A 55184-nucleotide genomic window follows, 5' to 3' on the forward strand; every position below is an offset into this window, starting at 1 on the left:
TCACCATCGCGCCTTCGGGGAGCCGGAACGGGCGGTGTTCGGCGACCTCCTCCAGTTGCTGCTCGGCCTGCGGACGCGGGCCGTCCATCAGGTCCCCGCGCGGCACCCACATCACCATGTCGGCCCGCACCTCGCGACGCGCCGACATGGTGGTCACCTCGTCGGGGTCGATCCGGCCGAGCTTCCAGCGGGCGCTGGCCGTCGCGGCCGCGCCGGCGTTGCGAACTCGTACGACCTCGGTCTCGAACACGACCTTGCGGTGCGCCTTGTCCAGCTCGTTTCCCAGCCGGTCGATCGTGTTGTTCAGCTCGCCGCTGCCCTCCGTCTGCGTCTTGGTCTGGTCGGTCGAGACGCCGAGGGAGCCGGCGCCGAGCGCGCCGGGGGCCGCGCCGTCGACACCGCCCGAGACCGTGACGGTGTGGCTCGCCGATCGGTCGAGCGACTTGTAGTCGTAGTTCTGCCCGATGCCCCAGACGTCCTCCTTCGGGAGCTCCGGCGTGCCGTCCTTCGCGACCGGGACGCCGTCGACGGTGAGTTCGCCCTCGTACCGGGCCGACACCTTGACGAAGAACACGTCCGGCCGTTCCTGCCCCTGGATCGGCACCTCGATCGATACTTCGAACCCGTCCGCGCCGAGCATGTCGTCGAGGTGGCCCTGGTAGCTGTCCGGGCCGAGGTCGACGTCCAGCGCGTTCTGGAGCAGCAGGCTGGCGTCCCGGAGGCCGGGGGCCAGCTCGTCCACCTGCGGCCCGACCAGCTCGCGCAGGTCGACTCGCCGGTCGGTGCCCTCGACGGTGATCGACTCGATCTGGGCCGCGCCGAGGCTGTCGTCGTACGCCTCGGACGTGTGCATGACCCGGCGGCGGTCGGCCTGCGCCTCGACCCGCCGCGTCGTCGATTCGAAGCGCTTGGTCTCGGACGCGGCGCGGGACGGCCGGATCCGTCCGTGCTTGCTGAGTTTCGCGGTCAGTTGCTCGGTGGTGTGTTCGGCCGCGAGGCCGGTGGTGGCGCCTTCCTTCTCCTTCACGTAGCGGGTCAGGAAACGGCTCGCGACCCGCTGGCTGACCGGCAGCTTGTCGTTCAGGTAGCGCTCGGCGGCGTCGGCGGCCGCCCAGAGCGGCAAGTCCAGCTTGCCGGCGCCGTACAGCTCCAGGGCCCGCCGCTCGGCCATGGCCTTCTGCACCACCGCGTCCGGCAGTTCGATCGACCGGATCACCTGACCGTTGCGGACGATGTCCGCGGTCATCTTGTGGCGTTCCATGAACTCGTGGTGCGGACCCGAGCTGACCAGCAGCCGCTCGTCGCCGGATGTCTCGCTGGTCGTGACGGACGTCGACCGGCCACCGGTGCGGCCGGCCGAGAGACCACCGGAGCGGGCGGCGCCGGAGGCCTCGGTGACGCCGAGCCCGGCGCTGCCGCTGACGCCTCCGGAGGCGGACCTGCCGGACGTGGAGCCGACGTCGGTCATCGTGAAGTTGATGTCCAGCGTGTTCTGCTGGTTCATCGCCCAGTGCGTGAGGCTGACCGCCTCACCCCGGATCACGATCTCGTACTCCTGCGGCAGCAGCGTGCCGTCCTGGAACGCGTGCACCGGGTTCCCCGGTGCACGGACCACCGTGAACGGCAGCCGGTACTCGCCGTTCATCCATTCGCGGTTCGCGACCAGGCTGGTCGGGGCCAGGGCCGCGTGCAGCGCCGGCAGCGCCGTCGAGTCGGCCCGGATCGCCGGGATCGCCTTGCACAGTTCGTCCGCCGCGTTCCCGGCGTCCACGGCGACCGGGATCGCCTGCTCGACGGCCTGATGGTGCGGCGGCTTCGGGTTCTGCTCGTACGCCGGGGCGGCGGCACGGGCCAGCGAGCGTTCGTACGCGACCTCCATGCTGCCCTCGACGTCGGCGATCGGCTCGGCGTCGCCCCGGTCGGTGATCTCCGCGAAGGTGATCCGGACCTTCTGCTCGACCCGGTCGAGCGGCTCGGTGCTCTCGGTCAGCGTGACCCGGTTGACGCGCCGCCCGGCCGTCCAGCTGAGGCTGCGGCCGAGCGCGTTCCGGCTGAACTTCAGCCCGAGCCGTCCGGCCCAGCCGCGAGCACCCTCGTCCGGACCGTCGGAGACGCCGACCCCGGCCGACAGCGGCACCCCACGGGACCGGCTGGACGACCGCCCGGTCGCGCGCGAGCTGATGCCGAGCCGGACGGCGTTCTCGTTCGTGCTCGTGCCGAGGCCCTCGCCGACGAACTGATCCGTCTGCTCGTCGGTCTCCTGCGTGACCGACAGCCGGAACGGCCGCCAGCGCCTCGCGCCGGCGAAGCCGTGGTCCTCGAGCATCACGATCAGGCCGCCCTGACAGGCCTGGTCGATACCGGCCTCGATCCGCTGCGCGTTGATCGCTTCCCGGACCCGCCTGGAGTTGGCGACCTGCAGGGCGGTGGCCGACTCACCCGCCCGCGCGACCAGGCCCAGCTCGGCGAGCCCCTCCAGCGCCTGGCGCTGCGCCGGGTCGGCGCCCTGGAAGTTCTGCACCAGGGCCTTGCCGACGCCGCGGATCTGGTTCTCGCCGCGGCCCATGACCGGCGGAATCGTCAGCGTCCGCGGGTCGGTCGCCGGCTCCGCGTCACCGCGCAGCAGCACCCGGCCCTGCGGATCGAGCTTCGGCGTCTTGCCGTCGTCCTCCCAGCAGATCGCGTTCCGGTCCGCGCGGCCGCCGGCCCGGAGCAGGTCGTTCTCCGCGACCCGCATCAGGGCCCGCGCCTCGCCGTTCTCGACGATCGGTTTCGCCTTGGCATCGCCGATCTTGCGCAGCGACGCGCGGACGTTGAGACCGAGCAGCACGCCTTGTGTCGGGCCCTTGTTGCGGTGCACGGCCGGGGTGATCGTGGTCATGCTGACGGCCTGCCCGCCGGAGCGGGACACAGTGCGGCCGGCCGACCCGCTGACGGCCTTGACACCGACCGACCCGGTGCCGGTGACCGACGTGCCGTAGGTCTGGCTCGCGCCGACACCGGCGAAGTCGACGAGAACCTCTTCCTGCCACATCTCCGCGCTGGACTCACCGACCAGCTCCGCCTTGCCCCAGACCGGCTCGAGCTCGAAGGTGAGTTCGTACTCCGAGTCGCCGCCGGTCGGGATCGGCCGGGTGATTCCGCCCGGTTGGCTCAGCTCGCGCATCAGCCGGTACGGGTCGTTCACCATCAGGCCGGCGATGTGGTCGTACGCGACCCGGTCCAGGTCGCCGTACTGCTGCTGGGCCCTGCGTACCAGGCGATCCGTGACGTCCTGCAGCCCGCTGATGCGGGTGACGGCGTGCCGCGGGAACTCGCCGGTGACGTCCTTGCCGTGGCCGATCCCGGCGAGCGTGACGGTGTCGGTCGGAGCCTGCACGGTGTACGCGCTGGACACCCATGTCTGCTGCGTGCCGGCGTCGATGGTCTCGACCGCCGACCAGGGCTCGGTGGGGGAGTCGCGGACCTGGAGCTCCCACTCGCCCTCCCACTCGTAGAGGATCGACTCGCCGCGGTTGTCGTCGACCCAGGCCGAACCCGGACTGTAGGCCCGGGCTTCGGACTTCTCGGCCAGGGACCGCCCGGTCGACACCTCGACCTTGGCCGTGCCGACCTGCGACGCACCGGGCACGGCCAGGTCCATCAGCGGCGCCAGGTTCACGCCGACGTTGACGCTCGTCGAGTGCGTGTCGGTCGTGCCGACGCTGGTGCCGGCCTCGCCGATCGTGCCCGCCATCTGCTCGGCCAGCTGGAAGTCGATCCGGTCCTTCTCGGTGATGCCGCCCTTGCGGCGGAGCACCGCCCGCAGCTGTCGGGTGTCGTCGACCGTGGTGTCCGCACGGTTCGGGACCTTGATGATCACGCCTTCGGTGAACACCCGCCGGTACTCCGCCGCGCTGAGCGGTTCAGGGGAGCCGGCCGGCAACTGGCCGCCGTTGCCGGTCCGGGCGAGGAACTGGTTGATGCCGTCGATCGGCAGCCGGTGACCGTCGCCTTCCGGAACGCCGGTCATCAGCAGGTGCTGGGCCGGTAGCGCCCGGTCGAGGCTGCCTCGGTACACCGTCACCTGGTGCTGCGCGGCCGCCGCGAGCTCGGCCGTCCGGGCCTGCGAGCCGTTCCCGTCGATCTCGGTGAGCAGGCTCTGATAGCCGGCCAGCGCCTCCCGTGCGTCGGCGGCGGCCTGCTCGTAGGCGCCGGCGATCTCGGTGTGCCGAGCGGCCTTGTTCCGCTCGTTCGTGGCCGTGTCCCGCAGCTGCCGGGCACGGTCCGGCGCGCCCTGGTCGCGGGCCCGGTCCTCGGCGGCGGCCTCGGTCTCCTTCGCCGCCGCCTCGTCGGTCGCGGCCGTGGAGGTGTCCCGCTTGCGGGCCGCCTTCGCCTCGAGATCCGCAACCGCGGTCCGGAGCGTCTCGATCTGGGCGACGACCTGGATGCGCAGATGCGCGGGTGTGTTCCGGGCTGGTTTCGCCTCGGCCTCGGCGCGTGCGGCGGCCCGGCCGATCTCGGCCGCGTCGGGGCTGACGACCGCACGGGCGGTCCAGGGCAGGGCCGGCTCGGCGCCGCCGTGCCGGCGAATCGTGCGGGCAAGGCCCTCGATGTCGCGCTGGAGGTCGTCGACGCTCCGCGGGCCACTGGGACGTCCGTTCGCCAGGGTCTCGGCGCGGGCCTCGTGCCAGTCGCGGACCAGGCCCTCGAAGGCGGCCTCGTCGGCGTGCAGCCGCCGGTCGCGGCGCTCGTGGCTGAAGACGGACCGCAGCCGGCCGAGGACTCCACGGGTCGCGCCGGCCTCCGCGGCGGCCAGCTCCTGCGTCATCAGCGTCAGCTGGTGGGTGTAGACGTAGCGGATCTGCTCGTCGCTGAGCCCGGGCGGGATCCGCAGGACGCTCGGGTCGTTCTCGGTCCCGGCGCGGATGACGCCCTGGCCCATCGCGCCCAGCGTGGTGTCGCCGATCTCGATCCGGAGCCGGTGCGGTACGTCGGAGACCCGCGTCCGCAGGATCGCCTGGTGCAAGCCGTGATCGACGGCCGGCTGGTCGGTGACGGCTCCGGTCAGAGACCGCCGGTCCATCCCGGCGAGCAGGTTCAGCGCATGGTTCTCGGTCAGCTGAGGCTGCGAATCCGGACGGCTGCCGATCGACAGACCGGTGCCGCGGATCTGTGAGGTCCAGACGCGCCGCCCCTCCGCGCCCCGGTGGCGGCTGCCGACCTGGGCGCGACGGCGTCCGCGCCGCGGTACGGACGACGTACCGACGCCGAGAAGCTCCGCCTCGCGGTTGATCGCCGCCGAGGCGGACACGATCGCCGCGACGTCGTAGCTGTTCGGCGGCGCTGTCAGCCGGCCGAGGCGGGCCGCCGACTCCGGGTCGTCCGGCGCCGCGGCGCTGAGCGCGACGCGCTGCAAGGCGTCGGGCTCGGCTCGCCGGGACTGCGCCAGCCCGGGCACCCGCAGGTAGCGGTCGAGGGCGTCGACGGCACCGCGGGCAGGCAGTTCGCCGCGTGCCAGGGCCACTTCGCTACCGACAGCCGTGACGGCCTCGGCCAGCAGCCGGTCGTCGCTGATCTGGTCCGCGGCCCGTCGGGCGAGCAGTTCCTCGATCGCGCGCATCGCGCGCGCGGACAGCAGATCGTCGCGAGTGGTCAACCGGACCCGCCCGTCCCGCAGCGGCACCGCCGAGGGGTGCAGGATCCCGAGCGCGTTTCCGGCAGCCCATTGAGCCCGAGCCGTCGGATCTGCGGCGGACAACGTCGGTGTAGTCAGCCGAATCACCCCTCCCGTAGGGGGCCTGGTGCTCACCAGTTGTCACCAGGACCCTCTGGTTCCGGAATTTAGCAAACAAACGGTTACTCGCCAGCTACTCAATCCACCCGAACTGTTAACGATTTACGCGCCCGATCCACCTAGGATCGGGCGCATGTGGGAGAAGTTCGGTGACTCTGATTGGAACATCCCCCAGGCTCGCAGCACGGTCGCGCAGTTGCGGCACCACGCCGGCGACGGCCGGGAGTACGACGGCATCGAACTGTTCCTCGCGCTCTGCGAGTACCTCGACCTGCTGCACGGCAAGCACGGGTTCGACTACCTCTACACCGGTGCAGAACAAGCAGCCCTCGCCGCCGCGGTGCAGCGGATCCGCGGGCCACGGGTCGAACCGGACCCCGACTCGGATCGCCTCGTCCAGCCGGTGAACGCCGCCGTCACGCTGGAGGAGGGCCGGGACCTCGTGGTCTGGCTGGAGGGGCGGCCCGGCTGGGAGCGTCAGGTCGGGCTGTGCCTCCGCGCCATGTATGCCTATCTAGACCAGTTGTACGGCGGGCCGGGCGCCTTCAACCAGCTGCTCAGGCCGGACGAGCTGGAGCGGGTCGCGGCGCGATAACGGCGGTGACCTACTGGCACGGATGGCACCTGGCTGCCATTACGGTAGGCGCGTGAGTCTCTCGTCCTCCACGCGTACCTCCTCCCAAGGCGCCCGGGCAGCGGGCCGATCGACGGGTGGCGCGGCGACCCGCCTCCCCGGCAGCCGGGAACGGCGCCCCGCCCTGGCCGCGCTCGCGGTGATCCTGATCCTGCTCGGCGCCGCCGGCTCCGCGCTGATCGCGCTGAACAGCGGCAACCGCTCCGACTTCGTCGCGGTCGCCGACACCCTCCCACCGGGCCACAAGATCGAGCCCAAGGACTTCTCCCGCGGCGACCTGGCCGGTGCCACCGGCGGGCTGATCCCGTGGTCGGAGGCGAACAAGTACGTCGGTCGTTACACGAAGACCTGGCTGTACAAGGACCAGTTCGTCACGCCGGAGGGCCTCACCAAGGAGGGCGAGCAGCCGATCCCGGCCAGCGGCGCGCTGGTCGGCGTCAGCCTCGAGGCCGGGCGTGCGCCGTCCGACGGACTCCTCGTCGGCGACGTCGTGAAGGTCATCCGGGTCCCGTCGGCCAACCAGGAGGGCGCCGCGGTCCCGCTGGTCAACGCCGCCAAGGTGACCTCGGCGGCCGGTGCGATCATCGACAGCAAGACGAGCGCGAACAGCTCCCTGAACGTGACGATCCTGATCCCGGCGGACGACGTCACGACGGTCGCTGCCGCGGCGGCCGCCAAGACCCTGGTCCTGGTGAAGCTCGCACCGGGCACCACGCCGGACGCGGAACGCAGCGGGGCCAACTGATGGCACTGGTGGCATTGGCGAGCGCGAAGGGCTCGCCCGGCGTAACCACGGCAAGTCTGGTCTTCGGTGCGCTCTGGCCGCGGCAGGTGCTGCTGGCCGAGTGCGACCCGGCCGGCAGCGACGTGGCGATCCGGATGACCGGCCCGGCCGGCGCCGCGCTGAACTCCGACCGCGGCCTGGTCAGCCTGGCCGCGGCGAGCCGCAAGGGGCTGGGGGACGAGGTCATCCTCGCGCACAGCCAGCAGCTCGACGGCGGTCTCGACGTACTGCTCGGCGTGCGCTCGCCCGAACAGGTGGGCGGCATGGGCGGTCTGTGGCACCCGCTCGGCATCTCGTTCAACCAGATGCAGCACGGCGATGTCCTGGCCGACTGCGGGCGGATCGGTGCGTCCTCGCCGCAGCTGCCGGTCATCCAGTCCGCTCGCCTCGTCGTCCTGGTGTGTACGGCGACCGGCTCGTCGGTGGCGCACCTGCGGGAGCGGCTGTCGACGCTGGTGCACCACGTCGACGCCCAGCTCGGTGTGGTCGTTGTGGCCGACCCGAAGCAGCGCGACGGCGTGAAGCAGGTCTGGTCCGTGCTGGACGCGATGTCCCTGCCGGTCCGGCACCGCTGGCACCTGGCGTACGACCCGGCCGGTGCGGCGTTCTTCGACGGGCGCGGCCACGGCCGGCTCGACAAGACCCAGCTGATCCGGTCCGCGACCGCGATCACCGCCGAGATGGCCTCGCTGGTCGCCGCGCCGCCGCCGCAGGACTTCGACATGGCCAACGCCGCTTTCCCGCCGGGTGATTACCGATGAGTGCGGACCAGGAGCTGGTCCGCAAGCTGCGGGTGCAGGTGGCGGAGCGGCTGAACGAGCAGCGCCGCCGCGACCAGGTGAACGGCGTACCTCCGATGAGCGCGGAGGACGAGCGGGAGTACGCGCGGTCGCTGATCGTGCAGGTGCTCGAGGACTACGCGCGGTACGAGCTGGCCGAGGGCCGGACGCCGCCGACTCCGGACGACGATGCGCAGATCGCCGGCGCGATCCACTCGGCGCTGTTCGGCGTCGGCCGGCTGCAGCCGCTGATCGACGACCCCGAGGTCGAGAACATCGACATCAACGGCTGCGACCAGGTCTTCGTGCAGTACGGCGACGGCCGCGAGGAGACGCCTGGCCCGGTCGCCGAGAGCGACGACGAACTGGTCGAGCTGATCCAGGTGCTGGCGGCGCACGCCGGTCTGACCAGCCGCCCGTTCGACTCGGCGAACCCGCAGCTGGACCTGCGGCTGCCGGACGGGTCCCGCCTGTCCGCGGTGATGGGCGTGACGGCGCGGCCCGCGGTGTCGATCCGGCGGGCTCGCCTCGGCAAGGTGTTCCTGAAGGACCTGGTGGCCAACGGCACGATGACCGACGACGTCGGCTCGTTCCTGCGCGCGGCGGTCGCGGCGCGCAAGAACATCATGATCGCCGGCGCGACGAACTCCGGGAAGACGACGCTGCTGCGCGCGCTGGCCAACGAGATCCAGCCGCACGAGCGGCTGATCACCGTCGAGCGCTCGCTCGAGCTCGGCCTCGGCGAGTTCAAGGACCTGCACCCGAACGTGGTCGCGTTCGAGGAGCGGCTGCCGAACTCCGAGGGCGTCGGCATGGTGAGCATGGCCGACCTGGTCCGCCGGTCGCTGCGGATGAACCCGTCCCGCGTCATCGTCGGCGAGGTGCTCGGCGACGAGATCGTCACGATGCTGAACGCGATGAGCCAGGGCAACGACGGCTCATTGTCGACGATCCACTCGAACAGCTCGATGGAGGTGTTCAACCGGATCAGCACGTACGCCATCCAGGCGATGGAGCGGCTGCCGATGGACGCCACCCAGATGCTGATCGCCGGCGCGCTCGACTTCGTCGTTTTCGTCCGCAAGCACAACGACTACTCCCGCGGCGGCGGCCTGAGCCGGTACGTCGAGAGCATCCGGGAGGTCACCGGCTGGGACGGCCGGGTGCTGTCCGGCGAGGTGTTCGCCCCCGGACCGGACGGCCGCGCCGCGGCGCACGCGCCGATCGCCTGCATGGACGAACTCGAGCACTTCGGCTACCAGCCCCTCGTGCACGGAACGTGGGCGTGAGGCAGTGAGCGAGCGGAGCGAGGTCACCATCAAGCACAGTCCGATTCGTGCCTCGTCGGCGCCCGGAGCGAAGCGAGGACGCCGATGAGCGACAGGACTCTGGGGGCGCTGCTGTGCGGCGCGGTGGTCGGCGGCGCGGTGATGCTGCTGATCGTCGCGATCCGCGGCACCGAACCGAAGGACGAGACCCCGTCGCTGTTCCGCAACCGCGGCGCGGACCACCGCAAGAACATGATCCGGCTCGGCGCCGCGATCGCGGTCGGCCTGCTCGTGCTGGTGGTGACCCGCTGGCTCGTGCTCGCGGTCGCCCTCGGCCTGCTGGCCGGGATGGCGGACCGGTTCTTCGGCGGCACCGGTGAGGAACGGCGGGCGATCGACCGCCTGGACGCGCTCGCCACCTGGACCGAGGCGCTGCGCGACACCATCGCCGGTGCGGTCGGTCTGGAACAGGCGATCCCGGCCACCGCGGTGAACGCCGCACCCGCGATCAAGCCCAGCCTGAACCTGCTCGTCGACCGGCTGCGGATCCGCGAACCGTTGCCCTCGGCCCTGATGCGGTTCGCCGACGATCTGAACGACCCGTCCGCCGACCTGATCGTCGCCGCCCTGGTGCTGAACGCCCGGCTGCGCGGTCCCGGTCTGCGCGAGGTGCTGAGCGCCCTGGCGGACTCGGCCCGCGAGGAGCTCGACGTCCGGCGGAAGGTGGCGGCGGAGCGCCGGTCCACCCGGCGCAGTGTGCAGGTCGTCGTCGCGATCACGCTGGCCATGGCCGCGGGACTGGTGCTGTTCAACCCGACGTACATGGCGCCGTACCGGAGCTTCGTCGGTCAGGTCGTGCTCGCGGTCGTGATCGGGCTCTACGCGCTCGGCCTGCTGTGGCTGCGGCGGCTGGCGAAGATCGAGGTGCCGGAGCGGTTCCTGATCGGCATGGTCGACGACCGGACGAACCGTCCGGGCGGCCAGCGGATGGAAACGGTGAGCGGATGACTTGGGCCTTCATCACCGGCGGGATCGCCGGGCTCGGTGTGTACGTGCTGGTCCGGATGTTCATCAAGCCGCGCGCCAACGTGCTGTCCACGATCGCCCGGATCGACGCGGGCCGCGGCGGCTATGCCGGCGGAGCCACCACCAGCGCGGCCGGCGAGCGCGTCCTCGGCGGTGTGGACCGCGCGCGCGAGACCCTTGGCCGCAGGCTGGAGGCGGAGGCGAACGCGCGCGGCTGGGCATTCGGCAAGCTCCGCCGCGACCTCGCGGTGATGAACCGGCCGTTCGCTGCGATGCTCGCCACCAAGGTGTTCTTCGCACTCGGCGCGATGATCTTCATCCCGATCGTGCTGTTCCTGTTCTCCGCGATCGGGATCTCGGCGCCCGGGGCGGCGCCGGCGATCGTGACGCTGGCGTTCATGGCGCTCGCGTTCTTCCTGCCCGACCTGGCGCTGCGCCAGGAGGCCGAGACCCGGCGCCGCGACTTCCGGCACGTGGTCGGCAGCTTCCTGGACCTGGTCGCGATGAACCTCGCCGGCGGCCGCGGCCTGCCCGAGGCGCTGATGACCGCGTCCACGATCGGCGAGCACTGGGCGATGGCCCGGATCCGGCAGGCGCTGGCGAACGCCCGGCTGATCGGCATCACGCCGTGGGACGCGATGGCCCGGCTGGGCGAGGACCTCGGCGTCGAGGAACTGCGTGACCTGGCCTCGGCGCTGGCGCTGGCCGGTGACGAGGGCGCGAAGATCCGCTCCTCGCTGCTCGCCCGGGCGGCGTCCCTGCGGCGCAAGGAGTTGGCCGACGTGGAGGGCAAGGCGGGTGAGCGCTCGCAGTCGATGCTGGTCGCGCAGCTCGTCATGATCGCGGCGTTCTTCCTGTTCCTGGCCTTCCCGGCCGGCGTGGCCATTCTCGGAAGTTAGGCCGAACAGTGATCTGGACAAAGGATCCGTTGGAAGGGTTTGTCCGTCGAACCCGGCATACTGAGGCCTGCTTCGGCCTCACGATCTGGAAGGCATGCGAATGACCTCGGAGTTGATGTTCTGGCGGGCGATGGCCGGCTACGCGGTGGCGCGGGCGAAGACCCAGCGCGCCCGGGCGAAGCAGGGACAGACCGAGTTGGGCGCGTCCGCGCTGGAGTGGGCGATCATCTCGGGCATCCTGGTCGTCGCCGCGCTGGCGATCGGTGTCGTGGTGAAGCGCGTCATCGACAAGCACACCGCCGATATCGACAAGGGCTGACGCGGACCGATGCGGCCGGGGCGGAAGCGGGTTCGGCGGAGACGGTCGGAGCGGGGGGTCAGCACGCTCGAGCTGGCCATTCTCGCGCCGGCGATCCTCGCGCTGATCTTCGTCTCCATCCAGACCGCCCTGTGGCTGTACGGGCGGTCCGTCGCGCTGAACGCCGCGCAGGAGGGCGTGTCCCGCCTGCGGCTGGTGCAGCCGCCGGTCTACACCACGGCCGTTGGGGAGAAGGTGCGGGCGGACATCCAGTCCTACGCCCAGCAGCTCGGCGGCACGACGCTGCAGAACGCGAATGTCCCGTTCCCGGCGTACAACAATCCCGAAGGCACGGTCTCGTTCACGGTCACCGGCGACACCGTGTCGCTGGTGCCGGGCCTGACGCTGAAAGTGAGCCGGACCGCCACCGGCCCGATCGAGCAGTTCGACGCCGACAAGTGAGGATGCGGATGCTGGGGGTTCGCCGGCTACTTGCCCGGCGCCGTGAGCGCGGCACGCTGGCGCTGGAGATGGTCATCCTGGCGCCCGTGCTGCTGGCGCTGTTCATGTTCTTGCTCGCCTGCGGGCGGTACTTCCAGACGTCCTCGCTGCTGGAGGGTGCCGCCCGGGACGGCGCCCGCAGCGCCAGCCAGGCGCGGTCGCTGCAAGAGGGTCAGGGCCGTGTCGACCAGGCCGTCACCGCCGCGATGAGCCAGGCGGTGGAGTCTTGCAAGCAGTCCGCCTCGGGTTCGATCACGACCGGGTTCACGGCCGGTTCGCCGCTGTCGGTCGAGGTCACCTGCACGATCAACTACCGCGACCTCGGGCTGCTCGGCCTCGGCGGCGACACCAAGATCACCAAGCGCTTCACGTCCTCGCTCGATCCGTACCGGGGGGTGCGCGGTGACGGCTCGTAGGCTCGTCGAGTTCTTCCGGATCGATGCCCGGCGCAACCACCGGCGCATCCCGCGGGGTGCGCTGAGCCCCGCGGTCGCGATCCTCGCGGTGATGATCTTCACCCTGGCCGGCCTCGTCATCGACGGCGGCCGGCAACTCGGCGCCCGCTCGCGCGCGATCGGCTACGCCCAGGAAGCCGCCCGCGTCGGCGCCGCCGCCATCCAGCTGAACGTCGCCGAAGCCAAGATCGACACCACCAAGGCAGCCGCCGCGATCACCGAGTTCTGTGGCCAGGTCCGCTCCAACGACCCCGGCGTCACCGCCTGCGGCCCGACCACCCTCACCGACAAAGAGGTCGACATCCAGGTCGACATCGCCAACAAGACCACGTTCCTCGGCCTCGTCGGCAAACAATCCCTCAAAGCCACCGGCACCGGCCAGGCCCACGCCGAACAAGGCATCACCAAGGCCGACGACAGCCCCACCATCCCCCCGATCGTGGTGAACCCGACCACGGACGGTCCTGGCGGGCCGATCACCACCGCGCAGCCGCCGACCATCGACCTCCCGTGCCCGACCTGGACCGTCGGCTCGCCGACGCCGATCTGGACGCTCTCCCCGTTCCCGTTCCCGCGGACCTGCACTCCGAACGTGACGCCGACGCCGGATCCTCCTGGGACCCCGCCGACCGACAGCCCGTCCGGCCCCACGAGTCCGCCGTCGAGCGGGCGCTAGACCCCGGAGGATTCTCTTCGTGCGTAGGTTTGCCCTCCCGGCCCTCACTCTGGCGGCGGTCCTGCTGCTCGGTGCCTGTGGCAAGGACTCCAACGACGGCGGCCGCCCGGTGCCGGTCGGCGGCGACTCCGGTACGACGACGTCGACCACCCCGTCGGTGGAACCGAGCACTCCGAGCAGTGCTCCCACCCAGCCGGCCACCACTGCGACCGCCAAGCCGACCGCCCGGGCGAAGCAGGTGATCGTGCAGGCTGGGAACTTCGCGTCGAACCCCGCCGTCCAAGGCCTCGTGACCAGCTACCCGCTGTACTTCCAGGCGCTGGTGTCGAAGGACGACACGATCCTGCGCAAGAAGTTCCCGTCGTACTTCTACTCGGACGTGTCACAGGGCATCGCCGACGCCAAGCGCAACGGCTGGATCATGCGTCCGCCGGGAAGCGTGGTCGTCGTCGGCGCCCGCAGTACCGCCGACGGGACCGTCGCTGTGCAGACCTGCCGCTCGCAGACCACGCAGTACTGGGACCCGAAGGGCAAGCGCTGGACGGTGGTGACTCCCAAGGGGTCGCCGGAGGTGATCGAGATGATCAAGACAGGTGTCGGCTGGCTGCCGTACCGGCTGGCCACCAGCAAAGGCGTCACCTGCGGCTCCGTCCGCTATCCGGCCTAGATCGGAACATCGGAATTCACATTCCGAATAGGTGACGGGGCACTAGGCAACGGGCATGATGCCCCTGGTCGAAGATAATCTGCGGGAAGACGAGTCTGGGGAGTGAGGATGCACAACCGAGCAGGTCGCGTGTTGCTCGTCCTGAGTGCTGTTCTGGCACTACTGATGGCCGGACCTGCCACGACTGCCGCCGCAGACACCATCCAGACCGGCACGTCCGTCTGCCGGATGTACGTCAACTCCGTGGGCTTCGGCGCCTACTGCAGCAACGGCGCGGCCTATCTCGGTGGGGGTGACCCGCCGCCCACCTGGCGAGAGAGACTGGGCGGCAGGCCGTTCGTGCCGTGCCGGGACTTCCCGATTCCGGACGGCATCAAGCTCCCGCAAGCCCCGGAGGGCAAGAAGTGGGTGCTGCGGGTCACGATCACCGACTACAACCTCGACACCTACGACGGTGGCGACGGTGCGCACTTGGAGCGTGCGTACATGCCGGTGAGCCCGGAGGAAGAGGCGCAGTGTCCGTTTCCGGCGTACATGGAGCCGTTCTGGTACGAGTTCAGGAGCAGCTACCCGGAGCCGGCGCTGGTGATCAAGCCGACGTTCACACCCCGGGTCAATGTTCCGGCCTTCTTCTCACTGACCGCCGACAGTTCGCGTGCGCAGGCGGACGACAAGGATCCGGGGAAGTACAGCGGATACATCGACCCGACGCACAACCTGACGATGCGCGGCCTGGTCGTGGCGATGAAGGTCGATCCCGGTGACGGGACCGCACCGTTCGACTGTCCGATGGGCGTGACGCCGGTCGACGATCCGGACGGGTACGACGAGACCCAGGATCCGTTCCACCAGATCAACACGTGCAAGCACATCTACCAGCGGTCGAGCGCGAGCCAGCCCGACGGGATGTACACGGTCAAGCTGACGATCACGTGGGAAGTGTCGTACTGGGTCGGCAAGGACGTCGGCGGGTGGAACCCGATCGGACGAGCAAATGTGACTGCTGTGCAGCGGCTGCCTGTGCAGGAAGTTCAGGCTATCGGTGGCTGATGGTGGGGGTATGGAGGCGTGATGGTTAGGACGAACGAGCCTGTGCAGGCGGCGCGGTTGCCGCAGCGGCGGTCGGGGAGTCCGGGCGCGGACCGGCTGAAGGGGTTCGTCGCGCTGCTCGCAATCCTGGCGATCGTCGGCGGTGTGCCGTACGTGCTGCTGCGCTTCTTCGGTACGCCGTGGCCGGACACGATGCCCAGCAAGAGCATGCTGTTCAGCGAGCTGAGCGTCGAGACCGTACTGGGCATCATCGCGTTCTTCATCTGGATCGCATGGCTGCACTTCGTGGTCTGCCTGGTCGCGGAGGCGGTCGCGGAGATCCGCGGCCTCGGTCTGTCGCCGCGGGTCCCGCTCGGCGGCGGTTCGCAGGTGCTGGCCCGCCGGCTGATCGGCACCGTCGTACTGATCGCCGCGGGGGCCGGTGTCAGCCTGCCGGTCGCGAGCGCGGTCACCACGAGCGGCCCGGCCGCGCCGACGTCGGTGAGTGTGAAGCACGAGTCCTCGGGGTCGCAGTTCCGGCAGACCGAGGCGGCGAGCACGGTCCTCAGCGGCAGCAGCCAGCATTCGAAGACGAGCGTCGGCGTCCGGACGAACAACGACCACAAGGGCCAGGTCGTCAAGTACACCGAGGTCCGTCCGCCGTCGGGACGGAACTACGACTGCCTGTGGGACATCGCCGAGCGCTACCTGGGCGAGGGCCGTCGGTACAAGGAGATCTACGACCTCAACAAGAACAAGCTTCAGCCCGACGGCCGCCGGCTGACCAACCCGGACCTGATCCTGCCGGGCTGGCAGGTGCGGCTGCCCGCCGACGCCAAGGGCCCGGGGGTGCACACGGTCCGCGTGAGCATCGGCGATCACACCAAGTCGACGGTCAGCACCAAGACGACCAAGTCGACCACCGAGACCAGGACCGCGGTCAAGCCGAAGGTCACGGTCGAGAACAAGACCGAGACCAGGACCACCCCGGAGGCCAAGCCGAGCGGTCCGGGCCGCTTCTCCGAGCAGGGTATGGAGAAGCCGTCGTCGGTCATGATCGGCAGCGCGGAGAACGACCCGGGCGCGAAGAACGTCAAGCCGGGGGAGCCGAGCGTCACCGTCGAGCCGCACGCTCCGGGCGCCGGCCAGTCCGAGCACGGCGAACCGGCCGCCGGTGGCACCCGCGTCCCGGAGGCGACTCCGGTCACGGCCGACGACGGCATCAGCCTGCAGGAAGCCGGGATGTACGGATTCGGCGCGACGCTGCTCGCGGCCGGGCTGGCACTGGCGCTGAAGCGCCGCCGCGGCTGGGCGCAGGGCCCCGGCCCGAAGGCTGCCGGTCACCGGCAGACCGAGGTCGGCCTGCGGCTGGCGTCGGACGTGCCGACCGCCCAGTTCGTCGACAACTCGCTGCGCAAGCTGGGTGCGGACATGACGCAGCTGCAGCGGCCGATGCCGAAGGTCGTCGCCGCGCTGGTGACCGACCGGGCGCTCACCCTCGTCCTCGACCCGTACGGCGCGCAGCCCGAGCCGCCCGGCCCGTGGCAGGCGATTGCCGACGGCACTCGGTGGACGCTGCGCCGCGGCTACGGCCCGACCGGTGAGGTCAACGCGCCGGCGCCGTACCCGACGCTGGTGACGGTCGGGCAGAACGCCGACGGCGCCACGGTGCTGATCGACCTCGACACGGCGAACGGGATCGTCGCGTTCGGCGGCGTGAACAACGCCTCCCGCGACGTGGTCGGTTCGCTCGCGGTCGAGCTCGCGACGAACCTGTGGTCCGAGGGCGCGCACATCAGCATGGTCGGGTTCGGTGACGACCTGTCGTCGCTGGCGCCGGCGCGGCTCAGCTACTGGGTCCGCCTCGACGACGCGATGGGCGAGGTCGTCCGGCGGACCGAGGCGCAGGTGCAGGCCTGCCAGCGCCGGGACGCCGGGTCGGTCGCCGAGGCCCGGATGACCCATCCGGACGCGGCGCTGTGGGGCCCGGAGGTCATCTTCCTGTCCGCGCCGCCGTCGCCGGAGGAGCAGGACCAGCTGAACCGGCTGGCCGCCGACACCAAGCGCAGCATCTCGGTGGTCGTGGTCGGCGACGTGCTGAACTCGCCGTGGCGGTTCGTCGTGGACGAGAAGAACCAGGCCGTCTGCCGGCTGCTCGGCCTCGAGGTGGACGCGCACAGCGTCAACCCGGAGCAGTTCGCCGACCTGGTCGCGCTGTTCGACGCGGCCGAGGCCGACGCGCGGGACAAGCGCCGGTCGGAGCAGGACATGCCGGCGTACGAGTTCTCGACCACCGACCTGAGCCGGCCGGCTCCGGTCGAGGTGGACCTGCTCGGGCCGGTCGAGGTCGACGCCCGCGGGGTCATCGACGACGGCCGGGTCGCGCTGTCGACGGAGATCATCGCGTTCCTGGCCAGCCAGGACTACGGTGTCCACCCGAACGTGCTCGCCGGTGCGATCTGGCCCCGCGGCATCAGCCAGGAGCTGCGCGACGCGGCGCTGGAGCACACCCGGCGCTGGGTCGGTGTGGACGCGATGTACGCCGACGAGTCCGGCCGCTGGATGCTCAACCGCAGCGTCGTCCGCGTCGACTGGGACGTGTTCCGGACGCTCGCGAAGCAGGCGTCGATGATCGACGACCCGCGCGGCCCGCTGTCGACGGCGCTCAGCCTGGTGCACGGCCCCGCCTGGTCGAACCTGCCCGGCGGACGCTACTCGTGGCTGGCCGCGTCCGGCATCGAGCACCGGATGGCGGAGGCCGTCGTCGACGCCGCACTGCGACTCGCCGAGGCGTCGCTCAACCACAACGACGGCAGCATGGCCCGCACGGCCCTCCAGACCGGCCTGAGCTTCTCGCCGGCCTCGGAGGAACTGTGGCGAGCCACCCTCCGCCTGGCCGCCCACTTCGGCACCACCGCCGACGTCACCAACGTGGCCGGCCAGATGTACGCCGCCCTCACCCGCCACGGCGGCCCCCGCGGCCCCGAGGCGGAAACCGACGCCCTGGTGGACGAACTCCTCCCGGGCTACCACCGCCCCGCCCAAGTGGCCTGAGGCAACAAGAACCGCCCCGCACCCAACGGTGCGGGGCGGTCCTTCGTTCCGGGTCAGAGGGTGCTGGCGGACCAGGTGTCGCAGGCGGTCAGGTCGCCGGAGTCCATGCCCTTGGTGAACCAGCGCATGCGCTGTTCGGCGGTGCCGTGGCTGAAGCTTTCCGGGGTGACCTGGCCCTGGGTCTTCTGCTGGATGCGGTCGTCGCCGACGGACGCGGCGGCGTCCAGGCCGCGGGCGATGTCGTCCTCGCTCAGCTCGGTGATCAGCGGCTGGCCGCTGCTGTTCGGGACCGTGGTCGCGTGGTTGGTCCAGATGCCGGCCAGGCAGTCGGCCTGCAGCTCGGAGCGGACCGAGTCGGAGGTCGGGCCGTTGCGGGACTTGATCCGGTCGAGGATGCCGTACAGGTTCTGGATGTGGTGGCCGTACTCGTGCGCCACGACGTACGCCTCGGCGAACTCGCCGCCGCGCGCGCCCAGGTCCTGCTGCAGCGTCTGGAAGAACCCGATGTCCAGGTAGACCCGCTTGTCCGGCGGGCAGTAGAACGGGCCGACCGCGCTGGTCGCCGGGCCGCAGCCGGTGTTCACCGAGCCCTCGAAGACCCGCATCGGCGCCCGCGTGTACTTCTTGCCGCGGCGCGGGAGCTCCGCGGCCCAGAAGCTCTCGATCGAGTTCTGGTAGAAGACGAACCGGCAGTCCGAGTTCGACTGCAGGTCGCTGCCCTTCTTGCACGAGTCGAGGTTGCCCGCCGCCGTGTTCCTGGCCGCCGGTTCGTCGCTGCCACCTCCGCCTGGCAGGCCGCCGGACAGGAGCAGGATCACGACCAGCAGGATGATGCCGCCGATACCGCCGCCGACCGGGATCATCCCGCCCGGCAGCCCGCTGCGGCCGCCGCCGCCACTACCGCGGGTGTCCTCGACGCCGCTGGTGTCGAGATCCGCGTCCGGATTGAATTTCATCCCACCTACACTAGACCTCAGTGCGGGGGATTTCGGCGTGCCGTGACACCGCCGTATGGACCAGTTGCCGAGTGTAAGGACGCGCCCGACCCCCGATGATCACTGTCTCCCATCTCGAGGTTCGCGTCGGTGCCCGCCAACTGCTCGCGCCCGCGTCGTTCCGGGTCGGCCCCGGCGACAAGGTCGGTCTGGTCGGCCGCAACGGCGCCGGGAAGACCACGCTGACCAAGATCCTCGCCGGTGAGGGCCTGCCGGCCAGCGGCACCGTCACGTCGTCGGGCGAGATCGGCTACCTGCCGCAGGACCCGCGCACCGGCGACCTGGACGTCCTGGCCCGGGACCGGATCCTGTCCGCGCGCGGCCTGGACGACGTCGTCCGGCGGATGCGCTCGGCCGAGAAGTCGATGGCCAGCGCGGACGAGAAGACCCGCGCCAAGGGCATGCGGCGCTACGAGCGCGCCGAGGCTGACCTGCATGCCGCCGGCGGGTATGCGGCGGAGTCCGAAGCGGCCCGGATCGCGGCGAACCTGGGCCTGCCGGACCGCGTGCTCGGCCAGCCGCTGTCGACGCTGTCGGGTGGTCAGCGCCGCCGCGTCGAGCTGGCCCGGATCCTGTTCGCGCAGGCCGAGACGCTGCTGCTCGACGAGCCGACCAACCACCTGGACGCCGACTCGATCATCTGGCTGCGCGACTTCCTGAAGTCGTACGCCGGTGGCGTGATCATGATCAGCCACGACGTGAACCTGCTCGAGGAGACCGTCACCCGGGTGTTCCACCTGGACGCGAACCGCGCCGAGATCGACGTCTACAACGTCGGCTGGAAGGCGTACCTGAGCCAGCGCGAGACCGACGAGCGGCGCCGCAAGCGCGAGCGCGCGAACGCCGAGAAGAAGGCCGACCAACTTGTCAGCCAGGCGAACAAGATGCGCGCCAAGGCGACCAAGGCGACCGCCGCGCAGCAGATGCTGCGGCGGGCCGAGCAGTTGATGTCCTCGCTCGACGAGGTGCGTGCCCAGGACCGGGTCGCGAAGATCGCGTTCCCGACGCCGGCGCCGTGCGGCAAGACGCCGCTGATGGCGCGCGAACTGTCGAAGTCGTACGGCTCGCTGGAGATCTTCACCGACGTCGACCTGGCGATCGACAAGGGCTCGCGGGTGGTCGTGCTCGGGCTGAACGGCGCCGGCAAGACCACGCTGCTGCGGATCCTCGGCGGGATCGAGAAGGCCGACACCGGCGAGGTGATCGACGGCCACGGCCTCAAGCTCGGGTACTACGCCCAGGAACACGAGACCCTGGACGTGAACCGCACGGTGCTGGAGAACATGAAGACCGCCGCCCCGGACCTGAACGAGACCCAGGCGCGCAGTGTGCTCGGCTCGTTCCTGTTCACCGGCGACGACGCGGACAAGCCCGCCAAGGTGCTGTCCGGCGGCGAGAAAACCCGCCTCGCCCTCGCCACGCTGGTCGTGTCCGCGGCGAACGTCCTGCTCCTCGACGAGCCGACCAACAACCTCGACCCGGCCTCCCGCGCCGAGGTACTGAACGCGATCCGCTCGTACACGGGCGCGATCGTGCTGGTCACCCACGACGAGGGCGCCGTCGAGGCGCTCGAGCCCGAGCGTGTCGTGCTGCTCCCGGACGGCGTCGAGGACCTCTGGTCGAACGAGTACGCCGACCTGATCTCGCTCGCCTGATTACTTCTCAGTAATATGCAGGGTAATATCCGCGCCATGACTGGTCTGCGGTTGTCGGTGGACGGGGCAGTGGCCCGGGTGGTGCTCGATCGGCCCGAGGTGCGGAACGCGCAGACGCCGGCGATGTGGAGTGCGCTGGCGGAGTTCGGTACGTCGTTGCCGGCCGAGGTGCGGGTCGTCGTCGTGTCGGGGGAGGGGCCGTCGTTCTCGGCCGGACTCGACCGGCGGCTGATCATGGGCGAGAACGACCTGGGTGAGGAGCCGCTGCTCAACCTCGGCGCCAAGCCGACCGACGAGGTGCTCGAGCTGATCGTGCACTTCCAGTCCGGCTTCTCCTGGCTGCGCCGCCCCGAGATCGTCAGCATCGCCGCGGTGCAGGGGCATGCGGTCGGGGCCGGCTTCCAGCTCGCGCTGGCCTGCGACCTGCGGGTCGTCACGCCGGACGCGCGCTTCAGCATGCGCGAGCCGTCGCTCGGGCTGGTTCCGGACCTCGGCGGCACGAAGCCGCTCGTCGAGCTGATCGGCTACTCGCGGGCGCTGGAGATCTGCACGACCAGCCGCTGGGTCGAGGCCGCGGAGGCCAAGGAGCTCGGTCTCGCGAACATCGTCGTCCCGGCGGACGAGCTGGAGGGGACGGTCAAGGACCTGTCCGACGCGTTGCTCGGCCCGTTGCCGGGAGCGATCCGCGAGACCAAGGCCCTGCTGCTCGGTGCCGCGGACCGCTCGTACGACGACCAGCTCAAGGCCGAGCGGGAAGCGCAGGAGCGCCGCCTGAAGGAGCTCCTGGCCGCTGTGAGCTAGTGCCAGTTGCTCACCAGGACGTCGTTCGGCGCCGGGTCGCCCTTGCCTGTTTCGACGTACTGCTTGAGGCTCATCAGGAACGTCGCCCACTTCGTGCTGCAGTGGTACATGAACTCGACCGGCTCCCGCCAGCCCTCGTGCTTGAACAGCACGATCGCGTACTCGTCGGCCTGCGACAGCGTGAAGCTGACGTGTGTGCCGATCCACTCCTCGGGCCCGCCGACGACCTCCCAGCGGACCAGCTCCGGCGAGGTCTCCAGGACCTTCATGTCGAACCCGTCGCCGCCCGCGCTCGCGAAGCGGAACTCGATCACGCCGTCGGGGTCGCCCTTGGTGTCCTCGGTCCACCAGCCGGCCAGCCCGTCGATCGTGGTGAGCGCGGTGTGTACGTCCTTGAGCGGCGCGATCACGCCGACCCGGTGCAGGATGTCGTTCATGGCTGTTCTCCTTTGCGTTGTTCGATTGACTCGGCGATGCGCTTGATCCGCTGCAGACGCCGGTCCCAGGCGTCGGTGACGTCGGTGAGTTGGTTGATCGCGCGGGCGAGTTGCACCTCGTCCACGGTGTAGCGGCGTTCGCGCCCGGACGGCGTGGAGTGCACGAGTCCGGCCCGGTCGAGAACGCCGAGGTGTTTCGCGACCGCCTGCCGGGTGACCGGCAGCTTGTCGCTGAGACTGGTCGCCGTGCCGCCGCCGTCGGCCAGCAGCAGGTCGAGCATCCGCCGCCGGGTCGGGTCGCCGATCGCCGACCAGAGCTCGTCGTCGATCACGGCCGGTGCGCCAGCCGTTCGACGTACGGCGCGATCCGGGGGAGGAAGTAGTCCCAGCCGCTGGTGTGGTCCTCGAGCACCGCATCGGACTTGGCGGCTTCGTCGTACCCGGTCTCGGCGAACCGGACCAGGGTGCCGCCGTCGACCGGGACGAGGTCGAACGTCACCAGCACCGAGTTCTCCGCGGTGGCGACCTCGCCGTCGTAGTCCCAGCGGAACGCGAACCGGCGCGGCGGCTCGGCCTCGATCACCGTTACCGGAACCGTCATCATGCCGTCGTCCTGCTGGAAACCGATGGTCCCGGTCGCACCCGGTACGGCGTCGAGCTCGGCCTCGTCCGGCCACCACTCGCGCAGGTGCTCGGGCGAGCTGACCACCTCGTACACCACCTCCGGCGCGGCCGCGATCCGGATCTCCCGCTCGATGCTCCTGCTCATGACCCTCATCCTTTCGCAACCTTTGGTTGCTCATGACTGTAGACCATCGCCATCGGGACGCGCAACCAAAAGTTGCGGGAAGTGTGCGCGGGCACCGGATGTTGAGAAGATCAGGCGAAAGGGAGGCCGGATGTCGGGAATGATGCGCCCGGGAATGGGTGCGATGGGCTGGCGGCGGCAGGACACGTCCGTGCTGGAGCAGAAGCTGGCCAAGGGCACGCTGCGGCGGATCGTCCGGTTCGCCAAGCCGTACCGCTGGCACATCACGGCGTTCCTGCTGCTGGTGATCGTCTCGGCGTTCCTGGTGATCGCGTCGCCGCTGCTGTTCAAGAGGATCGTCGACGACGGGATCTCCAAGGGAAACGCGGGTCTGGTCACCGCGCTTGCCCTGGTGGTCGCGTTGCTCGCTGTCGTCGAGGCGGTCCTCGGCCTGGTGCAGCGCTGGTTCTCGGCGCGGATCGGTGAAGGGCTGATTTTCGACCTACGGACCAGGGTGTTCGCGTACGTGCAGCGGATGCCGGTCGCGTTCTTCACCCGGACCCAGACCGGCGCGCTGGTCTCGCGGCTCAACAACGACGTGATCGGCGCCCAGCAGGCCTTCACCTCGACGCTGTCCGGCGTCGTCTCGAACGTCATCAGCCTGATCCTGGTCGTCGGCGCGATGCTGGCGCTGAGCTGGCAGCTGACCGTCGTCGCGATCCTGATGCTGCCGATCTTCCTGATCCCGGCGCGCGTGCTGGGCCGGCGGCTCGCCGCGATGACCCGGGAGCAGATGCAACTGAACGCCGAGATGTCGACCGCGATGACCGAGCGGTTCAGCGTCGGCGGCGCGCTGCTCGTCACGCTCTTCGGCCGCCCGTCGATCGAGAACGCCGACTTCGGCGAGCGAGCCGGCCGGGTCCGCGACCTGGGGATCCGGATCGCGATGCTCGGCCGCGTGTTCTTCACCGCGCTGACCCTGGTCGCCGCGCTGGCGACCGCCCTGGTGTACGGCGTGGGCGGCAACCTGGCCGTCCGCGAGACGTTGACGATCGGCACCCTGCTCGCGCTCGTCGCGCTGCTCGGCCGGCTGTACGGTCCGCTGACCGCGCTCTCCAACGTCCGCGTCGACGTGATGACCGCGCTGGTGTCGTTCGAGCGGGTCTTCGAGGTGCTCGACCTCGAGCCGATGATCAAGGACGCGCCGGACGCCGAGGATCTCCCAGGCGACGCGGCGAGTGTCGAGTTCGAGCACGTCGCGTTTTCGTACCCGACAGCGGAGCAGGTGTCGCTGGCGAGCCTGGAGTCCGTCGCGGTCCTCGACAAGCGCGTCTCCGCGCAGGTCCTCGGCGACGTCAGCTTCGTGGTCCAGCCCGGTCAGATGGTCGCCCTCGTCGGGCCGTCGGGCGCCGGCAAGACCACGATCACGAACCTGGTCGCCCGGCTGTACGACGTGAGCGGCGGAGTGGTCCGCGTCGGCGGCCGCGACGTACGCGACGTCACGCTGCAGTCCCTGCACGACACCATCGGGTACGTCACGCAGGACGCGCACATGTTCCACGACACGATCCGCGCCAACCTGATCTATGCGAAGCCGGGCGCCACCGAGGACGAGATGATCGCCGCGCTCCGGGCCGCGCAGATCTGGGACCTGGTCGCGGCGCTGCCGGACGGGCTGGACACCGTGGTCGGCGACCGCGGCCACCGGTTGTCCGGTGGCGAGCGGCAACGGCTCGCGATCGCCCGGTTGTTGCTGAAGGCGCCGAAGATCGTCGTCCTCGACGAGGCGACCGCGCACCTGGACTCCGAGTCCGAGGTCGCCGTCCAGCGGGCACTGGATACCGCGCTGGAGGGTCGTACGTCGCTGGTCATCGCGCACCGGCTGTCGACGGTGCGGAACGCGGACCTGATCCTGGTGGTTGACCACGGCAACATCGTCGAGCGCGGCACGCACGAGCAGCTGCTCGCGGCCGGCGGCGAGTACGCTGATCTGTACTCCACGCAGTTCAGGGAGTCGGATGCGGCGGCAGGTGTCTGATGATCAAGCTAGGGCTCGTGCTTGCGGCCGGGTATGCCGGGTTCAAGCTCGCGTACCACTCCGAGGACGGCCGGCACTACGGCCGCACCGGTGAGCGTGCGGTCCGCACCACGCTGTCCTTGCTCATCGCGGCGCTGGCCGGTGGTGTCACTTACGCGGCTCTGCTCCCGCATTAGCCGGGCGGGCGTCGTACTCCAGCAGGTGCAGCACCGGTACGCCGAGGTGCCGGCGCGCCGAGTTCGTCCAGTCGAGGTGGAAGAACTCGGCCACGATGTGCGGCCTGGTCAGGATGATGACCTCCCGGCCGTGGACGTGTTGCACGGTGGCGACCAGCGCGTCGATCGGCCGGTCGTGCGAGATGCCGCCCTCGGCGCTCTGGCCGAGGTCCCGGAGCCGCTGCACGCTGCGGCCGGTGCAGCCCTTGGCTTCGCTGTCGATCGCCTTCTGCGCCTCCGCCAGGTCCTCGCGCTGACCGGCGAGGCCTGGTCCGTAGAGGTCCGCGGTCCCGAGCGCGCTGATCGACGCCTCGACGCCTGCCTCCGCGTTGTGGCAGGGCACCAGCACGTGGTACCTGACCGGCTCGGGCATGTCCTGATGGAGTTCGACGACGCGTTTCGCGTCGGGTTCGGACAGTTCCTGTTCGACGAGCAGTACGACGTCGTACATCGTGCCACCTCCGCTGCTTACCGGTCGGTACACCTCCATAGTGCCCCCGTCCGGGCCGAAAGTATTCAACTGGATCGTTGCAGTCTCCGGCGTCCGTACGTGCGCAGCGCCCGGAGCAGGTCGACCTCCCGGAACGCGGGCCAGTACAGGTCGCAGAACTCGATCTCCGAGCCGGTCGCCTGCCACAGCAGGAAGTCCGACATCCGCAGCTCGCCGCTGGTCCTGATCACCAGCTCGGGGTCCGGCAGGCCCGGGACGTACAGGTGCCGGCTGATGTCGTCCTCGCTCAGCGCGTCCGCGACGTCCTCGATCGACCGCCCCTCCGCGGCCGCCGCGTCGAGCACCGACCGCACGGCGTCCAGCACCTCGAGCCGCCCGCTGTACGCGATCGCGATGGTCAGGTCGCCGGCGTCCGGGCGGTCGCGGGTCTCCTCGACGGCCTCCTTCAGCGCACGCGCCGTTGAATCCGGCAACAGATCCAGCTGACCGGCGACGTGCAGCCGCCAGCGGACGTCCCGCCGGACGTGCTCCGCGAGCACGGTCTCGGTGAGGTCCATCAGGTAGCCGACCTGGTCCGCATCGCGTTTGCGCAGGTTGCTCGGCGATGCGACCCAGGCGGTGACGCACCGGATCCCGGCGTCGGCGCACCACTGCAGAAACAGCTCCAGGTGCTCGGCGCCGAACCGATGACCGATCCGTACGTCGTCGTAGCCGGCTCGCTTCGCCCAGCGCCGGTTGCCGTCCATCGCGATCGCGACGTGCCGCGGCATCGGCAGACCGGCGAGCTGGCGCCGGAGGAGGCGCGTGTAGAGGCCGTACAGCATCAGCGTTGGGCGCTGGAGAGGACGTCGGCCAGGTCGAACTTCACCGGCTCCTCCAGCTGCTCGTACGTGCAGGACTCCGGCGTCCGGTCCGGGCGCCAGCGGACGAACTGTGCGGTGTGGCGGAAGCGGATGCCTTCCATGTGGTCGTAGCGAACCTCGACGACCAGCTCGGGCCGCAGCGGCACGAACGACAGGTCCTTGCCGGCCTGCCACCGGCTGCCCTCGGCGTTGCGCGGCGTCCGGACGCCTTCCTCCTGCTTCGCCCACGCCCACGGGTGGTCGTCGAACGTGGTGACCAGCGGCTGCATCTCCTGGAAGAGCTCCTTGCGGCGCTCGAGCGGGAAGGCGCCGATCACACCGACGCTCGCCAGCGTGCCGTCGTCGTTGTAGAGGCCGAGCAGGAGCGAGCCGATCCGGTCCGGGCCGCTCTTGTGCAGCCGGTAGCCGGCCACCACGCAGTCCGCCGTACGCTCCGGCTTGACCTTGAACATCACCCGCTTGTCGGGCTGGTACGTGCCGTCGAGCGGCTTCGCGATCAGCCCGTCCAGGCCGGCGCCCTCGAACTGCTCGAACCACTGCGCCGCCGTCTCGTGGTCAGCCGTCGCCGGGGTGACGTGGATCGGCTCCTTCACGTTCGCGAGCGCGTCGAGGAGCGCCGCGCGGCGTTCGCTGAACGGGCGCTCGGTGAAGTCGTCGTCGCCGAGCGCCAGCAGGTCGAACGCGACGAACCGGGCCGGCGTCTTCTCGGACAGCATGTTCACCCGGCTCGCCGCCGGGTGGATGCGCTGCTGCAGCACCTCGAAGTCCAGCCGGTCGCCGGACGCGCCGATCACGATGATCTCGCCGTCGATCGCGCAGCGCTCCGGAAGGTTGGCCTTCACCGCCTCGACCAGCTCGGGGAAGTAGCGCGTCATGGGCTTCTCGTTCCGGCTGCCGATCTCCACCTCGTCGCCGTCGCGGAAGATGATCGACCGGAATCCGTCCCACTTCGGCTCGTAGGACATCTCACCGCGCGGGATCTCCTTCACCGGCTTGGCGAGCATCGGCTTGACCGGCGGCATCACAGGCAGTCGCATCCCGTCATTCTGTCCCACGGCACGGACAGTCTCCAGGAACCGGCTGTCACGGTGCTGTGATGGGCCGTGATGGGCTGTGGTGGACAGTGGTGGACAGTGAACCGGCGGCCACGGACAATCTGCCCATGAGCTCGATCGGGGTGCCGTGGACGCGTCCGTCGGACGCCGACCGCGACCGTGCCCTGGCGATCCTCCGCGACGGCGCCGGCTCCGGCCGCCTGTCCCACGACACGTTCATCCGCCGGATGAACTTCGTCCTGCGCGCCCAGAGCCGCGGCGAACTCGCCGACGCCGTCCGCGACCTCCCACGCGGCGAACACGGCGCCGGCGCCTGGTTCCGCGACCTTCGCGCCCGGATCCCGCGCCTGCGAGCCGCCCGTCTCCCGACTGGCGCCCTGCCTCGCCTCGCCCTGGTCCGTCGTACGGCTGCCGCTCCGTTGCCCGCTCTTGCCCTGCCTGCGCCCGGTTCGCCGACCGTGCGGATCGGGCGGGGGCCCGGCGCGACGCTCCGCCTTCCCGACGAGTCCGTGTCGCGGGCTCACGCCGAGCTGCGGTACGTCGACGACGGCTGGCTGCTCCGCGACCTCGGCTCCATGAACGGGACCTGCGTCAACGACCTCCGCATCACGACCACCGTGCGGGTCCGGCCGGGGGACCGGGTGGCATTCGGCGCGGTGCAGTTCACGCTGACCTGGCTTCAGTAGTTGCATCCGGTACCTGGGTACGGGTTTACCGTCGATCCATGGACGAGATTTCGCAGTTCTGCACGTTGCCCACCGCCGAGCGGCCGTTCCGCGTCGCCGAGTTCGACCAGTTGTTCGCCGACCACCTGCGGCGCGCCGAGCGCGTGGACGCGCAGACGCTGGACCTGACCCTGGACCCGGAGTCGCTGGCCACGGTCGAGGACCTCACCGCCCGCGAGACCGAGTGCTGCTCGTTCTTCACCTTCACGCTCGAACTTCGCCTTCGTGTCACGGTCCCGCCGACCCAGACCGCCGTACTCGACGGCTTCCTGTCATGAGATCGAGCGAGGTGGCCGCGGCCGCCGGGGTGAACCTCCAGACCCTGCGGTACTACGAACGCCGCGGCCTGCTCGACGAGCCGTCCCGGACCCTCGGCGGCCACCGCGTCTACCCGGACGACGCAGTGACCACCCTGCGCGTGATCAAGGCCGCGCAACGCCTCGGATTCACCCTGGCCGAGGTCTCCGACCTGCTCGACACCGCCCGCCATCGCCACCGGCGCGGCGAGGGAGCCGGCCTCCAGGCCCGCGCCCGCGAGAAACTGGCCGACGTGGAAGCCAAGCTCGCCGACCTCACCGTGATCGCCGAAACCCTCCGAGCCGCCGTCGCCGCCGGCTGCGAAGACCTCGAAACCTGCGCCGGCAACCCCGACTGCCCGATCCCGTTCCCGGAGATCGCCCCGTGACGGTGCTGAAGTCCGTCGCCCTGTTCGTCCTCGCGGCCGTCGCCGAGATCGGCGGCGCCTGGCTGATCTGGCAAGGGTGGCGCGAACACCGCGGCCTGCTCTGGATCGCCGGCGGAATACTTGCCCTAGGCGCCTACGGCTTCGTCGCCACCTTCCAGCCCGACCCCCACTTCGGCCGAATCCTCGCCGCCTACGGCGGAGTCTTCGTCGCCGGCTCCCTCGCCTGGGGCGTCCTCGTCGACCACTTCAAACCCGACCGCTACGACCTCCTCGGCGCCACCATCTGCCTCCTGGGCGTCCTCGTCATCATGTACGCCCCACGTAACTCTTGACCACCGACTACTTGGGTGCCGGCAGCACGAGCACTTGGACCAAATCCTGGGCCTTGCCAAAGCCGACGGGCTGGTTGGCTAAAGCGCCCTGCGACTGGTCAGGGGATGAGCACGACCTTGCCGGTGGTGGCTCGGGTTTCCAGGGACTTGTGGGCGGCTGCGGCTTCGGAGAGGGGGAAGGTTGTGGTGAGGGCCTTCCAGCGGCCGGTGGTCGTTTCTTCCAGGGCTGCGGATTCCAGGGCTCGGAGTTGGCGGGTCAGTTTGGCGCCGAGGGCCCAGCCGGCGGTGAGGGAGCGGGTCATCAGGTCTTCGTGGGTGAACTCGATGGGGCCGCCGCCGGACCAGCCGAACATCAGGGCTCGGCCGCCGGTGCCGAGGAGGTTGAAGGCTTGCTGGCCGCTGGGGCCGCCGACGCCGTCGAGCAGGAGGGTGATCTCGCGGTCGCCGAGCTCGGACTTCAGTGTTGTGGCCCAGTCCGGGTCGCGGTAGTCGATGGCGTACTGCGCCCCGAGCGAACGGACCGTTTCCACCTTCGACGGGCCGCCGGCCAGGCCGATCGCCACCGCGCCGGCGTTCCGCGCGGACTGGATCAAGTAGCTGCCGATTCCGCCCGCTGCGGAGGTGACGAGTACGACGTCGTCGGCGGTGAGATGTGCCTGCTTGAGGATTCCGGCGGTGGTCCGGCCGGTGCCGATCGCGGCGACCGCCTGGGCGGCATCGACGTGGTCCGCCAGCTCGTACAGTGACTCGACCTTCGCCACCGCGCGTTCGGCGTACCCGCCCGGCACCATCCCGAGATGGACCACGACCCGCTTGCCGATCCACGACGGGTCGACGTCGGGGCCGACCGCGCTGACCCGGCCCGCGACCTCGCGCCCGGGGATGGTCGGCAGGTCGGGCACCGGGATCGGACTGTCGTCGTTCGTGCCGGCGCGGATCATCGTGTCGACGAGATGGACCCCGGCCGCCTCCACCTCGACGAGCACCATGCCGCTGCCCGCAACGGGATCCGGCACCTCCTCGTACACCAGGTTCTCCGCCGGACCGAACGCATGCAATCTGATCGCTTTCACGGTCGTAACGCTAGAACCTCAACAAGGATTGAGGTCAACGTTGCCGCACGAAGTTCTGCAGCCAGCGGCCGCTCTTCTTGACGATGCGTTGCTGGCTTTCGTAGTCGACGTACACGATGCCGAAGCGGCGGCTGTAGCCCCAGGACCATTCGAAGTTGTCCAGGAGTGACCAGGCGAAGTAGCCCTTGAGCGGGAAGCCTTCGGTGACCAGGTCTTGGCAGACGGCGACGTGTTGCCGGAGGTAGTCGAGGCGCCCGTCGTCCTCGACCGCACCGTCCGCGTTCACGAAGTCCGGGTACGCCGACCCGTTCTCGGTCACGTACAACGGCAGGCCCGGCGCCATCTGGTTGATCGTCACGAGGATGTCGCGCAGCCCGCTCGCCTGGATCGGCCAGCCCATCTGGGTGGCCGGGAGACCGGTGTCGACGGCAACGACGTTCTCGCTGCCGGGTTGCGTGGATGCGACCGGCGACGAGATCGGCCCGTCCGGCGCTCCGACGGTGGTCGGGCAGTAGTAGTTGACACCGATGAAGTCGAGCGGCGCCGAGATCACCGCAAGGTCGGCGGACTGCTCAGCGAACCACGCGGTCGTGCCGGTGTCTTCCAGTACGTCGGCCGGGTACGCGCCGGACAGCAACGGCTCCAGGAACAGCCGGTTCCGCAGCCCGTCGATCCGGCGGGCGGCGTCGCGATCAGCAGCGGAGTCGGTCGCGGCGTGGATCGGCGCCGGATTCAACGCGATCCCGTACGAGCCACCGTCCGAGCGGATCGCGTCCAGTGCCAGACCGTGACCGAGCAGCAAGTGATGCACGGCCTTCAACGCCCCGGCGCCCTCGGTCCGCCCCGGCGCGTGCTCGCCGTTGCCGTACCCGAGGAACGCCGAGCACCACGGCTCGTTCAGCGTCATCCAGTGCTTGACCACGTCCGACAGTGCGTCGTGCGTGACGGCGGCGTAGTCGCGGAACCGCTCGGCCGTGTCGCGCACCAGCCAGCCGCCGGCGTCCTCGAGCGGCTGCGGCAGGTCCCAGTGGTAGAGCGTCGCGTACGGCGTGACGCCGTTGGCGAGACACGTCTCGGCGAGCCGCCGGTAGAAGTCCAGTCCGGCGGCGTTCACCGAGCCGGACCCGTCCGGGACGATCCGCGGCCAGGCGATCGAGAAGCGGTACGCGTTCAGCCCGAGGTCCGCCAGCAGCCGGATGTCCTCGGCGAACCGGTGGTAGTGGTCGTCCGCCACGTCACCGTTGGTGCCGTCCGCGATCCGGCCGGGCGTGTGCGCGAACGTGTCCCAGATGCTCGGACCCCGCCCGTCCGCGGCGGCCGCGCCCTCGACCTGGTACGACGCGGTCGCCGCGCCCCACGTGAATCCGCTCGGGAAGCCGTTCGTCACGTCGTCTCCTTCTCCACCCAGTACTGCCTGTTCGGCAGCAGGCTACCTAACCGGTTAAGCAGCTCCTCGGGCAGGTCCGCATCCCGGGCAGCGAGCAGCGCGTCGACGCGGGCCGGCTTGGTGATGCCCACGACCGTGCCGGCGATCCCCGGGTCGTCGATCGAGTGCCGGAGCGCGGCGGTCGCGAGATCGATTCCGTACTCGCCGCACGCCTTGTCCAGCTCCGCCACCGCCTCGAGCAGCGCGGGCGGCGCCTCGCGGTAGGCGTACTTCGTCGCGCCGCGGGGGTTCGCGAGGATCCCGCCGCCGTAGATCGCGGCGTTCACCACCGCGATCCCCTCCGATCGGGCGCGCTCGAAGATCCTGCCGGCGGAGTGGTCGACGAGGCTCCATCGGTTGTGCACGAGCAGTACTTCGAAACCGCCGAGATCGAGGTAGCGGGACAGCTCCCGGGTGTCGCCGCCCGCGAGCCCGACGTGCCCGATCTCCCCGTCGGCACGCAGCTGCATCAAGGTGTCCACCGCATCCCGCATCGCCTCGAAGTCATGGGCCTCCGGATCGTGCAGGTACACCAGCGGCAGATCGTCCAGACCCAGCCGTTCCTTGCTCTCGGCAACACTCGCCCGGACCCGCGCGCCCGAGTAGTCGCCGTCCTTCGCGTCCACCTTCGTCGCGACGAGAAAGCCGGACGGCAGCCCGCCGTACTCCCGGATCGCCTGGCCGATCCGAGTCTCGCTGGCACCGTCGCCGTACCCGTTGGAGGTGTCGATCCAGGTGAGCGGGCTGTCGAACACCCGCAGTACCAGGTCGATCGCCTCCTGGGAGGTGACGTCGTACCCGAACACCGCGGGCATTCCCGCGATGCCGCTGCCGCCCGCACAGACGGCCGAAACGGTCAGACCGGTGGAACCAAGGGGCCGCAGCCAGTTGTCAGTCATGCGCCGGAGCCTACGGCGAACACGTCAGGGCCACACGAGGCTTTCCAGTCCTTGGCCTGGCTTAGGGTGGGGCGCATGGTGGTGCGGTTGAGTGAGCGGACGCCGGTCGTGAGTTCGGATCGGTTGTTGTCGGAGTGTGTGCCGCCGCCGCGGTTCGCGGACGTCAGGTTCAGTACGTATCGCCCGGACCCGGAGGAGCCGTCCCAGGCCGAGGTGCTGACCGTCCTGACCGAACGCGCTGCGCACCTCGCAACGCCCCGACCTGCTCCGGCCCGCTCCCTCTGGTCGCGGTTCCGGCCCTCCCCGGCAGCCCCAGGCAAACCAGGCGTCTATCTGGACGGCGGATTCGGCGTCGGCAAGACTCATCTCCTCGCGTCGCTGTGGCACGAGGCGGCCGGCCCGAAGATGTACTGCACGTTCGTCGAGCTCACCAACCTGGTCGGCGCGCTCGGCCTGCGCACCGCGGTCGACGCGCTCTCGGCGTATCGCCTGATCTGCATCGACGAATTCGAGCTCGACGACCCCGGCGACACGATGCTGATCTCGCGGCTGCTCGGCCAGCTGGTCGAGGCCGGTGTCGAGTTCGCCGCCACGTCCAACACGCTGCCCGACAAGCTCGGCGAGGGCCGGTTCCAGGCCGTCGACTTCCTCCGCGAGATCCAGGGTCTCGCCGCGCGGTTCGACGTACGGCGGGTGGACGGGCCGGACTACCGGCATCGCGGTCTCCCGGTGGCGCCGGACCCGTGGCCGGACGAGAAGGTCGAGCAGGAGGCCGCGGTCCGGGCGAATGCGTCCTGCGACCATTTCGTCGACCTGCACCGGCATCTGGCCGAGCTGCACCCGAGCAAGTACGGCGCATTGCTCGACGGGGTCGAGGCGGTCGCGATCACCGATGTCCGGCCGCTGACCGACGAGAACGTGGCGCTGCGGATCGTGGTGCTGGCCGACCGGATGTACGACCGCAACCTGCCGCTGCTCGCCGGCGGCGTCCCGCTCGACCGGCTGTTCTCGCCCGACATGCTCAAGGGCGGCTACCGCAAGAAGTACCTGCGCGCCCTGTCGAGGTTGATCGCGTTGGCCCGCGCGGCGTGATTCCCTGAGCACATGCGGAAAGTCCGGCTCGGCGCTGCCGTCGTCCTTGCGGTCTTCTTCACCTGGCTGGTCTGGCGGGCGTCGACGGACGACGGCTTCCGCTTCATCTGGAACCGCGACGAAGGCGAGTTCGTCGTGTTCGTCGGCGCGGTCGGTCTGGCGTCCCTGGTGTTGCACGCGACCGGCTTGCAGCCGCGTGGCTTCGCCCAGGGCGGCGGCCGGTGGATGGTCCGCGCGGTCGCGTACATCTGCGGCGCGGTAGCGCTGATGCTGCTCGCGCTGGGCGCCGGGACGGCGTACTACGACGCGACGGACTGCCCGAGTGGTGACAGCGACTGCCTCTCGCTGCTCGGCGGCATGGTGTGGAGTCTCGTCTCGCTCGCGGTCAGTGCCGTCGTGGTCGTCGTGATCGAACTGGTGCTGTGGCGGCGGCGCCGCAATACCGCGGCGAACAGGGCCCGATGAGGCAGGATGACGTCATGGCGAAGCAGAAGAAGGGCCAGAAGGCGGCCGGTGGGGGACTGCGGGAGCAGCTGCGGGTGCCGGTCGGCGAGGTGGACCTGACGACCTACGACACCCGCGCGACGCCGGGGTTCAGCGGCACCAAGGACGACGGCAAGCTCGCGCTGGAGAACCTCGGGGCCGAGGTGTCGGACTGGCAGGAGCGGCTGTTCGCCGAGGGACGTACCGGCGGTGAGCGGAGCGTCCTGCTCGTGCTGCAGGGGATGGACACCTCCGGCAAGGGCGGGGTGATCCGGCACGGCGCGGGGCTGATGGACCCGCAGGGCCTGAAGATCACGTCGTTCAAGGCGCCGACGCCGGCCGAGAAGCGCCGCGGCTTCCTGTGGCGGATCCGGCAGGCGGTGCCGGGCCCGGGGATGATCGGGATCTTCGACCGGTCGCACTACGAGGACGTGCTGATCGCCCGGGTGCGCGAGCTGGTCACGCCGACCGTGTGGACCCGGCGGTACGACCAGATCAACGACTTCGAGGCCGAACTGACCGCGAGCGGCGTGACGATCGTCAAGTGCTACCTGCACATCTCGCCGGAGGAGCAGCGAGTCCGGCTGCAGGCCCGCCTCGACGACCCGACCAAGCACTGGAAGTACAACCCGGGCGACGTCGACGAGCGGAAGCTGTGGCCGGACTACATGGACGCGTACCACGCCGCGATCCAGCGCTGCAACACAGCGGACGCGCCCTGGTACGTCATCCCTAGCGACCGCAAGTGGTACCGCAACTGGGCCGTCACCACGATCCTCCTCGAGACCCTCGCGGAGCTGAACCCGCAATGGCCGGCGGCCGACTTCGACGTCGCCAAGGAGAAGAAGCGGCTCGCGGCGACCTGAATTCAGCCGTCGGGGTCGATGTGGTGACGCCGCAGCAACTCGCGGAGCGCGGCCACCTGCTCGTGGAGGCGCTCGTTCTCGTCCAGGACGGCGTTGAGCTCCGCGAGCAGGTGATGCCGGCGACCGTACGTCGTCCAGGTGTTGCCGGGGTCCTCGGCCAGCATGCCGGCGACGAGCGACTCCGACCGCTGCCGCCAGTTCATCCGCTTCTCGAGCTTGCGGCGGACCTCGTCGGTGCTCTCGGCGAGCTTGGTGATGATCTGCCCGCCGACACCGTCGCCGTCATGGAGGACGCCGAGCAGCAGATGCTCCGGACCGACCTGCTCCGCACCGCGGGCCCGCGCCTCGCCCCAGGCGAACTCGAAGGTGCTCTTGGCGCGCGGCGTGAACGGGATCGCTGCGGCGGACGCCCCGCTGCGGCCGCGGCCGATGATCTCCACGACCAGGTCCCGCACCGCCGGCGCGGTGATCCCCAGATCGGCGAGCACGCGCGCCGCGACGCCCTGCCCCGAGGTGATCAACCCGAGCAGCAGATGCTCGGTTCCGACGTACACGTGGTCGAGGCTGCGCGCCTCCTCCTGGGCCAGCACGATCACGTGCCGCGCCGTTTCGCTGAACTGCTCGTACATCGGATCTCCCCTCCACCAGTCCTGTAGCAGGTCACCGAGGCCGTCGAGCAACTCGAGGTGCAGGTGCTCCTGCAGGTCCTCGGGCGTGACCGGGTGATGCTCGAGCCGGCTGCGGACGAAGGCCGCGGCGTCGTCGCTGCCGGCCTCGCCCGCCGCGATGCGGTCGAGGAACTCGTCCACGTCGGTCACCGGCTCGAGTTGCAGGTCGGCCCGGTTCAGCGACACGAACTGCAGCACGACTGCCACCGCCACGACTCGGTTGGGCCCGTCGAACGGTCGCGCCCGCACCAGCCCGGCGAGCAGTGCCCCCGCCGCCTCGGCCAGGCTGCCGGTCGCGCGTACGTCGTCGAGCACCCGGTCGATCGCGTCGAGGTCCGACCGCCGTACGACGTCGTCGGAGGCGCAGCGCAGCACGCGCGCGGCGACGGCGAGGACGTCGTACCGCCCGAGGTGGCGCATCAGTCGTCTCCGCGCAGCCGGCGTAACGACTGCTCGTGCCGGACGAGGTTCTCCTCGAGCAGCGCGCTGAAGCGGTCATCCTGGCGGCGCTGGTCCACCAGCGCCGCGATCGCCTCGCGCGCCACGTCCGACACCGAGCGACCCTCCACCGCGGCCACGGTCTGCAGCCGCTCGGCGAGCTCCGGGTCGAGCCGCAGCAGGATGTTCTTGGTCGCGTCCTTCGCCATAGCTAGCAAGATATCACGCTATCTATGAAAGGGTGAGCGCATGCGGACGGATGTGGTGGTCGTCGGGTTGGGGGCGTTCGGGTCGGCGGCGTTGTGGCGGCTGGCGGCGCGCGGGGTGGACGTCGTGGGGATCGAGCGGCAGGCGATCGGGCACGCGTTCGGGTCGTCGCACGGGACGACGCGGCTGTTCCGCGTGGCGTGTATGGAGCATCCGGGGCTGACCCCGATCGCGCGGAAATCGCTGGCGTTGTGGACCGAGTTGGGGGAGCGGACCGGGGAGACGTACGTCCGGCAGACCGGTTCCCTGAACGTCGGCTCGCCGACCAGCCGTCCGGTGACCGGTGCCCGGCGGGCCGCGGGCGCGCGGACGACGGATCTCTCGCACGACGAGCTGGCCGAGCGCTTCCCGCAGTACGCACTCGCGGACGACGACGTCGCGGTCTGGGATCCGGACGCGGGGATCTGCTACGCGGAGCCGGCCGTACGAGCACACGTCGCTGAGGCTCAGCGGTTGGGGGCGACCGTCTATCCGCACACGATGGTGACGGCGATCGACGTCCGCCCGGACGGCGTGACGGTGCGGACGCCGACGACCACCGTCACCGCCGAGCAGGTCGTCGTCAGCACCGGCGCCTGGCTGAGCAAGCTCGTCCCGGGGCTGCCGCTGTCACCGCGCCGGACGCCGTTGTTCTGGTTCCAGCCGAAGGATCCGGCCTCGGAGGCGTTCCAGCTGCGGAACTTCCCGTCGTTCATCTGGGAGTTCGCCGACGGCCGCGGGCTGTGGGGGCACGGGTCCGGCGAGGACTTCCTCGTGAAGGTCGGCCTCGACGGCGCGGAGCGGGACCGGGACGTCGACCCCGACGAGCTCGACCGTTACATCCACCCGCGCAAGGACATCGCCGAGCTGTCCGCCGCGATCGCGCAGCACTTCCCGGAGCTCGATCCCGAGCCGGTGAAGGTGATGCCGTGCATGGTCACGGACTCGCCCGACGGGCAGTTCCTGGCCGGGCGGTACGACGAGCGCGTGGTGATCGCCGGCGGCGACAGCGGGCACGGCTTCAAGCATTGCGCCGGCCTCGGCGAGCTCCTGGCCCAGATCACGACGAAGGAGACGCCCTTCACGGACGTCTCCTTCGTCGATCCACACAGGCTCTAGGCGGTCCGGACGAGCTCCGGGCGGGCGATGACCGGGCGCGGGGCCGGCTCGAGGGTGAGCAGGTCCAGGCCGGCCACGCCGTAGCGGAGCAGGACCAGCCTGGCGACCTCGGCGCTCACGCCCAGCGGCGCGGACACGGCGACAGCGCCGGCCCGGCGTGAGGTGGTTTCGGCCTGGTCCGGGAGCACACCGGGCGCGAGGAACAGCGAGCCGACCGCCACGTGGCGGCGACCCTCCAGGCGCCACTGGAGCACCGCCTCGGCGGGCGACGGGGATGCGGCGGCGACGAAGGCGGCGGTCACCGGGAGCTTGTGACGCTGGCCCCACAGCCGCGCGAGGCGGGTCACGCTCGCGTTCGCGTGCGAGTCGCTGGAACCGGCGCAGGCCAGCACCAGCGCGTCCAGCTCCCGCACCCGGCCGTCCTTCAGCTCTGCGCGCATCCGGCGGTCCAGGACGTCGAGCAGCGTGTCGTCGTACCCGAGCACGTCGGAGGCGATGATCCGCAGGTTCGGGAACCGGGTCCGGGCCTCGTCGACGACGGCCGGTACGTCGATCTTGGCGTGGTACGCCGACGACAGCAGCAGCGGGAGGACGACGACCTCCTCGACGCCTTCGGCGGCGAGCTTGCCGATCACCTGGTACGGCGTGGGCGGGCAGTGGTCGAGGAAGGAGGCTTCGATCCGCAGGTCGTCCCGCATCCCGCGCAGGCAGGTGACGAGCGAGTGGACGGTGGCGGCCGAACGCGGGTCGCGGCTGCCGTGGGCGAGGATCACGAGCGCTGGAGCAGTCACAGCAGTTCCCCTTCTTCGTCGTCGATCATGCCGGCTGCGAGTGTCCACCCGTCGTGGGCGTCGATCAGCAGGAACGATCCGGTGATGGCGTTGCTGGAGTACGGATCGGCGGCCAGCGGTGCGGCGACCTTGAGCTGCACCTTGCCGATGTCGTTGAGGCCCAGCTCGGTGGCATCGATGACGCCGAGCGTGTCGAGGTCCAGCGCCCCGGTGATCTTGGTGACGATCGCCTGCGCGGTCGTCGTGGTGTGCTTGATCAGCACTCGGGCTCCGACCGTCAGCGGCCGGTCGGACAGCCAGCTGACGGTGGCGGCCAGTTCCCGGCGGGTGCCGGGGGAGGCCTCGGCGGCCACGATCACCGAGCCGCGGGCGACGTCGATGTCGTCGGCGAGCCGGACGGTGACCGCTTCGCCGGCGACCGCGGACGGCCGCTCGACCACGGCGGTGGTGGTGGCGGTGACGACCGGGCGGTCGATACCGGCGATCGACGTACGGCGGCCCGCGGGCAGCACGATCACCGGGTCGCCGACCGTCACGGTGCCGGAGGCAACGGTGCCGGTGTAGCCGCGGTAGTCGCGGTACTCGTCGTCGGTCTGCGGCCGGATCACGTACTGCACCGGGAACCGCAGCGGCTGCGTCGAGGTGTCGGTGCGGCCTCCGGCGTTCTCGAGCACCTCGAGCAGCGTCGGCCCATCGTACCAGGGGGTCTCCGCGGACCGCTCGACGACGTTGTCGCCGACGAGCGCGGACACCGGGATGGCTTGCAGGTCGGCGATGCCGAGCTGGTCGGCGACCTCGCCGACGTCCTTGGCGATCTTGGTGAACACGGCCTCGTCGTAGCCGACCAGGTCGATCTTGTTGACCGCCAGGACGACGTGCGGGACCCGGAGCAGGCCGGCGACCGCGAGGTGCCGGCGGGTCTGCTCGAGGACGCCGTGCCGGGCGTCGACCAGGATGATGACGACGTCCGCGGTGGAGGCGCCGGTCACGGTGTTGCGGGTGTACTGCACGTGCCCGGGGCAGTCGGCCAGGATGAACGAGCGCTTGTCGGTGGCGAAGTACCGGTAGGCGACGTCGATCGTGATGCCCTGCTCCCGCTCGGCCCGCAGGCCGTCGGTGAGCAGCGCGAAGTCGAAGTCGCCGCCGCGCGCCTCGGACACGGTCCGCACGTGCGCGATCTGGTCGGCGAGGATCGCCTTGCAGTCGTGCAGCAGCCGGCCGACCAGCGTCGACTTCCCGTCGTCGACCGAGCCCGCGGTCGCGAGCCGCAGCAGGGTGCTCATCAGAAGTACCCCTCTCGTTTACGGTCTTCCATCGCGGCCTCGCTGGCCCGGTCGTCGGCGCGGGTGGCGCCGCGTTCGGTGATCTCGCTGGCCGCGACTTCGATCACGACCTCGGCTGCACTGGTCGCGGTGGAGGCCACCGCGCCGGTGCACGACATGTCGCCGACGGTCCGGTACCGAACGATGCGCTTGGCAACAGTCTCGCCGTCGCGGGGCCGCGAGTACGGGCCGACGGCCAGCAGCATGCCGTCGCGCTCGAACACGTCCCGCTCGTGCGCGTAGTAGATGCTCGGCAGCTCGATGCCCTCGCGCTCGATGTAGTTCCAGACGTCGAGCTCGGTCCAGTTCGACAGCGGGAACACCCGGACGTGCTCACCCGGGCGGTGCTTGCCGTTGTACAGCGACCACAGCTCCGGGCGCTGGTTGCGCGGGTCCCACTGCCCGAACTCGTCGCGCAGGCTGAAGATCCGCTCCTTCGCCCGCGCCCGCTCCTCGTCGCGGCGGCCGCCGCCGAAAACAGCGTCGAAGCGGTGCCCGTTGATGGCGTCCAGCAACGGGACCGTCTGCAGCTGGTTCCGGGTGCCGTCGGTGCGCTCGCGCAGCCGGCCGTCGGCGATGTACTCCTCGACGCTCGCGACCTCGAGCCGCAGCCCGAGCTGCCGCACGACCGCGTCGCGGTAGTCGAGTACTTCGGGGAAGTTGTGGCCGGTGTCCACGTGCAGCAACGTGAACGGCACGCCGGCCGGCGAGAACGCCTTCCGCGCCAGGTGCAGCATCACGATCGAGTCCTTGCCGCCGGAGAACAGGATCACCGGCCGCTCGAACTCCGCCGCCACCTCGCGGAACACGAAGATCGACTCGCTCTCGAGAGCGTCCAGCTCAGTCACGGTCGTGCTCATGTGTGCAACCCGCATTCCACCTTGCCGGTGCCCGCCCAGCGGCCGCTGCGCGGGTCCTCACCGGGCGCGACGCGCTGCGTGCACGGCTCGCAGCCGATCGACGGGTAGCCGTCGTACTGCAGCAGGTTCACCAGGACGCCGTTGTCCTGGATGTAGCCGTCCAGGTCCTCCTGCGTCCACGGCGCGATCGGGTTGAGCTTCACCATGTCGCGCTTCTCGTCGTACTCGACGACCGGCGTGTTGGCCCGCGTCGGCGCCTCCTCGCGGCGGATGCCGGTGACCCAGGCCTTGTAGCCGGACAAGTACCGGTTCAGCGGCTCGACCTTGCGCAGCGCGCAGCACTTGTTCGGGTCCCGGTCGTGCAGCTTCTCGCCGTACTCCGCGTCCTGCTCCGCGACCGTCTGCTGCGGGGTCGCGTTGATCAGGTGGATCGGCAGCGTGGCCGCGACCGCGTCCCGGGTCCCGATCGTCTCGGCGAAGTGGTAGCCGGTGTCCAGGAACAGTACGTCGACGCCCGGCGCCGCCTGCGCCGCCAGGTGGGGGAGCGCCCCGTCGGCCATCGAGGCGGTGACGACGAGCTCGTCGCCGAACGTCTCACGTGCCCACGCCAGCACCTCGACCGCCGACGCGTCGGCGAGCCGTTCGTTCGCCTCCTCGGCGATCGTCTTCAAGTCACTCATTCCACCGTCACCCGCAACCCGATCATCTTCAGCTGGAACACCCGTGCACACGGCCGGCACTCCCACGTGCCATGGCCGTCCTCGGAGGGCCTGAGGTCCTCGTCTCCGCAGTACGGGCAGTAGAGGGGCGCCGCACGTTCGCTCATGTCAGCGCCTCCTCGTCCGCTCGGGTGACCCACTGGGCGAAGCGCTCGCCCTCGTTGCGCTCCTTCAGGTAGTTCTGGGTGACACGCTCCACGTAGTCGGTGAGGTCGTCGGCCGTGACCTTGTGGCCGCGGAGCTTGCGGCCGAACCCGGCGTCCAGCCCGAGGCCGCCGCCGAGGTGCACCTGGTAGCCGGGCACCTGGCGGCCGTCGGCATCGAGGACCAGCTGGCCCTTCAGGCCGATGTCCGCGACCTGGATCCGGGCGCACGAGTTCGGGCAGCCGTTGACGTTCACCGTGATCGGTACGTCGAGCTCGGGGATCCGCTCCTCGAGCTCGTTGATCAGCTGCGCGGCCTTCGCCTTGGTCTCGACGATCGCCAGCTTGCAGAACTCGATTCCGGTGCAGGCCATCGTGTTCCGCCGCCATGCCGACGGGTTCGCCTGGTACCCGAGGGCGTCCAGTTCGGCGACGAGCGAGTCGACCTGCGACTCCTCCACGTCCAGCACCAGCAGTTTCTGCTGCGCGGTCGTCCGGATCCGGTTCGACCCGTGCCGCGCGACGACGTCCGCGACCTGCGCCAGCGACGTACCGGAGACCCGGCCGACGACCGGCGCGACGCCGACGAAGTACTTGCCGTCCTTCTGCTTGTGGACGCCGACGTGGTCGCCCTGGACGGCCGGCACCTCGGGCGCCGGGCCGTCGATCAGCTTGCGCTTGAGGTACTTCTCCTCGAGCACCTCGCGGAACTTCTCCACGCCCCAGTCGGCGAGCAGGAACTTCAGCCGGGCGCGGTTGCGCAGCCGGCGGTAGCCGTAGTCGCGGAAGATGCTGGTGACGCCCCACCAGGCCTGCGCGACCTCGTCGCGCGGGATCCAGGTGCCGAGTCGCTGCGCGAGCATCGGGTTCGTCGACAGGCCGCCGCCGACCCACAGGTCGAAGCCCGGGCCGTGCTCGGGGTGCACGACGCCGACGAAGGCGATGTCGTTCACCTCCGGGACGACGTCGTGCGACGGGTGCCCGGTGAGCGCGGTCTTGAACTTGCGCGGCAGGTTCGAGAACTCGTTCGAACCGATATATTTCTCGACGATCTCGTCGATGGCCGGCGTCGGGTCGATGATCTCGTCCGCGGCGATCCCCGCCACCGGACTGGCGATCACCACCCGCGGCACGTCACCGCAGGCCTCGGTCGTGTACAGGCCGACCGCCTCGAGCCGCTGCCAGATCGCCGGCACGTCCTCGATCGCGATCCAGTGCAGCTGGATGTTCTGCCGGTCGGTGATGTCCGCGGTGTCGCGCGCGTACGTCGTGGAGATCTCCGCGATCACCCGGAGCTGCTCGGCGGTCAGCTGGCCGCCCTCGACCCGGACCCGCATCATGAAGTAGCGGTCGTCCAGCTCCTCCGGCTCGAGCGTCGCGGTCTTGCCGCCGTCGATCCCGGGCTTGCGCTGCGTGTACAGACCCCACCAGCGGAACCGGCCGCGCAGGTCGGCGGGGTCGATCGAGTCGAAGCCGCGGTGCGCGTAGACGTTCTCGATCCGGGCCCGGACGTTCAGGCCGTCGTCGTTCTTCTTGTTCTCTTCGTTCTTGTTGAGCGGCTCGCGGTATCCGAGTGCCCACTGACCTTCGCCCTTGCCCTTGCGGGGGCGGGCCGGTTTCCGGGCAGCAGAGGTGACGCCGGCAGTCATCGGGGGGCGTGTCCTTGTCCTCGTGACAGGTGCGAACCTGCGGGCGGCACGATCGAAGCGTCGTCGGTTCGATACGTTCCGCGCGGCGCGCACCCAGCGGTGATCGGGGGTGATCAGGGGGCCGTCGTTGGCCCGGGCAGGGTGGCTGTCAGAACATCGAAGGACAACAGATGGCGCTGCGCATCCGCCCGAGGTCGACATGAATGCGACCTACGAGGTGGGTGGAGAGGGCAGCGAGCATGTCCACAAGCGTCAGCGTCAGAGCCTGACAAATCAACTCCCATTCCTACATCGTGAGACCAGATCTCACGATGTGGCTATGTCTATCAGTCTGCTGGAGATTGATTCTGCTATCGGGCGCGGCCCGCAAGAACTCTTGTGCAAGAGTTCTTGCAGAACGTATTCTGCTCGTCATGACGCCCGCCAACCGCCGGACCGTGACGCCGTCCGTGCTCGCCGCCATGCACCATCCGCTGCGCCGCCGGCTGCTCGACCTGCTGTCCGTCGACGGTCCCGCGACCGCCTCCGCGCTGGCCGCTGCGACCGGAGAACTTGTCGGCAACATCAGCCATCACCTGAAGGTTCTCGCGTCCGCGGGCGTGATCGCCGAAGCCCCGGAGCTGGCGCGGAACCGCCGCGAACGCTGGTGGAAGCTCGGCGACACCTCGGAGTACTCGTGGTCGATCGCCGACGCGCAGGGGGACCCGGCCGGCGAGCTCGTCGCGGCCACCGCCGAGGACGCGAACCTCGCCCATCACGTCGGCAAGGTGCGGCAGTGGTTCGACATCCGGCACGAGTTCGGCGAGCCCTGGGTGCGGGCCGCGTACGCGACCGAGAGATGGCTCACATTGACGCCCGACCAGCTCGTCGAGCTGAGCGAGCGGGTCGAGGACCTGGTCCGGGAGTACCACGACAACCCCGCCGAGGGCGACGACGCGCACCGCGTGTTCTTCTTCGCCCACGCCGTCCCTGCCCGCCCGTGACCACCGAGGTCTTCCCGCCGCTCCGGAGAGACCGTCGGGTGCACGGATGGATCGCGTCGGCCGCGGTCTCGCAGGCCGGGGACATGGCGTGGTACGTCGGACTCGCGTGGAGCGCCGCGCAGATCACGACCCCGGCGGGCGCCGGACTGGTGATGGGCGTCGGCGCCCTGCCGAAGGCACTCGTCCTGCTGTACGGCGGCGCGCTGGCCGACCGGTTCGACGGCCGCCGGACGATGATCCTGGCCAACCTCGCGCGGATCGTCGTACTCACCCTCGCGGCAACGGCCGTGGCGATCTGGGGGCTGTCCCTTGCGCTGCTGCTGACGGTCGCCGTCGTCTTCGGTGCCGTCGACGCGCTCTACACGCCGGCGTCCGGGACCTTGCCGCGGCGGATGGTCCGCTCGGACGACCTGGTGAAGCTGTCGGCCGGCTCGCAGCTGGCCCAGCGGCTCGCGATCTTCGCGGGGGCTCCGCTCGGCGGCCTGCTGGTCGCGCACGGCGGGCTGATCACGGTGATGATCGCCGACGCGGCGTCGTTCGTGGTGATCGCGCTGGCACTCGCGTTCCTGGTGAAGCCGCGGCTCCCGCAGCCAGTGTCGGTGGGGCGGTCGATCCGCGCGGACCTGCGCGACGGCTTCGGCTACCTGAAGCGGGATGTCCGGGCGCGGACGCTGGTGATCGCGTTCTCCGGGCTGAATCTGTGCGTCGGCCCGATCCTCGCCGTCGGCCTGGTGCAACGCACGCACTCCGCGGGCTGGGGCTCGGCCTGGTACGGCTGGTTCGAGGCGTGTTCCGGGGTCGCCGCCGCGGTGGGTGCGCTGGTGGCGATGCGGTGGAAGCCGGCCGACCTGGCACGATCCGGGCTGCTCGCACTCGTCGTCCAGGCGGCCGGTTGCGCGATGATCGGGCTGATGCCGAAGCTCGGCGTGTTCGTCGCGATGGCGATGATCGGCTGCACGGCCGGGATCGCGTCGGCGCAGTTGTCGGCGGCGTTCCAGCAGTCGGTCGACCCGGCGTACCTCGGTCGCAGCTTCAGCATCGTGAACCTGTCCGACGAGGCCTTGATGCCCGTCGCGATGACCGGCTTCGGCGCTTTGATCAGCCTCTCGAGTATTCCGGTCGCCTGCGTGCTCGTCGCATCGTTGTTCGCGGCCCTGGTCCTCTGGGCGGCGGCTCGGGTCAACCGCTGACGTAAACTCGCGCGGGTGTCCGGCTGGGAGAGCGTCCGCGAATTCACCGTCGGTACGGTCGAGCTGCCGGCTACGCCGAAGCGCAAGAAGATCGGCTGGGGGCCGAAGGCGATCCGGGTGCCGCAGGGCGGGAAGGACGACCGGGTGCTCGCGGCGTGCGCGTACGTCGGACCGGAGCTGTCGTTGTACCTCGACGCCGACCTGACCCGGCTGCTCTGCGTCGCGGTCCCGTCGGGCGAGAATGCGTGGACGGTCCACGACGCCGACGCGGCGACTGTCGGCACGATCACCCGGATCCCGTCGAACCGGCCGCTGCTCCGGCCGAACTGGCGGATCGAGCAACCCGGTCAGGTCGACGTGATCGGGCGGACCGAGTGGCTGAGCGGCGACGCGAAGCAACTTGCCGAGAAGGCCGCCGGGCGGTTCTTCACCGGCGTTCTCGACGCGCTCACCGGCTTTGGTGCCGAGGGCGGCGACCAGCCGACCAAGGAACGCGTCCTCGAGTGGCGCGCCGGCGACGACGTCGTCATGTTGTCCGAAGCAACCAAGTCGGTCACGGTCAAAGCCCCCTGGCTGGATCGCCGCCTCGCCTTCGCCTACACGCTCGTCGCCGGATGAACGTCCTGCGGCGACCCGACGCCGGTGGATGGACGACGGCCCGTGCGATTGCTGCGTCGGTGCGGTCCGGGGAGCTCAGTGCGGTGGAGGTCGTGGAGAGGTCTCTCGAGGCGGCTCGGCGGCTCGATCGGGTGTTGCACTTCCTCGACGAGCTTGCTGCCGACGAAGCACTGCGGGCCGCGGAGCGGTTGGAGCCGACCGGGCCGCTCGCCGGCGTGCCGTTCCTGATCAAGGCGCGGACACCGCCCGAATCGCCGATCCTGGAGCGGCTGATCGCGGCGGGGGCGATCGCGATCGGGTGGTCGACGCGGGCGCGGCCGGGTGCCGTCTCGCTGACGTTCGGGTGGAACGGGCGGGAGTACACCCGGAATCCGTGGGATCCCGAACGCTCGCCGGGCGGTTCGACCGCTGGGGGAGCGGCAGCGGTGGCGGCAGGCGTCGTACCGCTCGCGACCGGTGGTGACAGCGGCGGATCGTTGCGGATCCCGGCGGCGTTCTGCGGGATCGTCGGGTTCAAGGGCACGTACGGTCGGGTCCCGCGGCCGGGCGGTCGCGGGCGCGGTGGGCTCACCACGGCAGGCGTCATCGGCGCGGATCTCGACGACGTCGTCCTCGCGACGAGCATCGCCAGCGGGCCGCACCGCCTCGACCCGTCGGCTCTGCCGCACTGGCCGGTACCGGCCGAGTCCACGCGGCGGTGGCGGGTTGCGTACTTCTCGACGCTGGGCGCCTGTGCCGCAGAGGAAGGCGTCGACCGCGTACTGCGTGAACGCCTGGCGGCGACTGACGTCCAGCTGGTCGACGTACGGTTGAAGCTCGCACCCACGGACGAGGCGTGGCCGGTTCTGTCGGCGCTCGACAACGGACGGGGCGCGGAGGCCGCAGCAGCCAACCGGGCCCGTGAGATCCGGGACCACAACAACACCGCGCTCGCCGACCTCTTCGCGGAGGTCGACGTCCTGGTGACACCGACGACGCTGACCGTTGCCCACGGCTACGACCAGCACGAGCAGAGCATCGTGACCGGCGATCCGTGCTGGGTCTTCAACGTGACCGGTCATCCCGCGGTGAGTGTCCCGGCGGGTCTGTCGAACGGTCTCCCGGTCGGGATGCAGGTCGTCGCCCCGCACGGCGCCGACGCCGTCGCTCTCGCCGCGGCCAGGCATCTGCTGGCAGGCTTGCCGCGCCCCCCGATCAGCGTGGGTGTTCCGAGCGCCAGTTCTTGATCATCTGGTCCATGTCGGCGTGGATGAAGGCGAAGAAGTCGGCCGCCTCGGTGAGGCGGCGGCCGACGGGGGAGTCCTCACCGAACAGCGACGCGCCCGAGCGGCTGGTGGACTCCCACTCGCTGAGGGCCAGGTTGCGGCGCTCGAGGATCGCCGCGAAGACGTCCTCGCGGATCCGGTAGTGGTCCTTGCGCGAGCCCGGCAGCCGCTCGCGGGAGATGAACGACACCTGAAGCAGTTGCCGGACGGCGCCGGACACTGCCGGCTGGCTGATCTTCAGCGACTCGGCGAGCTCGGCCGCGGTCATCGTGCCGGTGGGGCTGACCAGCATCGCGCCCATCACCCGCGCCGACATCGTCGGTACGCCGCTGTTCGCCAGCACGCCCGCGAAGCGCTCGACGAACTGGCTGACTGCCTCCCGGCTCGGTTCCTCCGCCATGGTTGAAGCTTACAGTAATTTGATCTATCGCAACTATCACAAACTTCTGATATTTTGAATGTCATGACCTCGACCATCGGCACTTCCTCGCCGGCGCTCACCGGCGCCCGGCGCTTCGGTGTCCTCATCGCCCTGTGTCTCGCCGTCCTCGTCCTCGGCCTGGACACCACTGTGCTCAACGTCGCCCTCCCGACGCTCGCCCAGGACCTGGACGCGTCCACCAGCCAGCTGCAATGGATGGCGAACAGCTACAACCTGGTGCTCGCCGCGCTGCTGCTGCCGGCCGGCCTGCTCGGCGACCGGTACGGCCGGCGCAAGATCATCGCGATCGCGCTGTCCTTGTTCGGGCTGGCGTCCGTCGCCTGCGCGCTGTCCGACTCGGCCGGTCAGCTGATCGCCGCCCGGGCGTTCCTCGGGATCGGCGCGGCGATGATCGTCCCGGTCGCACTGTCGCTGATCACCGTGCTGTTCCGCACCGCGGAGGAGCGGAAGAAGGCGATCGGGTTCTTCGTCGTTGCCAACAGCATCGGTATGCCGCTCGGCCCGATCGTCGGCGGCCTGCTGCTCGACCACGCCGGCTGGCAGTGGATCTTCGTGATCAACGTGCCGATCGCGTTCCTCGCCGCGGTCGCCGTCACGCTGCTCGTCCCGGAGAGCCGCAGCTCTCACCGCCCGGCGATCGATTGGCCCGGCATCGTCTTGTCCAGCGCCGGTCTGGCCGCCCTGGTGTACGGCGTGACGAAGGCCGGCGAGACGTCCTGGGGTGACGGCATCACGATCGTGTACCTCGCGCTGGCCGTCGTCCTGATCGGCGCGTTCCTGCTCTGGCAGCGGCGGGCCGCCGGGCCGCTGATCGAGCTGCGGTTGTTCAGCGAGAAGGTGTTCACCGGCGGCGCCGTGCTGCTGACCGTCTCGGTGTTCGCGATCTTCGGGCTGCTGTTCACCATGCCGCAGTACTTCCAGGGCATCAACGGGTCCGACGCGCTGCACACCGGGCTGAAGCTGCTGCCGTTCATCGGCGGTATGACGGTCGGCGCGAAGCTGGCCGAACCGGTCGAGGCCCGCGTCGGCACCCGGCTGGTCGTGATGACCGGCTTCGCGGTGATGGCGGCCGGGTTCGTGCTCGGCGCCTTCACCGAGCTCGGCACCGGGTACGGCTACACCGCGACCTGGTTCGCCGTGGTCGGCTTCGGTCTCGGGTGCTCGATGCCGCAGGCAATGAACGCGGCGCTCGGCGTCCTCGACCCGGAGCGGGCCGGCACCGGATCGGGCCTGCTGCAGGCGTTCCGTCAGGTCGGCGGCACGGTCGGGGTCGCCGTCCTCGGCACCGTCCTGAACTCGGTCTACCGCCACGACGTCGACACGACAGGCCTCCCGGCACAAGCGGCGGACGCGGTCGAGAAGAGCCTCGGCGGCGGACTCGCGGTGGCCGCGAAGACGGGGTCGGCAGACCTCGCGAACAGCGTGCGCGACGCCTTCCTCACCAGCCTGAACACCACGATGTGGGTGTCCGCCGGCATCGCTGTCGCCGGCGCGGTCCTCGCGGCCGTCCTGATGCCGAAGCGCGCCGCGAAACCCTCGCCGGACGTCCTGATGGGTGTGCAGGACTCCTGACCACACGACACAGCGCCCGCTCCACGGGGGGAGCGGGCGCTGGTTCGCGTGTCAGTTGAGCACGAGGCCCGGGTACAGCGGGAACTTGTCGAGCATCTCGGCCGAGGCGGCCTTGGTCTTGTCGGCGACGCCGTCGGCCAGCACGTACTTCGCCTTGGACGGTGCGCCCGCGGAGGTGGTCGTCGGTGTGGTCGCGGACAGCACGTCGACGATCAGCTCGGCGACCCGGTCGAACTCGTCGGCGCCGAAGCCGCGCGTGGTGAGCGCCGGCGTACCGATCCGGACGCCGGAGGTGTACCAGGCTCCGTTCGGGTCGCGCGGGACCGCGTTGCGGTTGGTGACGATGCCCGCGTCGAGCAGCGCCGACTCGGCCTGCCGGCCGGTGATGCCGTACGACGAGACGTCGAGCAGGACCAGGTGGTTCTCGGTGCCGTCCGTCACCAGCTTGACGCCGCGCTTCATCAGGCCGTCGGCAAGCGTGACCGCGTTGTCGGCGACGGCCTGCGCGTACTCCTGGAACGAGGGCTGCCGCGCCTCGGCCAGCGCGACGGCCTTCGCGGCCATCGTCTGGCTGAGCGGGCCGCCCAGGACCATCGGGCAGCCGCGGTCGACGGACTCGGCGTACTCCGGCTGGCACAGGACCATGCCGCCGCGCGGGCCGCGCAGCGACTTGTGGGTCGTGGTCGTCGTGACGTGCGCGTGCGGCACCGGGTCGAAGTCGCCGGTGAAGACCTTCCCCGCGACCAGGCCGGCGAAGTGCGCCATGTCGACCATCAGGGTCGCGCCGACCTCGTCGGCGATCTCGCGCATCTTCGCGAAGTTCACCTTGCGCGGGTACGCCGAGTAGCCGGCGATCAGGATCAGCGGCTTGAACTCGCGGGCCTTCCGGGCGACCTCGTCGTAGTCCAGCAGCCCGGTCTCCGGGTCGGTGCCGTAGGAGTGCTGGTTGAACATCTTGCCGGAGATGTTCGGCCGGAAACCGTGCGTCAGGTGGCCGCCGGCGTCCAGCGACATGCCGAGCATCTTCTGGTCGCCGAGCGCCTTGCGGAGCTTGGTCCAGTCCTGTTCGGTCAGGTCGTTGACGTGCTTCGCGCCCGCCTCGGCCAGCGCCGGGGACTCGATCCGCTGGGCCAGGATCGCCCAGAACGCGACCAGGTTCGCGTCGATGCCGGAGTGCGGCTGGACGTAGGCGTGCGGCGCGCCGAACAGGGCCCGCGCGTGATCGGCCGCGGTCTGCTCGACGGTGTCGATGTTCTGGCAGCCGGCGTAGAAGCGGTGCCCGATGGTGCCCTCGGCGTACTTGTCCGACAGCCAGTTGCCCATCGTGAGCAAGGTGGCGGGGGAGGCGTAGTTCTCACTGGCGATCAGCTTCAGCGAGGACCGCTGGTCGGCGAGCTCGGCCTTGATCGCGCCGGCGATGGTGGGCTCCACCGCGGCGATCACCTGCAGCGCGTTGTTGTACGCGGCCGACGCGGCGGCGGCGTCGAAGGGTTGAGTCATCGTTGTCTCTCCTGCGGTTGCAGTGGGTCGCCGGCACCCAGGCGCACGGTGCCCGCGTTCTTCGCTCCCCGGTGGTTCTCCACCTAGCGCGCCAGTCGCGACGTCTCACCCTATCGCGCGCTCGAGGATCCGATCGAACGGCGTCGTGCGCGGCAGCGTCCCGAACACTCCGCCCCAGTCACCGGCCAGCCGCGACGCCACAAACGCATCCGCGACCTCGGGAGCGGAATGCCGGATCAGCAACGATGCCTGGAGGCACAGGGCCATCTGTGCGGCCAGCCTTCGCGCGCCGGCTTCGGCGTTCCCGGCGTCAGCAAGCGCTTGCAGGACGTCGTTCACCGCCGCGTCCAGCCGTTGATCGGCGCCCTGAACCGCAGCCAGCTCCGTCAGCCACGCGTCGAGCGACTCCGGTCGGCGCAGCGCCCGCAGGACATCGAGCGCGTTGACGTTGCCCGATCCTTCCCAGATCGAGTTCAGCGGCGACTCCCGGTAGAGCAGCGGCAGGCCGGACTCCTCGACGTACCCGTTCCCGCCGAGGCATTCCAGCGCCTCGGCGACCATGAACGGCGTCCGCTTGCACACCCAGAACTTGGCGAGAGGTAACGCAATCCGCCGGAACGCCGCCTGCTGCGGGTCGCCCGCGGTCGCGGCGTCCACAGCGGCTGCCAGGCGCATCCCCAGGGCCGTCGCCGCCTCGGACTCGATCGCGAGATCCGCCAGCACGTTCTGCATCGCCGGCTTGTCCGCCAGCAGCCCGCCGAACGCGCTCCGGTGCCGCGTATGCCAAACAGCCTCGACCAGCGCCCGCCGCTGCAGGGCCGCGGAGCCGAGCACACAGTCCAGCCGGGTCGCCGCGACCATCTCGATGATCGTCCGCACACCGGCGCCCTCGTCTCCCAACCGGTACCCGATCGTGCCGTGGAACTCGACCTCCGACGACGCGTTCGACCGGTTCCCGAGCTTGTCCTTGAGCCGCTGCAGCGCGAACGGGTTCCGGTTGCCGTCGGCAAGAACCCGGGGTACGACGAAGCAGCTCAGTCCGTCCGGCGCCTGCGCCAGGACCAGGAAGAGGTCCACCTGCGGCGCGGAGCAGAACCACTTGTGCCCGTTCAGCTGGTACACGTCCCCGGCGGGGGTCGCGGTGGTCAGGTTCGCCCGGACGTCGGAGCCGCCCTGCTTCTCGGTCATCCCCATCCCGGCGAGCACGCCGTGCTTCGCCGCGACCGGCAACCGCCGTACGTCGTACCGCGTCGACGCCAGCTGCGGGACCCATTCCTTGGCGAGTTGCTCGTCCGCCCTGAGCGCCGGCACCGCGGCGTACGTCATCGAGATCGGGCAGCCGTGCCCGGGCTCGACCTGCGACCACAGGTAGAACCCGGCGGCGCGGGTCAGGTGCGGCGCCGGGCGGTCGCTCGGCTGCGTCGTCCAGGGCGCGGCCTGGAGCCCGAACCCGACGGCCTGCTCCATCAGCCAGTGCCACGACGGGTGGAACTCGACCTCGTCGATCCGGTTCCCGTAGCGGTCGTGGGTGCGCAGGACCGGTGGGTTCTGGTTCGCCGGGAGGGCGTGCGCGCGGGCCTCCTCGGAGCCGGCGAGCTCGCCGATCCGGCCGAGTCCGGGATCCGCCGTCAGGTCGGCGTACGGACGCAGAGCGTCACCGAGGGGCCGGTCCTGGGTGAAGAAGTTCACGCCCCGCAGTGGGGGAGCCTGATTCGTTACCGCGAATGGGTCCGCCATGTCAGTACGGTAAGCGGTATGGCACGTTCTGGGGCAGGACCCACTGGTGGGAGCTCCCTCTCATTGGCATGGGTTCGCAAGGTCCCCGCGACGACCTGGAAGCTGCTCACCCAGACGGTCGGCGTCTGTCTGCGCTACCGGGTCACCGGACTCGCGGCCGAAGGGGCGTTCTTCGCGATCCTCTCGCTGCCGCCGCTGATCTTCGGGCTGGCCGGCTCGCTCGGTTACATTGCGAGCAAGTGGTTCGAGGTCGAGACGATCAACGACATCAAGCAGCAGATCGTCGACCTGGCCGCCCGGGCACTGACCGACGACTCGATCAAGAACGTCATCGCGCCGACCCTCGACCAGGTGCTGAACGGTGGCCGGCCGGACGTCATCTCGATCGGTTTCGTGCTGGCCCTGTGGTCCGGCAGCCGCGCGCTGAACGTGTTCGTCGACACCATCACGATCATGTACGGGATGGGCGGCAAACGGGGCATCGTGCGGACCCGGGCGCTGTCGTTCTCGCTGTACTGCGCGGCCCTCGTCATCGGGGTCATCGTCCTGCCGCTGGTGCTGGCCGGACCGAACGCGGTCGACGCGCTGCTGCCGCACCGGCTGGACTTCCTGAACCAGCTGTACTGGCCGGTGGTCACGATCCTGTCCGCGGGCTTCTTGAACACTCTGTACCACCTGTCGGTCCCGATCCGGACGCCGTGGGTCTCCGACCTGCCCGGCTCGTTCCTGGCGCTGTCGATCTGGATCCTGGGCAGCTTCGTGCTCCGGTGGATCCTGCAGAGCACGGTCGGCGGTACGTCGATCTACGGGCCGCTGGCCGCGCCGATCGCCGTCCTGATGTGGCTCTACATGACCGCGATCGCCGTACTCATCGGTGCCGCGCTGAACGCGGTCGTGGACCGGCTGTGGCCGCACAAGGCGCAGGTCGCCGAGGTCAAGAAGGCCGCGTCCGTCGAGGACGCCGGCGACGAGGTCGAGCCGGTGATGAAGGCGGAGTCGGAGCCGCACCACGACCACACGCTGACCCCGGTGACGGAGGAGGAGCGGCCCGAGGCACAGCTCGGGCGGAAGGTGGAGAAGCTCGCCGAGCGGCCACGCAAGGCTGTGCCTCGACCGAAGCCTGAGCCTGAGCCTGAGCCTGAAGCTCAAGGTGCGACCGAGGCCGCGCGCAAGCCGGCCTCGGTCGGAAAATCCGGTGCGCAGGGTGACACCGACGACCTAGGCTGACGGCATCGCGACACACGGTCCCCGGCTCGGGACCGCTGGAACCGGAAGGAGGCAACCGCCATGAGCTTTGAACAGGCCCGTCGGGCCGTTGTCTCCTACACCGTCCGTCCGCTGACCTGATCCCGCGGCCGGACCCTCGGAAAGGTTCGCCGCATGTCAGCCACACTTCAGGCCCTGGGCCTCGACAGTTCCACGGCCGAGTTTCTGCAGTCCGTCCCGGAGGACCTCGTTCCGGGACGCGTCGCCCGGGTCGACAAGGGCCTGGCGACGGTCTTCACCGAGGACGGTCCGGTCCGTGCCGGCTGGTCCGGCGCGCTGCTCGCCGAGTTGGCCACCGATGCCCAGGCGGGCCCCTGCACGGGGGACTGGGTCGTGCTGCGGTTCTGGCCGGACGACCGGATCACGCTCGAGTCGGTGCTGCCGCGCCGGACCACGATCGTGCGCGCCGAGGTCGGCGGCTCGTCGCGCGGGCAGGTGCTCGCCGCCAACGTCGACGTGATCGCGATCGTCGTCGGGCTGGTGCCGGAGCCGAACATCGTCCGCATCGAGCGGTTCCTGGCGCTGGCGTGGGAGAGCGGGGCGCGACCGGTCGTCGTCCTGACGAAATCCGACCTTGTCGGGGACGCCGAGTCGCTGGCCGAGGACGTGGCGCTCGCCGCGCCGGGTGCCGACGTCCTGGTGTGCAGCGCGACCACGGGCGCGGGCATGGACGACGTACGGGCGCTGCTCGACGGGAACGCCACGCTGGCGCTGCTCGGCTCGAGTGGTGCCGGCAAGTCGTCGCTGGTGAATAGTCTCGCCGGTGTGGAACTGTTGGACGTGCAGGAGATCCGCGAGGACGGCAAGGGCCGCCATACGTCGGTACGGCGCGAGCTGATCGTGCTGCCCGCGGGCGGGGTCGTCATCGATACGCCGGGGCTGCGGGGCATCGGTCTGCAGGAGAGCGGGGAAGGACTGGCCGCGGCGTTCCCCGACATCACCTCGCTGGCGGAGCAGTGCAAGTTCAAGGACTGCTCACATGTGATGGAGCCCGGGTGCGCGGTGCAGGCGGCGCTGGAGGACGGGTCGTTGCCGTACCGGCGCTACGACAGCTGGGTGAAGCTGCAGCGCGAAGCGGCGTACATGGCTCGGCGGGCCGACGCGCGGCTGCGGGCGCAGGCGAAGAAGGACTGGGTGCGGGCCAGCAAGTCGTACCGGCGGGACATCAAGCCTCGCGGATGATGAAAGGATCGGTCCCATGAACCGATCTGTGCTGGTGACGGGGGCTTCGCGGGGGATCGGCGCGGCGGCGGCGCGGGCGTTCGCTGCCGCCGGTGATCGCGTAGCCGTTCACTACAGCTCCTCGCCGGACGCCGCGGCCCAGGTCCTGAAGGAGCTTCCCGGGACGGGACACGTGGTGGTCCAGGCCGACCTCGCCGACCCGGAGGCGATCCGGACTGCGGTCGACGACGCGGCGCGGAGGCTCGGCGGGATCGACGTCCTGGTGAACAACGCCGGCGTGTACCACCCGCACCGGATCCGCGAGTCGACGTACGCCGAGTGGCAGCAGGCGTGGACGGACACGCTCGCCGTGAATCTCGTTGGCCCGTCCAACGTCACCTGGTGCGCGGTCCGGCACATGCCGCGCGGTGGCCGGATCGTGAACGTGTCGTCGCGCGGCGCGTTCCGCGGCGAGCCGAACCAGCCGGCGTACGGCGCCTCGAAGGCGGCGATCGTCTCGTTCACCCAGTCGCTGGCGCGGGCGCTCGGGCCGGACGGGATCGCGGTGACCGCGATCGCCCCGGGCTGGACCGTGACGGACATGGCCGCGGTGAACCTGGCCGGCGACGGATACGACCGGCGCCGGCTGGAGAGCCCGCTCGAACGCGTGGCCGATCCGTCCGAGGTCGCCGCCGCGATCATGTACCTGGCATCGCCCGAGGCCGAGTTCGCCACCGGGACCGTGCTGGACTTCAACGGGGGTTCGTACCTGCGGATGTAACAACTTCAATCAATCCAGATGATCAGCGA

At 70.2% G+C, this 55184-nt stretch carries 56 protein-coding genes and 1 riboswitch (2 of these 57 running past the window's edge); of the genes, 33 read left to right on the forward strand and 23 right to left on the reverse strand.

What is annotated here, in order from left to right:
- A protein-coding gene (locus ABZX12_RS07345; protein WP_355690706.1) for a hypothetical protein crosses the window boundary here: on the reverse strand, nt 1-5764 show its 5' portion. 1241 nt of this gene lie to the left of the window's left edge; 5764 of the gene's 7005 nt are visible here — the first part of the coding sequence; it begins with the start codon at nt 5762-5764; its stop codon lies beyond the left edge, outside the window.
- Between the two features lie 145 nt (nt 5765-5909).
- On the opposite strand from ABZX12_RS07345, the gene ABZX12_RS07350 reads away from it, so the two are divergent.
- The 13 genes from ABZX12_RS07350 to ABZX12_RS07410 all read left to right on the forward strand — a co-directional run bounded on the left by ABZX12_RS07350 (nt 5910) and on the right by ABZX12_RS07410 (nt 17846).
- On the forward strand, nt 5910-6371 hold the full coding sequence (locus ABZX12_RS07350) for a hypothetical protein (RefSeq protein WP_355690708.1): 462 nt from the start codon (nt 5910-5912) through the stop codon (nt 6369-6371).
- A gap of 52 nt (nt 6372-6423) precedes the next feature.
- Nucleotides 6424-7155: a hypothetical protein gene (locus ABZX12_RS07355; protein WP_355690710.1), complete on the forward strand. Its 732-nt coding sequence runs from the start codon at nt 6424-6426 to the stop codon at nt 7153-7155.
- Nucleotides 7155-7955: a hypothetical protein gene (locus ABZX12_RS07360; protein ID WP_355690711.1), complete on the forward strand. Its 801-nt coding sequence runs from the start codon at nt 7155-7157 to the stop codon at nt 7953-7955. The genes ABZX12_RS07355 and ABZX12_RS07360 overlap by 1 nt, the downstream gene beginning before the upstream one ends.
- Nucleotides 7952-9262, forward strand: coding sequence for an ATPase, T2SS/T4P/T4SS family (locus ABZX12_RS07365; protein WP_355690713.1), 1311 nt, complete (start codon nt 7952-7954; stop codon nt 9260-9262). Before ABZX12_RS07360 ends, ABZX12_RS07365 begins: the two co-directional genes overlap by 4 nt.
- An 84-nt stretch (nt 9263-9346) precedes the next feature.
- On the forward strand, nt 9347-10249 hold the full coding sequence (locus ABZX12_RS07370; RefSeq protein ID WP_355690714.1) for a type II secretion system F family protein: 903 nt from the start codon (nt 9347-9349) through the stop codon (nt 10247-10249).
- Complete coding sequence (locus tag ABZX12_RS07375; protein ID WP_355479260.1) at nt 10246-11166, forward strand: type II secretion system F family protein; 921 nt, start codon at nt 10246-10248, stop codon at nt 11164-11166. The genes ABZX12_RS07370 and ABZX12_RS07375 overlap by 4 nt, the downstream gene beginning before the upstream one ends.
- A 94-nt stretch (nt 11167-11260) precedes the next feature.
- Entirely contained in the window at nt 11261-11485 is a 225-nt protein-coding gene (locus tag ABZX12_RS07380) for a hypothetical protein (protein ID WP_355690716.1), read from the forward strand.
- A gap of 9 nt (nt 11486-11494) precedes the next feature.
- Nucleotides 11495-11926: a TadE family protein gene (locus ABZX12_RS07385; protein WP_355690718.1), complete on the forward strand. Its 432-nt coding sequence runs from the start codon at nt 11495-11497 to the stop codon at nt 11924-11926.
- Between the two features lie 8 nt (nt 11927-11934).
- A complete protein-coding gene (locus ABZX12_RS07390) occupies nt 11935-12381 on the forward strand; it encodes a TadE/TadG family type IV pilus assembly protein (RefSeq protein WP_355690720.1) in 447 nt (148 codons plus the stop codon).
- On the forward strand, nt 12368-13096 hold the full coding sequence (locus tag ABZX12_RS07395) for a Tad domain-containing protein (protein WP_355690722.1): 729 nt from the start codon (nt 12368-12370) through the stop codon (nt 13094-13096). Before ABZX12_RS07390 ends, ABZX12_RS07395 begins: the two co-directional genes overlap by 14 nt.
- Nucleotides 13097-13115: 19 nt before the next feature.
- On the forward strand, nt 13116-13763 hold the full coding sequence (locus ABZX12_RS07400; protein ID WP_355690724.1) for a hypothetical protein: 648 nt from the start codon (nt 13116-13118) through the stop codon (nt 13761-13763).
- Between the two features lie 129 nt (nt 13764-13892).
- Entirely contained in the window at nt 13893-14813 is a 921-nt protein-coding gene (locus ABZX12_RS07405; protein ID WP_355690726.1) for a hypothetical protein, read from the forward strand.
- A 21-nt stretch (nt 14814-14834) separates the two neighbouring features.
- Nucleotides 14835-17846, forward strand: coding sequence for a hypothetical protein (locus ABZX12_RS07410; protein ID WP_355690727.1), 3012 nt, complete (start codon nt 14835-14837; stop codon nt 17844-17846).
- A gap of 53 nt (nt 17847-17899) precedes the next feature.
- On the opposite strand, the gene ABZX12_RS07415 is transcribed toward ABZX12_RS07410, so the two are convergent.
- On the reverse strand, nt 17900-18802 hold the full coding sequence (locus ABZX12_RS07415; protein WP_355690729.1) for a neutral zinc metallopeptidase: 903 nt from the start codon (nt 18800-18802) through the stop codon (nt 17900-17902).
- 95 nt (nt 18803-18897) lie between these two features.
- On the opposite strand from ABZX12_RS07415, the gene ABZX12_RS07420 reads away from it, so the two are divergent.
- A complete protein-coding gene (locus ABZX12_RS07420) occupies nt 18898-20496 on the forward strand; it encodes an ABC-F family ATP-binding cassette domain-containing protein (RefSeq protein ID WP_355690731.1) in 1599 nt (532 codons plus the stop codon).
- A gap of 36 nt (nt 20497-20532) precedes the next feature.
- A complete protein-coding gene (locus tag ABZX12_RS07425) occupies nt 20533-21297 on the forward strand; it encodes an enoyl-CoA hydratase/isomerase family protein (RefSeq protein ID WP_355690733.1) in 765 nt (254 codons plus the stop codon).
- On the opposite strand, the gene ABZX12_RS07430 is transcribed toward ABZX12_RS07425, so the two are convergent.
- From ABZX12_RS07430 to ABZX12_RS07440, 3 genes are read right to left on the reverse strand one after another with little or no spacing between them, the layout of a single operon-like run.
- A complete protein-coding gene (locus ABZX12_RS07430) occupies nt 21294-21734 on the reverse strand; it encodes an SRPBCC domain-containing protein (protein WP_355690735.1) in 441 nt (146 codons plus the stop codon). The genes ABZX12_RS07425 and ABZX12_RS07430 overlap by 4 nt on opposite strands.
- Entirely contained in the window at nt 21731-22066 is a 336-nt protein-coding gene (locus ABZX12_RS07435) for a metalloregulator ArsR/SmtB family transcription factor (protein ID WP_355690737.1), read from the reverse strand. Before ABZX12_RS07435 ends, ABZX12_RS07430 begins: the two co-directional genes overlap by 4 nt.
- Entirely contained in the window at nt 22063-22503 is a 441-nt protein-coding gene (locus tag ABZX12_RS07440) for an SRPBCC domain-containing protein (RefSeq protein WP_355690739.1), read from the reverse strand. The genes ABZX12_RS07435 and ABZX12_RS07440 overlap by 4 nt, the downstream gene beginning before the upstream one ends.
- Nucleotides 22504-22642: 139 nt before the next feature.
- On the opposite strand from ABZX12_RS07440, the gene ABZX12_RS07445 reads away from it, so the two are divergent.
- Together ABZX12_RS07445 and ABZX12_RS07450 are read left to right on the forward strand one after the other, a co-directional pair.
- On the forward strand, nt 22643-24520 hold the full coding sequence (locus tag ABZX12_RS07445; RefSeq protein WP_355691323.1) for an ABC transporter ATP-binding protein: 1878 nt from the start codon (nt 22643-22645) through the stop codon (nt 24518-24520).
- Nucleotides 24520-24696 carry a hypothetical protein gene (locus ABZX12_RS07450; RefSeq protein WP_355690741.1) on the forward strand — a complete coding sequence of 59 codons (177 nt, stop codon included), beginning with the start codon at nt 24520-24522 and terminating at the stop codon, nt 24694-24696. The genes ABZX12_RS07445 and ABZX12_RS07450 overlap by 1 nt, the downstream gene beginning before the upstream one ends.
- Here the strand turns inward: ABZX12_RS07450 and ABZX12_RS07455 are convergent.
- The 3 genes from ABZX12_RS07455 to ABZX12_RS07465 form a co-directional block, all read right to left on the reverse strand.
- Nucleotides 24668-25186 (reverse strand): hypothetical protein, encoded by a 519-nt coding sequence (locus ABZX12_RS07455; RefSeq protein WP_355690743.1) that lies wholly within the window; start codon nt 25184-25186, stop codon nt 24668-24670. The two genes, ABZX12_RS07450 and ABZX12_RS07455, sit on opposite strands and share 29 nt — an antisense overlap.
- Nucleotides 25187-25251: 65 nt before the next feature.
- Entirely contained in the window at nt 25252-26010 is a 759-nt protein-coding gene (gene uppS / locus ABZX12_RS07460) for a polyprenyl diphosphate synthase (protein ID WP_355690745.1), read from the reverse strand.
- Complete coding sequence (locus tag ABZX12_RS07465) at nt 26010-27086, reverse strand: ATP-dependent DNA ligase (protein ID WP_355690747.1); 1077 nt, start codon at nt 27084-27086, stop codon at nt 26010-26012. The genes uppS and ABZX12_RS07465 overlap by 1 nt, the downstream gene beginning before the upstream one ends.
- 125 nt (nt 27087-27211) lie before the next feature.
- On the opposite strand from ABZX12_RS07465, the gene ABZX12_RS07470 reads away from it, so the two are divergent.
- From ABZX12_RS07470 to ABZX12_RS07485, 4 genes are read left to right on the forward strand one after another with little or no spacing between them, the layout of a single operon-like run.
- On the forward strand, nt 27212-27790 hold the full coding sequence (locus ABZX12_RS07470; protein WP_355690748.1) for a DUF1707 and FHA domain-containing protein: 579 nt from the start codon (nt 27212-27214) through the stop codon (nt 27788-27790).
- A 38-nt stretch (nt 27791-27828) separates the two neighbouring features.
- Complete coding sequence (locus ABZX12_RS07475) at nt 27829-28107, forward strand: hypothetical protein (RefSeq protein ID WP_355690750.1); 279 nt, start codon at nt 27829-27831, stop codon at nt 28105-28107.
- Entirely contained in the window at nt 28104-28514 is a 411-nt protein-coding gene (locus ABZX12_RS07480; protein WP_355690752.1) for a MerR family transcriptional regulator, read from the forward strand. The genes ABZX12_RS07475 and ABZX12_RS07480 overlap by 4 nt, the downstream gene beginning before the upstream one ends.
- The gene (locus tag ABZX12_RS07485; protein ID WP_355690754.1) at nt 28511-28846 is read left to right on the forward strand and encodes a YnfA family protein; all 336 of its coding nucleotides are present in this window, start codon (nt 28511-28513) and stop codon (nt 28844-28846) included. The genes ABZX12_RS07480 and ABZX12_RS07485 overlap by 4 nt, the downstream gene beginning before the upstream one ends.
- 98 nt (nt 28847-28944) lie before the next feature.
- On the opposite strand, the gene ABZX12_RS07490 is transcribed toward ABZX12_RS07485, so the two are convergent.
- From ABZX12_RS07490 to ABZX12_RS07500, 3 genes are read right to left on the reverse strand one after another with little or no spacing between them, the layout of a single operon-like run.
- A complete protein-coding gene (locus tag ABZX12_RS07490; protein WP_355690756.1) occupies nt 28945-29919 on the reverse strand; it encodes a zinc-binding dehydrogenase in 975 nt (324 codons plus the stop codon).
- 34 nt (nt 29920-29953) lie between these two features.
- On the reverse strand, nt 29954-31306 hold the full coding sequence (locus tag ABZX12_RS07495; protein ID WP_355690758.1) for a GH1 family beta-glucosidase: 1353 nt from the start codon (nt 31304-31306) through the stop codon (nt 29954-29956).
- On the reverse strand, nt 31303-32244 hold the full coding sequence (locus tag ABZX12_RS07500) for an aldo/keto reductase (RefSeq protein ID WP_355690760.1): 942 nt from the start codon (nt 32242-32244) through the stop codon (nt 31303-31305). Before ABZX12_RS07500 ends, ABZX12_RS07495 begins: the two co-directional genes overlap by 4 nt.
- 75 nt (nt 32245-32319) lie before the next feature.
- On the opposite strand from ABZX12_RS07500, the gene zapE reads away from it, so the two are divergent.
- Genes zapE through ABZX12_RS07515 form a run of 3 tightly spaced genes read left to right on the forward strand, consistent with a single transcriptional unit; the run spans nt 32320 to nt 34685 of the window.
- The gene (gene zapE / locus ABZX12_RS07505; RefSeq protein WP_355690762.1) at nt 32320-33336 is read left to right on the forward strand and encodes a cell division protein ZapE; all 1017 of its coding nucleotides are present in this window, start codon (nt 32320-32322) and stop codon (nt 33334-33336) included.
- Between the two features lie 12 nt (nt 33337-33348).
- Entirely contained in the window at nt 33349-33801 is a 453-nt protein-coding gene (locus tag ABZX12_RS07510; protein ID WP_355690764.1) for a hypothetical protein, read from the forward strand.
- Nucleotides 33802-33815: 14 nt separating this feature from the next.
- On the forward strand, nt 33816-34685 hold the full coding sequence (locus ABZX12_RS07515; RefSeq protein ID WP_355690766.1) for a polyphosphate kinase 2 family protein: 870 nt from the start codon (nt 33816-33818) through the stop codon (nt 34683-34685).
- Nucleotides 34686-34687: 2 nt separating this feature from the next.
- Here ABZX12_RS07515 and ABZX12_RS07520 read toward each other — a convergent pair whose 3' ends face one another.
- Complete coding sequence (locus ABZX12_RS07520; protein ID WP_355690768.1) at nt 34688-35773, reverse strand: Clp protease N-terminal domain-containing protein; 1086 nt, start codon at nt 35771-35773, stop codon at nt 34688-34690.
- Nucleotides 35773-36000 carry a ribbon-helix-helix protein, CopG family gene (locus ABZX12_RS07525; RefSeq protein ID WP_355690770.1) on the reverse strand — a complete coding sequence of 76 codons (228 nt, stop codon included), beginning with the start codon at nt 35998-36000 and terminating at the stop codon, nt 35773-35775. The genes ABZX12_RS07520 and ABZX12_RS07525 overlap by 1 nt, the downstream gene beginning before the upstream one ends.
- Before the next feature lie 40 nt (nt 36001-36040).
- Here ABZX12_RS07525 and solA point away from each other — a divergent pair, with 40 nt between their 5' ends.
- Complete coding sequence (solA, locus tag ABZX12_RS07530) at nt 36041-37156, forward strand: N-methyl-L-tryptophan oxidase (RefSeq protein ID WP_355690772.1); 1116 nt, start codon at nt 36041-36043, stop codon at nt 37154-37156.
- On the opposite strand, the gene ABZX12_RS07535 is transcribed toward solA, so the two are convergent.
- From ABZX12_RS07535 to ABZX12_RS07560, 6 genes are read right to left on the reverse strand one after another with little or no spacing between them, the layout of a single operon-like run.
- Nucleotides 37153-37947 (reverse strand): sirohydrochlorin chelatase, encoded by a 795-nt coding sequence (locus ABZX12_RS07535; RefSeq protein WP_355690774.1) that lies wholly within the window; start codon nt 37945-37947, stop codon nt 37153-37155. The genes solA and ABZX12_RS07535 overlap by 4 nt on opposite strands.
- Nucleotides 37944-39230 (reverse strand): GTP-binding protein, encoded by a 1287-nt coding sequence (locus tag ABZX12_RS07540; protein WP_355690776.1) that lies wholly within the window; start codon nt 39228-39230, stop codon nt 37944-37946. The genes ABZX12_RS07535 and ABZX12_RS07540 overlap by 4 nt, the downstream gene beginning before the upstream one ends.
- Nucleotides 39230-40129 carry a sulfate adenylyltransferase subunit CysD gene (gene cysD / locus ABZX12_RS07545; RefSeq protein WP_355690778.1) on the reverse strand — a complete coding sequence of 300 codons (900 nt, stop codon included), beginning with the start codon at nt 40127-40129 and terminating at the stop codon, nt 39230-39232. Before cysD ends, ABZX12_RS07540 begins: the two co-directional genes overlap by 1 nt.
- Nucleotides 40126-40809 carry a phosphoadenylyl-sulfate reductase gene (locus tag ABZX12_RS07550; RefSeq protein ID WP_355690780.1) on the reverse strand — a complete coding sequence of 228 codons (684 nt, stop codon included), beginning with the start codon at nt 40807-40809 and terminating at the stop codon, nt 40126-40128. Before ABZX12_RS07550 ends, cysD begins: the two co-directional genes overlap by 4 nt.
- On the reverse strand, nt 40806-40955 hold the full coding sequence (locus ABZX12_RS07555; protein WP_355690782.1) for a hypothetical protein: 150 nt from the start codon (nt 40953-40955) through the stop codon (nt 40806-40808). The genes ABZX12_RS07550 and ABZX12_RS07555 overlap by 4 nt, the downstream gene beginning before the upstream one ends.
- The gene (locus ABZX12_RS07560) at nt 40952-42640 is read right to left on the reverse strand and encodes a nitrite/sulfite reductase (protein WP_355690784.1); all 1689 of its coding nucleotides are present in this window, start codon (nt 42638-42640) and stop codon (nt 40952-40954) included. The genes ABZX12_RS07555 and ABZX12_RS07560 overlap by 4 nt, the downstream gene beginning before the upstream one ends.
- 413 nt (nt 42641-43053) lie before the next feature.
- Between ABZX12_RS07560 and ABZX12_RS07565 the strand changes: the two genes are divergently transcribed.
- From ABZX12_RS07565 to ABZX12_RS07580, 4 genes are read left to right on the forward strand one after another with little or no spacing between them, the layout of a single operon-like run.
- Nucleotides 43054-43623 (forward strand): helix-turn-helix domain-containing protein, encoded by a 570-nt coding sequence (locus tag ABZX12_RS07565; protein WP_355690785.1) that lies wholly within the window; start codon nt 43054-43056, stop codon nt 43621-43623.
- Entirely contained in the window at nt 43620-44813 is a 1194-nt protein-coding gene (locus ABZX12_RS07570; protein ID WP_355690787.1) for an MFS transporter, read from the forward strand. The genes ABZX12_RS07565 and ABZX12_RS07570 overlap by 4 nt, the downstream gene beginning before the upstream one ends.
- Nucleotides 44814-44828: 15 nt before the next feature.
- Nucleotides 44829-45431 (forward strand): hypothetical protein, encoded by a 603-nt coding sequence (locus ABZX12_RS07575; RefSeq protein ID WP_355690789.1) that lies wholly within the window; start codon nt 44829-44831, stop codon nt 45429-45431.
- Nucleotides 45428-46657, forward strand: coding sequence for an amidase (locus ABZX12_RS07580; protein WP_355690791.1), 1230 nt, complete (start codon nt 45428-45430; stop codon nt 46655-46657). Before ABZX12_RS07575 ends, ABZX12_RS07580 begins: the two co-directional genes overlap by 4 nt.
- On the opposite strand, the gene ABZX12_RS07585 is transcribed toward ABZX12_RS07580, so the two are convergent.
- Nucleotides 46626-47096, reverse strand: coding sequence for a MarR family transcriptional regulator (locus ABZX12_RS07585; protein WP_355690793.1), 471 nt, complete (start codon nt 47094-47096; stop codon nt 46626-46628). The genes ABZX12_RS07580 and ABZX12_RS07585 overlap by 32 nt on opposite strands.
- A gap of 63 nt (nt 47097-47159) precedes the next feature.
- On the opposite strand from ABZX12_RS07585, the gene ABZX12_RS07590 reads away from it, so the two are divergent.
- Nucleotides 47160-48710, forward strand: coding sequence for a DHA2 family efflux MFS transporter permease subunit (locus ABZX12_RS07590; RefSeq protein ID WP_355690795.1), 1551 nt, complete (start codon nt 47160-47162; stop codon nt 48708-48710).
- Between the two features lie 51 nt (nt 48711-48761).
- Here the strand turns inward: ABZX12_RS07590 and ABZX12_RS07595 are convergent, their stop codons facing one another.
- Entirely contained in the window at nt 48762-50210 is a 1449-nt protein-coding gene (locus ABZX12_RS07595) for a glycine hydroxymethyltransferase (protein ID WP_355690797.1), read from the reverse strand.
- Between the two features lie 28 nt (nt 50211-50238).
- Nucleotides 50239-50319: riboswitch (ZMP/ZTP riboswitch) on the reverse strand.
- On the reverse strand, nt 50316-51947 hold the full coding sequence (locus tag ABZX12_RS07600) for an acyl-CoA dehydrogenase family protein (protein WP_355690799.1): 1632 nt from the start codon (nt 51945-51947) through the stop codon (nt 50316-50318). It overlaps the preceding riboswitch by 4 nt.
- A gap of 63 nt (nt 51948-52010) precedes the next feature.
- Between ABZX12_RS07600 and ABZX12_RS07605 the strand changes: the two genes are divergently transcribed.
- From ABZX12_RS07605 to ABZX12_RS07615, 3 genes are all read left to right on the forward strand, one after another.
- Entirely contained in the window at nt 52011-53174 is a 1164-nt protein-coding gene (locus ABZX12_RS07605) for a YihY/virulence factor BrkB family protein (RefSeq protein WP_355690801.1), read from the forward strand.
- Between the two features lie 153 nt (nt 53175-53327).
- A complete protein-coding gene (rsgA, locus tag ABZX12_RS07610) occupies nt 53328-54395 on the forward strand; it encodes a ribosome small subunit-dependent GTPase A (RefSeq protein ID WP_355690803.1) in 1068 nt (355 codons plus the stop codon).
- 16 nt (nt 54396-54411) lie between these two features.
- On the forward strand, nt 54412-55155 hold the full coding sequence (locus ABZX12_RS07615) for an SDR family oxidoreductase (RefSeq protein ID WP_355690805.1): 744 nt from the start codon (nt 54412-54414) through the stop codon (nt 55153-55155).
- 9 nt (nt 55156-55164) lie between these two features.
- On the opposite strand, the gene ABZX12_RS07620 is transcribed toward ABZX12_RS07615, so the two are convergent.
- Nucleotides 55165-55184: the final stretch of a hypothetical protein gene (locus ABZX12_RS07620; RefSeq protein ID WP_355690807.1), read on the reverse strand. Its footprint extends 940 nt past the window's final position; the window shows 20 of its 960 coding nt (coding positions 941-960); the start codon falls outside the window, past its right edge; the stop codon is at nt 55165-55167.

The sequence above is a fragment of the Kribbella sp. NPDC003505 genome (assembly GCF_040610875.1).
Taxonomy (GTDB): domain Bacteria; phylum Actinomycetota; class Actinomycetes; order Propionibacteriales; family Kribbellaceae; genus Kribbella.

Bases quoted from the DNA above. Each gene is read 5' to 3' on its own strand.
- ABZX12_RS07380 (WP_355690716.1), top strand. From the start codon at position 11,261: ATGCGAATGACCTCGGAGTTGATGTTCTGGCGGGCGATGGCCGGCTAC.
- ABZX12_RS07410 (WP_355690727.1), top strand. From the start codon at position 14,835: ATGGTTAGGACGAACGAGCCTGTGCAGGCGGCGCGGTTGCCGCAGCGG.
- ABZX12_RS07450 (WP_355690741.1), top strand. From the start codon at position 24,520: ATGATCAAGCTAGGGCTCGTGCTTGCGGCCGGGTATGCCGGGTTCAAG.
- uppS (WP_355690745.1), bottom strand. From the start codon at position 26,010: ATGCTGTACGGCCTCTACACGCGCCTCCTCCGGCGCCAGCTCGCCGGT.
- ABZX12_RS07585 (WP_355690793.1), bottom strand. From the start codon at position 47,096: ATGGCGGAGGAACCGAGCCGGGAGGCAGTCAGCCAGTTCGTCGAGCGC.
- rsgA (WP_355690803.1), top strand. From the start codon at position 53,328: ATGTCAGCCACACTTCAGGCCCTGGGCCTCGACAGTTCCACGGCCGAG.
- ABZX12_RS07420 (WP_355690731.1), top strand. From the start codon at position 18,898: ATGATCACTGTCTCCCATCTCGAGGTTCGCGTCGGTGCCCGCCAACTG.
- ABZX12_RS07470 (WP_355690748.1), top strand. From the start codon at position 27,212: ATGAGCTCGATCGGGGTGCCGTGGACGCGTCCGTCGGACGCCGACCGC.
- ABZX12_RS07350 (WP_355690708.1), top strand. From the start codon at position 5,910: ATGTGGGAGAAGTTCGGTGACTCTGATTGGAACATCCCCCAGGCTCGC.
- zapE (WP_355690762.1), top strand. From the start codon at position 32,320: ATGGTGGTGCGGTTGAGTGAGCGGACGCCGGTCGTGAGTTCGGATCGG.
- ABZX12_RS07370 (WP_355690714.1), top strand. From the start codon at position 9,347: ATGAGCGACAGGACTCTGGGGGCGCTGCTGTGCGGCGCGGTGGTCGGC.
- ABZX12_RS07590 (WP_355690795.1), top strand. From the start codon at position 47,160: ATGACCTCGACCATCGGCACTTCCTCGCCGGCGCTCACCGGCGCCCGG.
- ABZX12_RS07360 (WP_355690711.1), top strand. From the start codon at position 7,155: ATGGCACTGGTGGCATTGGCGAGCGCGAAGGGCTCGCCCGGCGTAACC.
- ABZX12_RS07390 (WP_355690720.1), top strand. From the start codon at position 11,935: ATGCTGGGGGTTCGCCGGCTACTTGCCCGGCGCCGTGAGCGCGGCACG.
- solA (WP_355690772.1), top strand. From the start codon at position 36,041: ATGCGGACGGATGTGGTGGTCGTCGGGTTGGGGGCGTTCGGGTCGGCG.
- ABZX12_RS07480 (WP_355690752.1), top strand. From the start codon at position 28,104: ATGAGATCGAGCGAGGTGGCCGCGGCCGCCGGGGTGAACCTCCAGACC.
- cysD (WP_355690778.1), bottom strand. From the start codon at position 40,129: ATGAGCACGACCGTGACTGAGCTGGACGCTCTCGAGAGCGAGTCGATC.
- ABZX12_RS07560 (WP_355690784.1), bottom strand. From the start codon at position 42,640: ATGACTGCCGGCGTCACCTCTGCTGCCCGGAAACCGGCCCGCCCCCGC.
- ABZX12_RS07465 (WP_355690747.1), bottom strand. From the start codon at position 27,086: ATGCGACTGCCTGTGATGCCGCCGGTCAAGCCGATGCTCGCCAAGCCG.
- ABZX12_RS07565 (WP_355690785.1), top strand. From the start codon at position 43,054: ATGACGCCCGCCAACCGCCGGACCGTGACGCCGTCCGTGCTCGCCGCC.
- ABZX12_RS07600 (WP_355690799.1), bottom strand. From the start codon at position 51,947: ATGGCGGACCCATTCGCGGTAACGAATCAGGCTCCCCCACTGCGGGGC.
- ABZX12_RS07375 (WP_355479260.1), top strand. From the start codon at position 10,246: ATGACTTGGGCCTTCATCACCGGCGGGATCGCCGGGCTCGGTGTGTAC.
- ABZX12_RS07520 (WP_355690768.1), bottom strand. From the start codon at position 35,773: ATGCGCCACCTCGGGCGGTACGACGTCCTCGCCGTCGCCGCGCGCGTG.
- ABZX12_RS07555 (WP_355690782.1), bottom strand. From the start codon at position 40,955: ATGAGCGAACGTGCGGCGCCCCTCTACTGCCCGTACTGCGGAGACGAG.
- ABZX12_RS07445 (WP_355691323.1), top strand. From the start codon at position 22,643: ATGATGCGCCCGGGAATGGGTGCGATGGGCTGGCGGCGGCAGGACACG.
- ABZX12_RS07525 (WP_355690770.1), bottom strand. From the start codon at position 36,000: ATGGCGAAGGACGCGACCAAGAACATCCTGCTGCGGCTCGACCCGGAG.
- ABZX12_RS07385 (WP_355690718.1), top strand. From the start codon at position 11,495: ATGCGGCCGGGGCGGAAGCGGGTTCGGCGGAGACGGTCGGAGCGGGGG.
- ABZX12_RS07550 (WP_355690780.1), bottom strand. From the start codon at position 40,809: ATGAGTGACTTGAAGACGATCGCCGAGGAGGCGAACGAACGGCTCGCC.
- ABZX12_RS07425 (WP_355690733.1), top strand. From the start codon at position 20,533: ATGACTGGTCTGCGGTTGTCGGTGGACGGGGCAGTGGCCCGGGTGGTG.
- ABZX12_RS07455 (WP_355690743.1), bottom strand. From the start codon at position 25,186: ATGTACGACGTCGTACTGCTCGTCGAACAGGAACTGTCCGAACCCGAC.
- ABZX12_RS07515 (WP_355690766.1), top strand. From the start codon at position 33,816: ATGGCGAAGCAGAAGAAGGGCCAGAAGGCGGCCGGTGGGGGACTGCGG.
- ABZX12_RS07595 (WP_355690797.1), bottom strand. From the start codon at position 50,210: ATGACTCAACCCTTCGACGCCGCCGCCGCGTCGGCCGCGTACAACAAC.
- ABZX12_RS07500 (WP_355690760.1), bottom strand. From the start codon at position 32,244: ATGACTGACAACTGGCTGCGGCCCCTTGGTTCCACCGGTCTGACCGTT.
- ABZX12_RS07615 (WP_355690805.1), top strand. From the start codon at position 54,412: ATGAACCGATCTGTGCTGGTGACGGGGGCTTCGCGGGGGATCGGCGCG.
- ABZX12_RS07415 (WP_355690729.1), bottom strand. From the start codon at position 18,802: ATGAAATTCAATCCGGACGCGGATCTCGACACCAGCGGCGTCGAGGAC.
- ABZX12_RS07540 (WP_355690776.1), bottom strand. From the start codon at position 39,230: ATGAGCACCCTGCTGCGGCTCGCGACCGCGGGCTCGGTCGACGACGGG.
- ABZX12_RS07510 (WP_355690764.1), top strand. From the start codon at position 33,349: ATGCGGAAAGTCCGGCTCGGCGCTGCCGTCGTCCTTGCGGTCTTCTTC.
- ABZX12_RS07580 (WP_355690791.1), top strand. From the start codon at position 45,428: ATGAACGTCCTGCGGCGACCCGACGCCGGTGGATGGACGACGGCCCGT.
- ABZX12_RS07430 (WP_355690735.1), bottom strand. From the start codon at position 21,734: ATGAACGACATCCTGCACCGGGTCGGCGTGATCGCGCCGCTCAAGGAC.
- ABZX12_RS07440 (WP_355690739.1), bottom strand. From the start codon at position 22,503: ATGAGCAGGAGCATCGAGCGGGAGATCCGGATCGCGGCCGCGCCGGAG.
- ABZX12_RS07475 (WP_355690750.1), top strand. From the start codon at position 27,829: ATGGACGAGATTTCGCAGTTCTGCACGTTGCCCACCGCCGAGCGGCCG.
- ABZX12_RS07365 (WP_355690713.1), top strand. From the start codon at position 7,952: ATGAGTGCGGACCAGGAGCTGGTCCGCAAGCTGCGGGTGCAGGTGGCG.